Source organism: Pseudomonas sp. TH10 (genome assembly GCF_016651255.1).
In the GTDB taxonomy this organism is placed as follows: Bacteria; Pseudomonadota; Gammaproteobacteria; order Pseudomonadales; family Pseudomonadaceae; genus Aquipseudomonas.
Window position 1 is genome coordinate 1 of the sequence record NZ_JAEKEG010000111.1, and the last position, 49290, is coordinate 49290.

Sequence of the window (49290 nt, forward strand, 5' to 3'; positions counted from 1 at the left end):
AAAGCTGCGTGCAGAAGGAAATAATAGCTTTACCCTACTCAACGATGACAATGAAGTAATCTTGAACGGTCAAGCTGGCGAAAAAATTGAACAAAACGGATTTAAACTTCAAGTAGCTAAAATTAACGCGAACATTGGTGGAATTTTCAATGTAACCAAACAGCGCCGCCTCAATACAATCCTCCAGTATCAGGATGATGTATCAGCAACCGAGCGCGGCAAAGAATCCGGCATTATCGCACTGTCACTGGAACACGAAGATCCAGAACTGGCCAACACGGTGCTAGATGAAATCAATCGACTCTATGTATTGCAGAACGTGCAACGTAACTCTGCTGAAGCTGCCCAAAGCCTTGAGTTTCTGCGCACCCAGTTGCCAGATGTACGAAAGCAACTAGAAAAAGCCGAAGGTCAGCTGAATGCTTACCAAACCAGCGCACGCTCTGTGGATATCACTATCGAGACCAAAGCCGTTCTGGATCAGATTGTAGCGTTAGAAACACTGATCTCCGAACTGAAGCTCAAGCAGGCTGAAATGGAGCATCGTTTTACCCGCGAACACCCAGCCTACCAGGCGCTGATGACTCAGATGGGGCAGCTTGACCAACAAAAACGCGGACTGGAAAAGAAAATAAAAAACCTGCCCGAAACTCAGCAAGAATTGCTGCGATTGGCTAGAGATATGCAGGTCACCACCGAGATTTACACTCAACTACTGAATAAAACTCAGGAATTGGACATTGTTCGTGCCGGCACAGTAGGTAACGTACGCATCATTGATTCTGCCGATGCTGATATTGAGAAACCAGTCAAACCGAAAAAACCGCTAATTGTCCTAATCGCGACCCTGCTTGGCGGACTGATTGCGGTAGCTTATGTACTTATTCGCAAGGCAATGAATCGCGGCGTAGAAGATCCAGAGATCATCGAGCAACTTGGAATCCCGGTATACGCCTCGATCCCGCTCAGCAAAGGGCAATCTTTAATTGAAGCCACGCTAAAAGGGAACGGTCGCGCAACAACTGGCTCGCTATTGCTGGCAGTCAACAACCCTGCTGACCTCGCCGTAGAGTCGTTGCGCAGCCTGCGTACCAGCCTTCACTTCGCAACTCTGGAAGCAAAGAACAACGTTCTAATGATCTCGGGCCCGAGCCCTGCCGTTGGTAAATCTTTTGTCTCCTGCAACCTGGCCGCCATCATTGCCCAGACCGGACAAAAGGTTCTACTAGTCGACGCAGACATGCGCAAAGGCTATCTGAACAAACTTTTCCGCATGGATGTAGGCAACGGCCTATCCGACTTGCTGGCCGGCAAAATTGATTTGGCAACAGCGACTCACTCGACGGAAGTAGAAAACCTGCACGTCATCACACGTGGACAGATTCCACCGAACCCGTCCGAATTGTTGATGCACAGCAATTTCACTCAATTCCTGGAAAAAGTAAGCAGCCAGTACGATTTGGTCATCATCGACACCCCTCCGATTTTGGCGGTTACCGACGCAGCCCTTGTCGGACGGCAAGCAGGAACAAGCCTGATCGTTACCCGTTTTGGCGTAAACGCTGCCAAGGAAATTCAAGTGACCAAGCGTCGCTTTGAACAAAACGGTGTTGTTGTCAAAGGCGCGATTTTTAACGCCGTGCAGCGGAAAGCTTCGGCCTATGGCTACGGCAACTACAGCTACTACCAGTACGAATACGCTTCAGATAAAAAATAGCGCCGGATATCAGGGCAGCGTCGCTGCCCTGATCTACCCTGGAGAGCCCATCCCATGCCCCCTCAGCACCCGCCACCCCGCTGGTACCTGATCCAGTGCAAGCCACGACAAGACTCGCGCGCCGAAGAAAACCTTACGCGCCCAAGCCTTCAAGTGTTACCGCCCCACCCAACACGTAGAACGCATCCAACGCGGCCGCCGCACCAGTTCGATGGAATCATTGTTCCCTGGATACCTATTCATCCAACTAGACCAGCTCAACGACAACTGGCACCCCATACGTTCAACTCGGGGAGTCAACCAACTCGTCACATTCGGAAAGCAACCGATCGCCGTAGCTGATGAACTCATCGAACAACTCCAACTACGGACTGAAAATCAACTCTCCGCCCTTGCCGAAGATTCCATAGCACTTGAACCCGGTGATCAAGTGCGCATCTCCAGCGGTAGCTACAAAGAACTCGAGGCCATCTTCCTCTCCCGCGACGGTGCCGAACGCATCGTGATCCTTCTGCAACTTCTACACCGCGAACACACTCTAAGCGTCCCGCTAGCCGCAATAGAAAAAATCTGACAACGCTTGTCCTATAAAACAAAAACAATCCATCACCTCCCCGCCACCGCCCCCGTAGGAGCTGCCGAAGCCTGCGATCTTTTGATCTATATCCTTCGCAAGACCACTCACTTGAGCCGCAATACCATTCTCCAAACGCGCCACACAACCCGCTTCAATGCCACCCCCGCATCCACCGCCCCCGAAACAACGACCCCCGCTCCAATGTCCCAGGTCTCGCCGGTCACTCCAAACACCGCCGTTGTGACCCAGTACTCAAAAACACAGTTCCCGCTATCGGATCTTTCCTATAAGACTGCTTTACCCTTCACTTTTCCCACCAAATCAGTAGAATGCGCCGTCGGCTGAGGGTAACAACTCACTCCGGCAGGATGCCATTGCACAGACCTCGCGTTGTGCAGCAGTCAAGGATAGACTCATCTCCTCTGCTTGCCATTAAACGAGCCCAGACTCGGCCTGCCTGTTTGATCCTCATCTCAAAAATTGCCAGCGCTCGCGCATACGGCTCACGTCGCACCCACGGCGCACGTTCTCAGGAAACCAACGGTGAATCCTGGGGCGGTAGCGTGCCCAAAACCTTGATATTGGCCAAGGCGAAGTGCGTCCCCTACCACGGATAAGGGAAACGCCACGACAACGACCGGTTTGTGCCACAGGCTCAAACAGTAATTCCAGCTTAACGGAGCTAAATACTCCTGACAGCGGGCATAGCCTGGACGGCTATGTCCATTCCAACGCAAGGGACATTATCTTGATTCGCAAGCGCAACACCACAATGCCAGCAGGCCGTGGACTAACCTTCTGGGCCCAATGGGTGGCAGCAATTTCTGTACTCATCCTCTTGCTTTGCGCATTGGCAGTGATGAAAACAGGGGAAGTAGACACGCAGTACCGCATTCTTAGCGTGCTCATGTTGCTTGGTTCTGTTCCGGCGTACTCTATGATGCAGGTCTATCACAAACAACATGGATACCTTGTTGGGCTTGGTCGATTATTGGCCGGCTGGCTTGCGTTACTCGCCGGCTTGATGGTTATGGCATTTATCACAAAGACCAGTGAATTGTTTTCCCGCGAAGTGATTGTCACACTTGCCTTGTCTGGTTTCGCTTTACAAGCTTGCTTGTATGTACCACTTCACAATCTTGCTAAACGTTACCAGCAGAAACTCCAGGCCGCTCGCACGTCACTGGTCGTCGGCACTGGCGAACTCGCGCTCGATCTCGCCGACAAACTGGCCCGACAAAAGAACGAACCTTTAATAGGTTTAGTGGCTGCAGATGACTTGCCCTTAACGAACACCAGTACGTATCCCATTCTGGGCAGCCTAGCCCATCTTCGCGACTTGATCGCAACTCATCGCATTCGTCGACTTTACATCGCATTGCCACTTTCAGAAGCAGAGAAGATCGAGGAGCTATATATCGATTTGCTGGATTCCAGTGTAGATGTGATTTGGATTCCGGATCTACAGAGCCTGATTCTGCTTAATCACTCTGTATCGGAAATAGAAGGGCTCCCCGCAATTCACCTAAACGAAAGTCCTTTGACATCCTACCCAACGGCAGCACTCTCTAAGGCTGTTCTAGATCGTACAGTCGCCTTGATCGCAATCATTCTACTTAGCCCTGTATTATTGGAACTGCTATCGCAGTGAAATTATCATCGCCAGGTCCCGTGCTTTTCAAACAAAAACGTCATGGTTGGAACGGAAAAATCATCAAAGTTTGGAAATTCCGGTCCATGCGTGTGCATGATGATCGCGAAGTTAAACAGGCAAGTCGTGATGACCCCCGCATCACCCGCGTTGGCCAATTTATCCGCCGCACATCCATTGATGAATTGCCACAGTTGTTCAATGCCCTTCAGGGCCGCATGTCATTAGTGGGACCGCGCCCTCACGCCGTAGCACATAACGATTACTATACCGGTAAAATCGATGCCTATATGGCTCGGCACCGTATCAAACCGGGCATAACCGGTCTGGCGCAGATTAGCGGATTTCGCGGCGAAACCGAGACCATCGATAAAATGGAGAAGCGTGTAGAATTAGATCTTGCGTATATCAATAACTGGTCATTGTGGCTTGATATAAAAATACTAATTAAGACACCGTTTACTCTTCTATCCAAGAATATTTACTAAAACCAGCCTCCCCTACTAAAGAAATTGTTTGGTTAAAAATATATCTCAGGCAGTCGTAATTTCCAAAAAACACAGCTTGCACTTTAAAAAACTTATTCAAGCATCACTGCAAACTTATAACTCGACATGCCCGAGCGTTTACTTCGAGTTATACCAGGCGTATCGCCGGCATCAACATGGCTCGTTTTCTCGACCTTGAACAGTTTGGGATGCCGAACTTAGCTTCAGAGATGTCCACTTTTATTTTTTGTGTTGCGCGCTTAGGGATGGATTCAGCCCTTATAAATAACCAATTAACAAACCAGACAAACATGAATTATGAAATATGAATAGGTACTGCATTCTGACTAATGACCATAGCCGCATTAATGTACTGCCGGCGAAATAATTCATTGAGTGGCTCGACTACACTTCAGGCATTATTCCTGCCTCGTAGAGTTTTTCAGTGAGCGCTCTGGACATCGCGCTTAGTTCGAAGAAACAGCCGACCTGAAACGGCGTGCTCGCTCTGCCCCCTCAAAGTGAAGGCCGCCGAGGACGCATTATCTTGCTGGCAGCGCGGCGTGCTGCGCGACTGAGGTCAATAATCCCTAGTGTATCGAAACTCCGAAATTGTCAGGCGAGGATCAGTGCAATACCACACTGCGCCAGCCGCTGGGCAAGGAGGTTTTAGCATGCGCGTATTGATTACGCGTGCCCACGGTCAGCTTGGCTATGAACTGATGCGCTCTGCGCTCTAGATTTAGAAATCGTTGGGATGGGGTCTACAAAACTTGATATCAGCGATGTCGAGCGGGTGGCAGTGTTAATTGCCGAGCTACAGCCACAGCTGATTATTAATGCTGCGGCCTACACAGCCGTAGACAAGCCCGAGTGCGAGATAGTGCGCGCCTGGGCGGTAACCGCGACGGAGTCGCCCATGTCGCAGCTGCCGCCGAGCGACTGAGTATCCTGCTGCTCCATATCCACCGATTATGTGTTCGCCGGTGATGCCCGCGAACCTAATCGGGAATGCGATTCTACAAGCCCCACTGGGGTCTATAGAGCGAGCAAACTGGGGGCGGGGAGGTGAATTAGAGCTGGCAGCAAAATACAGGCGCAACATGATTCTGCGTACCGACTGAGCTCGTTGCCTAAGAAAACTACTTCGTCAAAACCATGCTGCGACTAGGGCGTGAGCGGGATCAGTTGGGTGCCGTGGCCGATCAGCAGGGGGCCCGACGTCAGCTGTAAATATCACCCGCGCTTTGTGGACACTGTCAATGCAGTACCGTGATCAGGGTTCGCTGCATTGGAGGTTTTCCGCCAAGGACATCAGCACGAATTAACAACCAAAATACTGCAGGCGCGAGGGAGTGATTCGGCTGAATATGACACCAGCGAAACGGCCAGCCTGGTCGGTGATTGTTTGCTCGAAATTGCGGGAGGCGCAGGGTATTGTGCAATCGTACTGGCGGCAGGAGCTGGCAGACATTCTGGTAGAACTGACCGGAAGAAAGTTGTTTTGAGCGAGATCGCCCTCTACTACGTCACCGGCGCGGTGCTGATAGTCCTCAACACTCAGGACGACAGAACCCATTTTTGCTGAGTGTAGAAAGCGCTTCATAGGTCTCCGTTCAATCCCCCTCGATACTAAATTCGAGGCATTGGTAACGGTCTCATCCCACATAGATGCCCATCACAGCTCACCAAGGTAAATATACTGAAAATATCTCAAAAAGCTCTAAACCAGCAGCTACAGCTTGCACACCAACACCTACTGAAATACTCTTAGCCCTATCCCCTCAAGGATTTTCCTTTCAAGGAGCACGAACATGAAAAAGCTACTGGCCTTGGCCATCATCACCTCCTTCAGTCTGCCCCTCATGGCTGCTGAAACAGCCCCAGTGAAAGCGGCTGCAACCCCTGATACAACTGCCCCTTTGAGCTTGTCTACCCCTATTGCCGGCGGCGTTACAGTCGGCACAGGTTTGGCTATCGGTGCAGGACTTGTGGCCGTAGGCGTTGCGGCTTCTAACAGTGGTGGTGGCGGTGGCAACGACAGCACCCCTGGCACTACTGGCACCACCGGTACTACTGGCACCACCGGTACTACTGGTACTAACTAATACCGGTCCCCCTCGCTTACAGTTCGATACGCTAACCTCCCAGCTATGCTGGGAGGTTTTGTTTTGCCTATTCCCTCGAGCAATTTCGACAATGAATCGCGCGCTTCCCTTGGCCATGCTGGTTGGCCTGACCCTGCAAGGCTGCATATTTTCCCCTGGTCAGCACATGGACACGGGCAATCTGGTAAGAGAAGGTTCACCAGAAAGCAGCCGAATTGAGTTGATTCCCATCACTCCAAAATTAGTTGCAATCGAGACCGCAGCTGACCACTCGAATGTTATCGCTCCAGAGCTGCTGCACTTTCAGCCTAGCCAATACCGAATTGGTGCGGGCGACCTAATCTACATTACCGTTTGGGACCACCCTGAGCTGACTGCCCCGTCCGGCCCTCAGCAGCAAATTGAAGCGAACGGTCGCTTGGTTCGTCCCGATGGATCGCTCTTCTATCCTTATGTCGGTAACATCGAGGCGGCTGGTAAAACCATTGAGGATTTACGCTCCATCATCTCTTCGCGGCTCGCCAAGGTCGTCGCTGAACCACAGGTAGACGTCAGCATCTTGCGGTTCGTCAGCCAGAAAGTTGTGCTGTCTGGTGCCTTTGGCAAAACAGGCCAGCTTCCTATCACTAACACGCCTTTGAGCCTGCTGGATGCTGTTGGTCAAGGTTCGGTACAAGCCGGCTCAGCCGATATTTCGGGCCTAGTGTTAAAGCGTGATGGCCGCGAATACTTAATCGATCTCGACACGCTCAATCGCAAAAACTCGACCCTGCATAACCTCTATCTGAAAGACGGCGACCAACTGCACCTGCCGTATAACGATCAGAAAAAGGTATATCTGCTCGGTGAAGTTACCGCTGCTCGCCCGCTTCTATTCAAGGGCACCAACATGAACCTCACCGACGCCCTCGGCAGCGTTGGCGGTTTGCGTCAGGAGACCTCCAGCGGCAAAGAGGTTTACGTGATCCGCGGTGTTGAGAATCTAGCCGACGAACCGGTCAAGGTTTTCCAGATCGATCTTAAATCGCCTTCAGCATTCGCTCTGGCCCAGCACTTCAAATTGAAGCCGCAGGACGTGGTCTATGTTGGCCCCGCAGACGTCACTCGCTGGAACCGCTTCATCAGCCAGGTTTTCCCAACTGCCAACCTGCTGCGTACCGGTGTAGCGATTCAAGATGACATGGGCAGCGAAAACTAAGAATTGGATGTCTTGTGAAATTTTTGCGACTGGCCACCGTAGCGGTGGCCTCCTTGCTGGTGAGCGCCTGCAACCCGTTGATGACCGCTTCCATGGATACACTGAAGGCCGCTTTCGAAGGTCCTGAGCCCCTGGAACTCACCCGCCAACAGGTGGATGCAACCCCGTACTACCAGATCACCATCGCGGCACCTACGGGTGAAGCCGTAATGGCACTGGTGCGTCAGCAGGATGGTGTTGGTTTTTGGATGGCCTCGACTCGTCAGATCCTGATGCTCGAAGACGGCCTGGCGATTCGTAGCGTTGGCTTCAATAACAACCTCGATGGCACTCGGTTTGAGGGCGTATCGCCTTTCAAAGCCGGCTTGCACCGCGTTGTTGATGGCCTGCAGACCCGCCGCCAGGTGGACTTTGTCGATGGCTACCGGATGGGTGTGACACTCACCAGCCGCTTTGAGAAAAAGGGCCTGGAAACCGTGCATATCCTCGACCGCGACGTGGAGCTATTGCGCGTTGACGAGGACATCACCATGGAAGGTCTGGACTTCACCGCGCGCAACCAGTATTGGGTCGACCCTGCCGACGGCTTCATCATGGCCAGCGTGCAACACCTGACTCCCGAATTGCCCCTACGCATTGTTCAAGTGCGCCCGAATAAGCCGGTAGTGCAATGATTCCTCGTTCCTCCTGGCTGCTTTGCTGCAGCCTGCTCATGACGTTTGCCGTAAATGCTGACTCGCTGATCACCGTGCAGGGCGATGCCGCCAAACCTGGACGCTATTCGTTCCAGGAAGGGACTCGCTTGCATGATGTTTTGCTTCCTGCTCAGGTTAATCCGAGAGCGTATCTGCTTGGCGCCGCGTGGTTGCATACGCCGTTACGCAATGCACAGGAGCGATTGAAGCTGGGTGTGCTCTTCGACCTTGCGACCGTGAAAAGCAACGCACTGCAGGATGAAGAAACCGAGTTGGCGGCACTCGCTGAGCGTTTGATCGACAAGGTGCAGGCCATGCCGGTAACGGGACGCCGAGTTGCTCAGCTTGATCCGGTTCGCGTTGAACTGAACCGTGGGGACAATCCCTACCTCAGCAATGGTGATGTGCTGCTCTACCCTCCCCGTCCGAACACTGTGAAGATTGTGGGTGCGGTAATAGCGGAATGCGAGTTGGCGTATCAACCTTTGCAGCCGGCAGTCAGTTATCTAAAAAAATGCCTGCGTGATACTGGTGCGAATAAAGACTTGCTGTTTGTCATTCAGCCGGACGGTCGCGTTTTCCAGGAAGGTATAGCACTGTGGAACGAAACCAAGTCTGTACCGCCGGCGCCGGGGGCAAGAATTTACGTGCCCGTACACAGCACTGCAAAGGGTGATCCAACACCAGATCTGAATACTGAACTGGCCGCTTTCATCGCCACCCAGCCACTGCTGGAGGTGAAGCCATGAAGTATCACTTGATTCCGTGCCTGTTGCTTGGCTGCAGCGCTTGGGCAGTGGCTGAGCCGCGCTACACGCAGAGCGACTTTGGTGGTGTCGGCCTGTTGCAGACCCCTAGCGCGCGTATGGCGCCTGCTGGCGAACTGTCGTTGACCGCAAGCCGGACTGATCCATATAGCCGCTACAGCGTTTCTTTCCAGCCCTTTGACTGGCTGGAAGGGTCGTTCCGGTACACCTCGATCAGTAACCGAGACTATGGTCCGGAATCGTTGAGCGGTAGCCAGAGCTATAAAGATAAGGCGATTGATGCAAAGGTACGCCTACTCGATGAGAGTCACTGGATACCGGAAGTTGCCTTAGGTGCACGAGATATCGGTGGTACCGGCCTGTTCTCCAGCGAATATTTTGTCGGCAATAAGCGCCTTGGTAATTTCGATCTCAGCTTGGGCTTGGCCTGGGGTTATATCGGCAACCGTGGCGATATCGACAATCCGTTGGGCATGCTGAATGACAAGTTCGATGAAAGACCAGATTCCAGCGGAACGGGTGACTTGAACGGAAACACCTATTTCCGTGGCTCTCCCTCCTTCTTCGGTGGCGTGACCTACCAAACCCCTTGGGATCCGCTGTCGCTGAAACTCGAATACGAAGGTAACGACTACCAGCACGAGCCGCAGAACAACAACCAGATCCAGGACTCCCCAATCAACCTTGGCTTCGTCTTCAAAGCCAACGATTCGGTAGACCTCCACGCAGCCTGGGAACGCGGCAACACCGCCATGTTCGGCATCACCCTGCACACCAACTTCGCCACCCGCAAAGCGCCGACCAAAAGCTTCGACCCAAAACCCGAACCTGTACCGGACGTCAAACCGACCACCTCGCCAACGAACGTGCAATGGGCCGGCGTAGCCAAGCGTCTGCAGAACAACGCGGGCTATACCGTTTCGAAAATCACCCAACGGGATTCCGAGCTGATCGTCTACGGCGAACAGGGCCGCTACTTCCACACCCCGAAAGCTGTCGGTCGCGCCTCGCGCATCCTCGACAACAGTGTTAACGACCAGATCGACTGGTTCACCATGGTCGATACCCGTTACAGCTTGCCAGTCCAGGAAGTCAGCCTGCCCCGCGATACTTTCCGTGAAGTGGTCCAGGAAGACCGTCCGGTGGAAGACTTGCGCCGGGTCACCGAGCAGAACGTCCCTGTGCCACATCAGGAAAAAACCCTGTTCGCGCAGAAGCCGGATCCGTTCTCATATGGCCTGGGCCTGGGTTACAAACAGAACGTCGGCGGACCTGACGGGTTCCTGTTGTACCAGTTCAGTGCGGATCTCAGCGCTGAGTATCGATTCCAGCCTGATTTGTGGTGGAGCGGGGCCCTGAGCGCAAATTTGTTAAACAATTATGACAAGTTCAAGTACGACGCCCCCAGCGGCCTTCCCCGCGTGCGGACTGACCTGCGTCAATACGTGACGACCTCGGACGTCACGATGCCGACCTTCCAGATCAACAAGGTCAAGCAACTGGACCAAGACCTCTATGGCATGCTCTACGGCGGTTATCTGGAGTCGATGTACGCCGGCGTCGGCGGAGAGGCCCTGTACCGTCCAATGGGCGAGCGCTGGGCCGTGGGTCTGGACATGAACTGGGTCAAGCAGCGCGATTTCGATCAAGGCTTTGGGCTGCGTGATTACAGTACTATCACTGGGAATGCCACGCTCTACTACCGCAGTTCGTTCCAGGACATTCTCGGTGCACTAAGTGTCGGGCGCTACCTGGCCAGGGATCTGGGGGTTACCCTGGACCTGTCCCGTGAGTTCAGCAATGGCGTGCGTTTCGGTGGTTGGCTGACGGTCACCAATGCGACCAAGGAAGAATATGGCGAGGGTAGTTTCGGCAAGGGCATTTACTTCTCGATTCCGTTCGATGAATTGATGTCCAGTTCCACCACCCGTCGCGCCTCGCTAGCTTGGTCACCGCTGACCCGAGATGGTGGCGCTGGCTTGGGTCGCAGCTACTCACTGTACTCGCTGACGGAGCGTCGCAATATCGACCTCTTCCACAGCAACTTCTACAAGGTCACCGAATGAAGCAGCGCATTCTGCGTGTGCTGCCCAAGCTGGCGTTTTTCGTGATCCTGCTGGTTCTGTGTTTCGCCTGCATGCGCGGCGAGCCGGTGCCGCAGGTGTTCGAAAATCATGACAAGCTACAGCAGTGATATTACGCAGTCCAAGCCAAATCAGTTTAGTGCCCGCATCGTCGGTCGGGAAATGGCCGCGGGTCTTAATGATCTTGCGCAGCTGGGCGTTGATGCTCTCGATGGCGTCGGTCGTGTGGATCACTTTTCGGATGGCTGACGGGAAAACGAAAAATGGAATCACTCGATCCCAAGCACGCCGCCAAGCGGCCACTACCGTTGGTTATTGCTTGCCCCATGGCTCGCTTTGAAAGGCATCCAGAGCCGCAGGCTTGGTGATGAGTCTTCTGCCTTATTTCGATTACCCCGAAAACATGGATGCACCAATCAATTAAGGACTCACATGATTAAGAAATGCTTGTTCCCAGCAGCCGGTTACGGTACTCGCTTCCTGCCAGCGACTAAAGCCATGCCTAAAGAAATGCTGCCGGTGGTAAACAAGCCACTGATCCAGTACGGCGTCGAAGAAGCTCTGGACGCTGGCCTGACCGAAATCTCCATCGTTACCGGTCGTGGCAAGCGCGCTCTGGAAGACCACTTCGACATCAGCTACGAGCTGGAAAACCAGATCAAAGGTACCGACAAAGAGAAATACCTGGTCGGCATCCGCAAGCTGCTGGACGAGTGCTCGTTCTCCTACACCCGTCAGACCGAAATGAAAGGTCTTGGCCACGCGATCCTGACTGGCCGCCCGCTGATCGGTGACGAACCGTTCGCCGTGGTACTGGCAGACGACCTGTGCGTAAACCTAGACGGCGACGGCGTACTGACCCAGATGGTCAAACTGTACAAACAGTTCCGCTGCTCGATCATCGCTATTCAGGAAGTCGACCCTGAGGAAACCAGCAAGTACGGCGTCATCGCCGGCGAGATGATCCGCGACGACATCTACCGTGTTCACAGCATGGTCGAGAAGCCAAAGCCGGAAGATGCGCCATCGAACCTGGCGATCATCGGTCGTTACATCCTGACTCCGGACATCTTTGACCTGATCGAGCAAACCGAGCCAGGCAAGGGCGGCGAAATCCAGATTACCGACGCCCTGATGAAGCAAGCCCAGAACGGCTGCGTGATGGCCTACAAGTTCAAAGGCAAGCGTTTCGACTGCGGTGGCGCTGAAGGCTACATCGAAGCGACCAACTTCTGCTTCGAAAACTTCTACAAGACTGGCAAGGCTTACTGATAGCTTGACTCGCTGTACCGAAAAACCGCCTTCGCATGGGGCTTTTTTAATGCGCATTCAGAGAAGAAGCGCTTCGATTGCCTGTTGGTAAATAGCGGCTTCATGCTGGAGTCGACAGACAACATCGACTGCAACTGAAACATGACCCGATAGCATAACAGCTAAAGAGGACGTTTTTTCTGAGGCGGCAATAGTTGAACTCTTGCGTCGAGGCGCATCATGGCGGTCAGGCTTAGGAATAAAACTGGGAGCAACACATCGGGGTTCAACTGATGGCAATAAATCAGTGTTTTATGGAGCCTTCAGTAATAACCGAGGCACAGATAGCTAACAAATGTCCACTTGCGGGTCGGTCGAGCTCCTGGTAGATCACTGGAAGATACTAGTTGAGCATTCACAGGATGATTTGCCGGCGCCGTACGGTCTGGTCTGCCCCAGCGGAATCCATGAATATCCGAGGCCTGCTGACGCCGATTAGAATCTGTGTGAAGCCATGAGTGGTGTAATTATAGAAAAATTCGCTAACTGTAATATTAGGCATGACCGCTCTAGGAAAATCGCAAAGTCCGGATGCGATGTCCTGATGTATGTGTTGTTCCAATTCCGATGAGCTTTGGAGCACTAATACGAGATTCATGTTCAACAACGAGTCTACTGTCCGAAACACCCAGAAAGGCAATGCCTTTCTGCATGATCGTGAATCAAAAATCATTTTGATTGAAGTTCTTTATTTACGACCTCCATAGATTGTTTCGGGACGCTTCCTGACTTCATCAGACCAAAGCTGCGCTCTCGATCACTTTGGGCAGAATCATTGTCTTTCCACTCATAAATCGAAACCAAAGGTATGCCAGTACTTTTTGCTTCTCTGATAAAAGCCCCAACATTTTTCGCTTGTCTTCCCTCGCCACCACGCATTAATAACGACGTAGCCCCCACTCGGAAATGACTACTGGCAATTGATATTCTTTTTTGACAGCCTGATATCCTACTTTGATCACCTCCATGGAGGCCTCATAAGTATGGTAAGACACAGCATCAATACACCCAGACGTATTGCCCAAGATATCTTTCAGGACTCGATCCGAAACAGGATCGGAAGTGGGTGGATTGGCAAAACCAAAGCCGAATGTCGGCGGTCGAGGACGACTTTTTACCAGCGTGCGACACGCCGCGCTCATGAACGGAGCGAAGTTCTTTGAAAATTCTCCCGTCGGCCAGTATTTCGGCAAGTTCGGCTCATTCCAAAGCTCTACCGCTAAAATCTGGTCCGGGTACGTTTTTCGAGCTCAACGAGCTGATCGGCAAAATTTTGGCCAGCGCGCTCCATTTCTGGAACATTGACCTCTTCACCAGACAGCTTAGTAACCAGCGGAGCAGTAGACCTGACAGTAAGAAGAACCGGTAGTTTCGCGTGATCTGCAGCGGCGAAAGCTGCCTTTACCTTAGCTTGGTAAACTGCATTACTAATATTGTTAGTCCAGACCCCAAAGCGAACGAAATCGAACCCAGAACTACGAATGCTCTCAGCATCTGATTTCTTGAAACTTTCAATCTTTACTTGAACACCAACTTTACTCCCCCAATTCAAAAGTTTTGTTTCCTCGGCGGACGCTGCGGTCGCCTGAACACCAACGATAAAAGATGCCCCCCAAATAGCATCATCTTTCTGAGCGATTGAAAAAAACCATAACACCTCCCACTTAAAAATTAAAAAAAGGCGGCCGCAAAAAATTCAGAGTTGCGGGAGAAACTCGCCTGCACAGCGGACAACCAGACTGGGGAAAAGTTCGCTACCAGGCGTGGAGTCTGAAAAGTGCTTAGCGGCGCAAATCTAACATCCTGAAGTCCTGGCCACCCCTGCATGATAGGTAGCTTGCGGACTGGAGAGATTCTCTACAGTCCGCAAAATAATGGCGCTTTTCACTACCCAGGGTGCTTCCATAAAGGTGTAACACCCCACATAACCGGGCTTTTTAGCTTGACACTGCTGTCACGGAACCTTACATTTCCTCACTTATCTCTCTAGCCAACGATGCCGCACAAGGAAGGTTGTTTTGTTCAAAGGGGTATTGATCGTGTGCATTGGTAACATCCGCCGCAGCCCTACGGCAGAGTACCTCCTGCATCGGGCAACCCACAAGGTTAGACCGGGTTCCGACACTCAGATCAGCTCTTCAGGGTTGTGCCCCCTTGTAGACCATGCCCTTGAGTCTACTGCTCAGGAAGTGCTGCAAGTGCAGGGCAACCAACCGATGGAACACAGGGCTCGCCAGCTTATAACTGCACTCATGAGTGAGTCTGATCTAATACTTGAGATGGAAAAGCAACGCATCATTGAAACAGCTGACGTTGCTCTGGCCAAACCGGTGAAACCGAAGAAGGCATTGATTGTTCTGATCGCGACATTGCTTGGCGCACTCATCTCCATTGCCTTTGTTTTGGTTCGAAAAACACTGAATCAAGGGTTTCAGAGCCTTAGTGCTATCAAGCAACTCGGACTTCCGGTTCATGCATCGATTTCATGCAGTTCGCTCCAAAAAGTTGAAGAAGATAAAAATGATCGTGGGCGTAGACGTGCCAATTTCACAGCGCTGCTTTTAACCATGAGCCATCCAACTGATCTGGCAGTCGAATCACTGCGGAGCCTGAGGACCATTCTGGATTTCGCGATGATGGATTCAAACAACAATCGATTGATGATTTTCACCCCATGTTCTCAAGTAGGTAGGGTCTTCGTCTATGCCAAGTACAAGCCCGACAAGGCCTAGTCTCTGAGCACTGGGGGAATACGTACTAAAGTGGTAGAAACCGAATACCTAGTATTTAATGTTATCAAAATTTATATAGTTCGGCTTTTATGGACCAGCGAATATCCTGGGGCGGTAGGGTGAAAACCAACTCAACCCAAGCACCTACCCTACTGCAATCAGGCCAGCGCTTCTACATAAGCCTCCTTAAGAAGCCGATCATATACCCTCCAAACGCACTCTCTCAAAAAACAACTCATAAATCTTTGCGACGTTCAAATTATAGTGGTGAATCGTGAAAATCTTACACGCAGCTGAAACAATTAAGGGTGGAGTGGCGACTGTGATCAGCACTATCTCCAATCCGCCTAACGATAACTCTGACAAATATGAGTTGCTCTACCTTGTGCCTGAAGATCAAAAAGGCGAACTTGGAAATATCGACGCCCAGACAATTAATACCTTTCATCGCTCTGGCAGGAACCTATTTTCACTTTTAAATTTCTGGATTCAATTATTTAAGATAATCCTTAAGGAAAAGCCTGACGTTGTTCATCTACATAGCACATTTGCTGGAGTTCTGGGTCGCATGGCGTGCCTAGCTCTCAAACCTTGGGTCAAGGCTAAAGTCATATATTGCCCTCACGCTTTTTCGTTTCTCATGAAAAGTTCACCACTCAAACAAAAGCTTTATTCAATCCTTGAAAGAACATTACAGCACGTCACTGACGAAATCATTTGCGTGAGCAAATACGAAATCAATGCGGCTGAGTCATTCGGTATAAACCGAAAAAAAATGAAATTGATATACAATGGAGTTCATCCCAAAGATATAAATCCGACCATCAATCCAGACACACCAATTAAGCTGCTTTTTGTTGGGCGTCTTGATTTTCAAAAAGGCTTCGATGTATTAATCAAAGCTTATCAACTTGCGAATCGGAACGATATAAGTCTGACCGCTGTGGGAAGCGCCGTTAATGAAAGCGCGCAAGAGCTGCCACAAATCGATTCAATACAATACCTTTCATGGGTTCCTGCAACGCAAGTTCAGGAAATTTACAAAACCGCCGATATACTTGTAGTGCCTAGTCGCTGGGAAGGCTTTGCCATGGTTCCACTCGAAGGAATGTCAATGGGTTTAGCGGTAATTTCCAGCGATTGCACATCTCTGCCGGAAGTTGTGATTGATAATGTAACAGGCTACACCTTTCCTTCAGGCGATCATCTCGCTTTAGCCAAAATTATCTCATCTTTAGACAAAGTAAAAATTCACCAACTCAGCAAAAATGCTCAACAACTGGTAAATGAAAAATTTAACGCCAGTAAAATGATTGAGGAAACTTTCGAATCCTACATTACCCATTAACCACAAGGCTAAAAAAATGAATATTGTTATTTTGCATGCCTATAGCGCTTCCAACTCCGGTGATGGGCTATTGGTAGATTTGGCTATAGAGGTCATCCAAAGAAATTTCGGATTGAAGTGCAATATCACTGTTGTCGCGTCAGACCCAGAGTCGTTTAACTCCTTGCCGCAACCGAAATTTCCGGCGCCTATCATGGCAGCGAAGCCCTTAAAAAGGATATTGGATGCGGTTTTCGTCAATCGATCGTACGCCCCGCTTTCTAAACTCCTCGAAAAAGCAGACTTAATCGTCGGTGTTGGTGGCGGTTATATGAGATCGAAAACTAATGTTGAACGTTTAAAGCTTAACCTGGGGCACGGAAAACAGCTCGAAACAGGAATAAAAAGTAATGTGCCGATCATCTATCTACCACAGAGCATTGGTCCTTTTCATGGAAACCATGAAGACATCATAAAGAACTACTCCGCTGCAAACGCTGTTTTCGCAAGAGACGACCGCTCCAAACAGATATTTAGTACAGTAAACACTGTACATCGCTCCCCCGACCTTGCTGTACAAGCACTCGCCAAAAAAGTACTTGCCAACCATGCTTTCATCGAATCTAAAAGTACACCCGAAACCATCTGCCTTGTATTAAGAAAACCACCCGCTTGGGATGACAAGAAAAAAGCAAAATATAAAGAAAATCTGCAAGAGATGATTAAAAAGCTTTCACCTAAAAGCAAAATCATCTATGCCGTTCAAAGCTCTGTTCGCGGCAACAACGACGAGCTGTTTTATAAAGAACTTGGCATTACAGAACCACTACTTCCACTAAAAGAAACTCTATCAAAATTTAATCCCGACCTTGTTATCTCGGTTCGACTGCATGGCGCAATTGAATCGTTAATTTCAGGTTTTCCAGCTTTTCACATCAGCTATGAACGCAAAGGTTTTGGCGCATATGAGGACATGGGCGTCAGCGACTGGGTGGTAAACGGCGCAAACTTCGATACCAACCATGTAATAAAAACCATCTTCAAACCTGGCGCTCTGCAAGAATTTAAAGATAAAGTCATATCTTCCTGCAAAAACATTGAAAAGCAAACTTTGAAAATGGATGAAATTATAAAAGGCATTGTTCGATGATCTTTCGCTTGTCGCTGAGAGCTATTGGCCTTGTTTCAAAATTTGTCCTGACACTCGCCATCACGCACTATTTGGGTTACAGCGAACTAGGAATATACGGCGTCGTCATAGCTGCATCATTAATCGCCTCGAAGTTCTTCAGTGTTGGCTTTAGCTCCGAGATAAACAGATTAATCAGCGTACAAGCGAGCACGAAAAAATTAATCAACAGGATTCTTTGTGTCTATTTTATAGCAGGTATTAGCATATCTGCCATCACGACCCTTATATATATTTCGCTTCAGGAAGGAAGTTTTTCTGCTTCGCTTATAGCTTGTGCTATGTTGGTACTGCTAACCGAGCACATTTCCTTTGAAGTAAATTCGTTTATCTACTCTGCACACAGAGCAAATCTTGGCGCCTCGCTGTTTTTCATAAAGACAGGCCTATGGGCGATTCTATCTACATTCGGTCTGTATACAAAAATAATTGAAAATCTTGAGCCAATATTATGGCTTTGGATTATCTCAAACGCGATAGTTATTATAATTGGTTACTTTTCACTTGTGACCGCGCACAGTAACTCAGAAGAACCACAAACAATAAACACGATATCTGTATGGCAAGCGGGGATTCCCTTCTATTTTGGGTCTATACTACTTGCAACTTCCCAGTATATCGAGCGATTCATAATTCTGAGCTTTGAAACTTACGAACGTCTTGGCACTTACATATACGCATGGTCAGTCGCGAATACGATTCAGACGGTTTCTTATGCAGTTATTGCCGTTATAGCGCTTCCGCGAATTGCAAAAAAATATAACAATTCAACCGTGCAGATATCGATAAAGGATCTATTCATAAACAAATGGATCGCTAGCTCTATAGGTCTCTGCACTATAACTGCTCTAACCATCCATGTAACTTTAAACTACGGCCTAAATTTTTTAACGTTCAAATTTCGAAGCCGGACGGACCAATCCTGGGTATACTCACGCTTTCTTTTGCATTACGTGCCATAGGAGACTTAGTATGGGGAGCGCTTATCGCCACAAAGAACAGAAAAATTTCCGTTCTCAGCTCCGCTGCATGTGTGCTGGTATCACTACCTATCTACTACATATTAATCGAGCAATATTCTATATATGGCGCTGCATGGGGTAACGTACTGTCAGTTGCTATTCAGCTTTCAACAATTGCCGTACTTCTGAAGTACAGCACACCAAGAGCATAAAGATGCCACGCTTATTAATCCCCACGATCAACATAAAGAAAAAAAGATACATCCCTACATTTCTTTTTTTATTATTATTTCGGGAATAATTATTTCAATATGCATACCGTTAGTTTTGCACAAGGTCCCCGGACCTGACGCAATAACTCTTTTCAATTCGTATAGCCGCGCTGACAATTGTAATTTCTGGAATCCTCTCTCCCCAGATCGCTCCTCGTATGAGTGCTCAGCTTACATACTTCGCCCCACTGGAATGGATCTTGATAACGCTTGGATTTATGGAATGTTCTGCAACTTCCTATTAACAACACTTCCTCTGCTTTTCTTTAGACGCATACCGATCACGGTTTTTTTCATCTTATGCCTTTGGGGAGTGGTCCGTTCCTTTTTTCTTGAGCCTTTAACAAAAGAAATTATCGTTGCGGCAACGGTAATATCAATATTGCTTTTCACTTTCTCCAAACGATACAAGATTGGCTTTTTCTTCAGCGCGTTAACTTATGGAATTCTCATCCGACCTTACTGGATCCTTTTTCCTTAACCTGGATCGCTGTAAGCTTTCTAAAAAATAGAGTCACTAAATTAAACTTCATCATATTTATAGGCGCTTTTTATATTGCCGTAGCAATTTTAATGCAAACGCTATTAGGAATTTCTGTTTCTTCCATCAGGGCTGGAAACAACGAGTCGCGAGTCATCGGTGAAGAAGGATCGCGCTCCGTCATTGTCTCTTGGCTTCAAGGTGGGGACGTCATCTCCCAGGGAATAGATTCATTAATCATCTTCTTCAGACTTACCTTTCCTTTTGAATTGGTAGTTCTTTCCGGACCAAGCCAAATAATTTTCCTGCTTTTGATGATCATCACCTCAGTTTTTATTTTCAAAATCATGACAAAAAAACACTTCCAAGGTTACCGAATCTTACCTAAAGTGAAAGAACTGACCTGCATTCCTTTTTCTTTCCTGCTAGTTCAGGGACTATTCGAACCCGACTTCGGGTCTTTCGCACGGCACTTTGCAATGGTGGTACCTGTATTGTTTTGCGCACTTGGACTGCAAATTAGTAGCCAGCAAGCAACGACTATAGCGTCCCCAACCAAATAGTCCGAGCACGATTCCCACGCAAGAAAACATACGGCCGCTCAAGCCAAACGACTCAATTAAAAGGATCGCTTTATGTCAAAACAGATATTGATCACCGGTGGCGCCGGCTATATTGGCTCGCATACTACAGTATCCCTACTGGAAGCAGGCCATGAAGTAGTGATCATCGACAACTTAAGCAATAGTTCAATTGAGTCCATCAATCGCATACAACTAATCACTGGTAAATCTCCAATATTTATTGAAGGTGACATACGCGATACAGACCTTCTAGATCGTATATTCACCAAGTTCAACATCGAAGCTGTTTTGCATTTTGCAGGACTGAAAGCCGTCGGGGAAAGTGTAGAAGATCCAATTAAATATTATTCAAATAACGTTTGCGGTAGCCTATCTCTTTTTCAGGCGATGGCCAAAGCGGACGTTTTTAGATTGGTATTTAGTTCCTCCGCTACAGTTTATGGTGAACCAGATAACATGCCAATTAGCGAAGACTTTTTAACAGGCACCCCGACCAATCCTTACGGAAAGACTAAGTTAGTAGTCGAGCAAATAATTGCTGATTTAGTCCAAGCAGATCGACGATGGAGTATCGCTTCCTTAAGATACTTCAACCCTGTTGGCGCCCATCCTAGTGGTTTAATTGGTGAAGATCCACAAGGCATACCAAATAATTTGTTGCCATACATAAGCCGGGTTGCTATTGGTGAACTCGCTGAGCTTTCAGTATTTGGGAATGATTACGCTACTCCAGATGGAACTGGCATCCGTGACTACATACATGTCGTAGATCTAGCAAAAGGGCATTTGAAATCGCTTCATGCAATTTTTCACAAAACCGGAATGTATATCTGGAATCTTGGCACTGGAAAAGGTTACAGCGTACTAGAAATGATCGCTGCCTTTGAAAAAGCGTCAGGCAAGAGCATTGCTTATCGGATCGCACCGCGACGCGCAGGTGATATTGCAGAATGTTGGGCAAACCCTAGCAAAGCCGCAGAGGAACTACTATGGGAAGCCGAACTAGGATTAGATGATATGATGATTGATACGTGGCGCTGGCAGTCGAGCAACCCACAAGGTTACGACTCTTAAAACCTAAATGATCTGTAACACGCTACATCCAACTAGGTCTCTTTGTTGACCTTCGAACCCCGAACCAACGAAGCATAAATTCATGATCTATTCAATTCAATATCTTCGGGGCTTAGCCGCCATTCTTGTGCTGCTAAGCCATTCACTCTTTAAAATTGATCAGATCACTGGAGTCTCGACTGAATGGTTTACGATTGGCTCATCCGGCGTGGATTTATTTTTTATAATATCCGGCTTTATTATGTGTCACGCAACTGCCAACAGAACAATTACACCGGTGGCTTTTTTAAAAATCGAATCAAAAGAATTATTCCTCTCTACTGGACTTTGACCATACTAGCTCTAGCGGTGTTCTTGATAAAGCCTGAACTAATTAACAGCAGCGGAGGAAACACGACCATCCTTCACTCTTTCACGTTGATCCCAACCGGAAACAAACTCCTTATTCAGAACGGTTGGACTTTAAGTTACGAGTTTCTATTTTACTTAATATTCGCAGTATCACTTATTACGAAAAGTAAAAAACTGATCACTACATCTTGCATAATTCTAGGAATGATTACCATTGGTCTCATTCAACCTTCCGATGCGACATTACTTAAATTTATAACAAGTCCACTACTGTTCGAATTTTTTATTGGAATCCTGTGCTACTGGGCAATGAAAAACACGAACATCAGAGCTGCACACGCATTTACTCTTCTCGCTTCGGGAATTTTCGCACTCGCGCTCGTCAATAACAACGGCATTATTATAAACCGAGTTATCAGCTACGGCTTACCTTATGCGCTCATTGTTATAGGGATGATCGGTTTCGAGAGGTTTTTCATACAATCCAAAAACAACATTATTTCGAAAATATTGAGGCTTACAGGTGATGCTTCTTACTCCCTCTACCTTGTCCACCCGTTCGCTCTCGCCGGCATTGCTTTTATTGTGAGGAAGCTGCATATAAACCTCAATTACCCGACTTTGCTTATTGTGCTTTTGTTCTCATCTTACCTAACTGGGATAATTTGCTACAAACTCCTTGAGGCGCCATTAACAAATTTTCTGCACAAAAAGAAAGCCCCTACAACATACTCTCAGGCAACGAACTCGTCGCCCTCTAACACATTACCTTAGCGAGTCACAATAGATACTTACTTATTCGTAGAGCTAACTGTGAGACGATTTGGCTCCAGTTGCTGGCCAATATCCGATGGCCTTACCTAATGAAATTGTCAGGTGGACCCAATAAACGTGAACTGCGTCGTTGGGTACGCCACTTCGGTCGCGGTAGAGATAGCAGTCGCCTGCCATCCCCACTCAGATCCGTGTTGCGGAATTACCGCATACGGCTCCTGCCTAGGCTTTGACGCCTTAGGGGGTTAGGGGTAAGGATGCATAGTTAGCTCTCGTTGATAGGGTATGAACAGCCGGGCATGCGCAGTCATGCGCTCCCAACTCAGGCGGTGTCGCTGACTCCGACGTTTAAGGGAATGCCTCCACGCTCTGATATCTTCCCAACGAAAAGCAACCAGTCGCCGTGTATTTCCGGGTACGTGATAGTAATTTGAACGAGCCCATGCAAGACAGGACACCGTTTCCCCCTTACGATAAGGGTTAGGCAAACGGTTATGTGTATGACTAATAGCAATGATGAAGCTCGTTCCAGGACATTCTTGGCGCGCTGAGTGTAGGGCGCTATCTAGCGAAAGACCTAGGTGTTAGGCTCGATCTGTCCCGCGAGTTCAGCAACGGCGTGCGCTTCGGAGGCTGGGTGGCGGTCACCAATGCCACGAAAGAGGAATACGGTAAGGGTAGTTTCGGCAAGGGTATCTATTTCTCGATACCGTTCGACGAATTGATGGCCAGCTCGACCACTCGCCGAGCTAACCTTGCGTGGACTCCACTGACTCGAGACGGTGACGCGGCCTTGGCTCGCAGCTATTCGCTGTATTCCCTGACCGAGCGTCGCAACATCGACCTGTTCCACAACAACTTCTACAAGGTCACCGAATGAAGCAGCGGATTCTGCGTGTCCTGCCCGAGCTGGCGTTTTTCGTGATCCTGCTGGTGCTGTGTTTCGCCGGCATGCGCGGCGAGCCGGTGCCGGAGGTATTCGAGAATCAGGACAAGCTGCATCACTGGGCCGGCTTCGCCTGCTTGACGGTGAGCGCCTATCTGGCGTTCCCCGGCACGCGGCTGCGCTGGCTGCTGTTTTGGCCGTTGCTGGGGTCGATGTTGATCGAGCTAGAGCAGAGCTTGATGCCGCTGCGTACTGCGTCCTGGGGTGACATGGTGGCGAATGCCACTGGGGTTCTATGCGGGATGGTGGTTGTGCTGGTGTTGCGCGGTTACCAGAAAAAGCAGACTCAAGAAAGCCTCGTTGGTGGAGTCGCAGGGCGTTAGCTGATCAGGTCAATCACATACCTTCTTTGTGGGAGCTAGCCTGCTTGCGAATGCGGTGAATCAGTCGATAGCGATTTGACTGACATACCGAATTCGCGAGTAGGCTCGCTCCCACGATTGTTTATGGGGATAGGAATAATGTGATTCTGTGGGTAGTAACAACGCGTTTAAACTAGTTAGCAGCCTTTCCCACCTGCAATTCGTCTTTTCTGACTTCTTCCTTTCCAGATGCCTCGCGCACCATGGCGCGTCGTTGTCTGCGCCATAGAATTCTCGCGGTTGAATGTTTAGGTCGATACATTCTGTAACGGCGGCGCGCAATCGCGGGGAGGCTTTGTACCTACATGATTGGGTCGATGTGTAGGGATGGAGCTTGCCCGTGGGATCGGTCTGACAGCCAACGGGATTCTTCTACCATTTCTGCGGAAATTTCCTTCGAGTTGTGTCGACTAGCATGAACTGGTGCGAAGTGAACTCCTGGGTTAGTCTTTCGCTGTCACTGCGTTTGCAGTGGCAGGGCGTAGGAACCCTCAAAGCTCATCACGCACCAGCACTGTCGTTTGTTTTTCGGTACTTAACTTGTGTCAGTAATACCGTTGACGACGGCTGTTGGCAGTTCACATTCCTGCTCTTGAGTTTGAGAAAATGACAAAAGCGACTACCGATCATCCCTACACAAAACCAACCCCCTACCCCGAAAACCGCTTCAAGCCGCTCACCAGCAACTGCGACGACATGCCTACATTGTTCGTCGACACCCAAGCCCCACTCGATGTATTGATCGACGCTGCCAAGTACCGAATCGATGCCGTCACCCAGGTACTCGAAAACCTGGCCATGCGTGGCACGATCGAGTGCGAGTCGTTCATCCTCAGTGACTTCGCCCTGCTCTGCGCCATTTCGTTGCGCGATGGCTCTGATGTGTTGGAGGTGGTCAGGCATCGATTGCGGCCGCAGCTTGAAGGTGTTTTTGTGGCGTGATTAACCCGGGTAGTTGAGGCGTCTCGACTGACGCCTTCGCGGGCAAGCCTAATTCCAGCAGCCTCCTGTGGGCTCGGGATGCGTGGACTTGTCCGCGAACTCTCGTCGCGGCTCAGGCCCCGAATCTTTATCAGGAATTCAGACAACCTTGTCAGCCAATCCTGATACCAGACCAGTTCACGACGCTTAGCCAGGGCCGCTTCGCAAGCGGCCTGCTCTACAGCAACTGACGGTGCACCGCTTCTTCCAGCGTGCTGCGGGCAAGCGTTTGCACCACTTCGCGAGTGTCTTGCTGGAAAGGCAGGGCAACGATCAACACCAACTGCATCCAGGTACGCACCGACTCGCTTTTGCGAATGCGCCCAAGTTCTTTACCGTCCTTGTCCTTGAACACCGTTTCCAGGGTAAACATGTTTTTCGCCGTACTGGGAATGATGAACATGGTCAAACCGGTCACAACGGCGGAGGCAACGCTGTACTGTTCATTGTTGTACAGCGTGGCTTCGGCGTAGATGTCAGAGTCAACCTTGTCGGTAGTCACCCGCGAAAAGCGCCCCGACTCTCGGAACGCATCAACAATTGCCGATTCCCACAGGGCAGCTGGAGCGCCGGCAACCGTCTGCCCCTCCCCGCCGTTGGCCTGATAAAACGCCGTGGTGCGTACGAACGTCGTCGGCTTTTGCTGTGCAGCATCTGCTGTGAGTGGCCAGGCCTGTAAGGGCGGTAGTTCATGCATCGAGTACGATGCGCAACCTGACATCAGAATGACTGACAGGACGAAGGCGTGTTTGATGTATCCAATCATGTGGTTCTCCTTTGAATTACTGTTTTGCCAAGCGCGCAGTCGCGGTATCAAGCAGCGTTGAGACCAGTTCGCTCAATTGTTTGGCACCCATGGTAGGTGCCCAGTGTTCGCGTCCGTAAATGCCGACATTGCGCTCGAACTTGACCTGTTCCTTGGAAGTCGCCAGCGTTTTTCCGTCTCGGTCAACGATCTGCAGATCACCCGCCAAGTCGAAGCTGTCTACGTCGATGGGCCCATTGACCCAGATCCACAGCGTCAGTGTCAGCAAGGCGCCGGGAAAATAGGCGGGATGCGGAGCTCGACGACCTTTGAGCGAAGTCATATTGAAGTTGAGCACCACATCGTTTTCACCTAAACGGGTGGGGTATTCGGTGATTTGCTTGAAGTAGCCGCCTTTATCCACGTACTGCTTGATCTGCGTCGTTAGCGAACGACTGATGGCGGTACGTGTAGCAGCGTCCATGTCCGGGACCGAGACCTTTACGTCGGCGAGTTGTGCGGTACGCGGGCTGGCAATGGGGGCGGGATGTGTGGGTGTGCCGATTGGGCCGGTAACATTGTAAGAGACACAACCGCTCATTGTTAAAATGGTGATTATGGCTGTGAGTTTTGAGAAATTTTTAAACATGGGTATTCCTAAGCATTACGAAATTTCGTTAAAACGATTTTATTCTTCATTAAAAAAGACTGAAGTTCATTATCGATAGATTACGGACGCAGCCGTAACTGCAGCGACCGTCAAGAGATATGAGTTCGGGAAACTGGGCAGCGCCGCCGAATTCTAGTTGGGTCACCCCTTCAAACCACCCAGGTGTTTTTTGACACCTGGATTAAAGTCCATCACTTCAGGAGTATTGCTGCACCTTTTTCACCGATTCCAAACGGTTATTTACTTTCTTTAGCTATAGTACCAAGCGCAGCATCCTTCACCAGATAACGACCTTCAACATCGTTGAGTACTTTCAGGCTGTTCCGTGCCATCACCACACCGACCTCCACTTCCTGCTTCAGGTAGATGACTTCACCAGCCTTGGCAGTTACCGTAACTTCCGCCCAATTTTCAGCTTTGGATCTGATCACGTGCGTTCCGGGCGTTACATAAAAGTAAATGTACTGGTTACCTCGGTTGTAACCCATTTCCGAATCTGCTTCCTGGTCGTCAAGGAAGACATTGAAGCGAACCATCATCCCGGCATTGCTCGGCCGAACTACATAGACCAAGCCCTTGTCCGCAACAGGTGCTTTAGGTAAAGAGTACTGGGCTACTTCCGCTTGCATCGCCTCCATTGATGGGGCAGAAGCACAGCCGTAGAGCAGTGCTATCGAGACAACAGCTGTAGTTTTTGAGAATAATTTGATCATGTGAATCGTCCTTTTTAGTTAAACATTAAATGAAAGGCTCATCTGAGCAATTCAGGTACTTTTTACAAACAACTTCATTTCGACCAACGGAGGATTCTGCGGTCAAAGCATAGCTCGCGAGTGTTTTAGGAGTTTCTTCTTTCAAGTAGCCATAGAATTGACGCAAGTGTCGACCCGTTAGACAGAATCCCGGCAGCTCCGCCACTGGCGATAATCGATCCCGCACCCATTACAGTGCTAACGTCACCGATCATTTTTCTTCTGCAGCCTTAATCCAGCGCAACGTATTTGGATCACTAGTCTCACATTAAATTCTTTTGAAATGCGTGGTGATGCTGACGTTACCTGCGGCCTGAAGTTTTCATTGAAATTCTATATTAATTCAAAATGTACTTTGCTGGCTCAGCCGCACTCGCATTAAGGGTGATGATGTAAAAAGCCATCGACCCATCCAAATTTCCCTACTTAACCATATTGCGGCTCTAATACTCTTTAAAATCTAAAAAAAATACAACCACATACAAAAAAAGCGCAAAACCGGCCAGCATTGCTCGCCACTCGGGAGGGCCTCCTTTCCCAAGCCGCCCGGAGCGATAGCAATTCGCCCTCCACTTAAATAACCAAAAACACCCTGGGCAAACCATATTTGCACTACGAGAATAATGAAAAACCTTTTCCAGCTGCCATCGTACCGAAAAAAGCAATTCACTAAAGAAGCAGAAACCAATACGCCACCTAGGACGTATCTGTATTTATACAAAGACTCGTTCATCTAATTACCCTTAAAAACTTCGCTAGCCTTATCGATCAATGTATCCCACACTCCAGCAACTCCAAACGCGTTAGAAACTTTTAAAGCATCACTAGCTGACATACCTCTAGAGACTGCATAGTGTTCAAATCCTGTGCTTAAAGCATTGGATGTCGCCGCCTTTGGAAGGTCTCCTTTCAAGTAACCAGATAAGATTGATGCTGTCATTGAGCCGTTTGACAACACTGAGGCCACCCCACCGGTAGCGATAATAGAACCTGCTCTCATAACAGTTCCTACATCGTTGATCATTTTAGCATTCGCTGCCATGATCCACCGCAGTGTATTTACATCGCCAAAATCAATATTTGCACCTGTAGCGATGCATTCAGCATTGCCGCTTGACAGGAACCGTGGGACTAATATTTGCAGATTATTAATTTCATCAACATATGCTTACCGTAGCGGCAGAAGCTTATTTACCGAACAACTTGCTTCTGCACCATCTTATACGTTAGGCAAAGTCCACCATCGACAACTGACCTCAGGTTCAAATATCACCCTGGCCTCCGAAATTGACTCGAGAATCTCAAATACAATATGCACTCCCGCCCCCGAACTATCCCGCACCAACTCAATAGAGCTGACATTTTCCGACGAAATAACTGCCAGCTTGCATTGAAAGTCTCAGCACGACCTGGGCACCATTAACTCACAGAGGTAAGGCTCACCCCCTCACTGATCACTATTTCCTCCGGAATCTCATCATAGACAAAAAGCTCATCACCTAAGTTTAAAATGGACAGGCAAAAACCGTTATCAAACGAGAAAGCAACGCCTATCACTACGTCTTCTACCAAGGACTGCACAAGCGATGCTGACACTAAGTTCCTTCCTACCACATCGGAAAAATAAAGCTCACCAGAGATGCAAAAAATGTCTTGCCTGCCGTATTCACCTAGATCGCAGCTTGAAATCGGATCCAAAGAAAAACAGATAGATGCACCATCAGGTCCGCCATAGAGTTTCCCAATTTCGGAATTTTCAAATAGAAGGCCAACCTCTTGTGGGGCAGAATCCCTCTCGGAAGAGAAAACATGGAATAGAGCATTTACTGACAGTAGTTTCTTACCGAGCACTGTTAAGAGCCAGGAAATCATAAGCCTACGTGCGTTCATTACCTGACACCTCCCTTCAGTGCGCTCTGTACAGATGGATTCTGAGTCACCCCATCCTTCAGGATAGTAACGAACGTTCCATCAGGCTTTGTAACAACTACATCATTACCCTTAACTCTGAAAAACACATCACCCCGTGCGCCATTTGCTCCTTGCCCAGCAAAAGTCCCAGGTATTACCTTTTCAGGGTTACTCCCAACGTCATGAATTTTATCGAGCACCATTTTACGATCTGCTGGACTAGCCGCGTTGCCGCCGAAATCTTCAACGTGCTTACCGAGTTTTTTACCTAGCTGCTTTGAATCCATCTTAAATGCTGCACCAGCACCTACGCCACCTGCAGGAATAGATGTGGCACCAGGTTTAGGAAGAAGGCCGGACACTTCCCCTTTTGCACCACCGATACCACCAGGCCGCATCCCCCCAAGCACGGTACCCAGCATTGCTCCAGCAAAGGCAGTAGAAAATCTGGAATCGTCACCATCTCTAGCGGCTGCGAGTTCGGTAGCGATTTCAGAACCAGCAGCAATATTACTGTTGGTGATGAGTACGCCTACGATGGCGGCCTGATTGTATTCGCCACGGGCTTTCAGATCGTTTGCCAGGGCCCTGAGCTTTGGATCATCCTTCAAAAGTTGCGTCGACAACGCGTCACAACCCGTCGGATCGCTTTGACAGAGCGAGCTCAACTCTTTGTTTCTGTTCTCATCAAGCTCGGCGTAATGCTCCCGAACCCTGTTCTTACCCTCTTCAGTCGACTGACCGTCGACCTCTCGCAGCATTTCTACGACTTCTTTGTGATTCAGGTAGTTGTACTGCGTAGCGTTCTGCGCCACCCACGCCCCGGTTTGCAGGCTGTCGCCATCCGCATCCCGCTGCGTTGCCGCCGCGAGCACACCCACCAGTTGCGAGGTCATGCTCAGCAGGTTTTCGTTTCCACCTACCAACCTATCGAGCTGGACGACCAAGGCTTCGTTGGCGCCTGCCGCGAGTGCGCCGGTCTTGAAGTCGCCGCCGCTGACTTGTGCCAACAGGCCACCGACCATGGCGTGAATCATCACCTTGGACGGACTACCATCGACCGACGGGATGTAATCCCCCACCACATTAAAACTGGCCGCCGCCAAGGTATTGAACAGGGTGCTTTGGAGGGCGCTGCCCAGATCACCGCCCTGCCCCATGATCTTGTTCAGCGCCACCGAGGTTCCGTTTTGCAGGCCCTGATTGGCGGCGAACTGGCCGATACCCTTCCACTTATTCAGGTTGGTGGTGACCTTGCCCGTGACGGAGTCAGTGGTGGTGCCGGTCCAATTGTCGAAGTAGCCAGCGGTCAAGCCCGCAGTGGCGCCGGAGACGAGGTAGCCTTTCAGCGCACCGCTGGACGTGACATCTTTTACAACGGCACCAAGATTGCCCTGGTTGTTGATCGTACTGATCGCCGCGCCGCTGGCAGCCGAGGTCAACACCGCCGTCGCCGCTACGTTAGCCCAACCTGCTGCTGTGGCAGCTCCGGCAGCAGACGTGCCTGCTGCTGCCATGGCCGTTCCCGACCCCGCAGTGGCTCCCGCTGCGGAGCCCACTGCGCCACTCGCGGCGCCGGCAGTCAATGCGGTCACAATGATGATGATTGCCAGCATCGCGCCTTGGCCAAGACTCGAATGGCTGTACTTGAAGCTGTCGTGGGTTTCCTGGACCAAACGCCAATCCACATCCCCACGCTGCTCCGCGTCCTTGAGCCAGGCCAAGTTCGGATCGGCCTGCACCATGGCATCAATGGTCTCGCCCACTGACTTCTGGTCGATGGCCTTGAGGTCGATGTTCAAGCCGTTCGCGGCGTTGATCGCCATCTGCCCTTGAGCCACCAACTGGCTCTGGCGCAGGGTTTCATCGGTGTTGCCTTTGCCCGAGGCGGAGTTCCAGGCCAGGTCGCCTTTGCTCTTTTCGTGGCTCTCCTGGTGCATGTCCTTGACGGCTTCGAAGGTGATGCTGCCGCCACTTTGCAGGGTCTGGTCATTGCCGCTGTCGAGCTTGGCGCCCTGGTACAGCTGATCTCCGCCGCTGACCAGCGTCAGGTCGCCACCGGTGTTGATTTGGCTGCCGATGTGCTTGATGTCGGTGACTTCGTCACGCTGGGTTTCCTTGCTGCCCCAGCCGCCCTTCTTTTCTTTGTCGTACAGCGAGTAGTCGCTGTCTTGCGCGGCGAGCAGTTGCAGGTTGCCGCCGGCGACCAGGTAGGCTTCCTGGCCGGCGGTGACGGTGCTGGCGATGAGCGTGAGGTCCTGGCCGGCGCCGAGGGTGACGTTACCGCCGGCGTTGAGGCTGGTGCCGACCTGGCTGACGTGGTCTTCCTGGGCTTCGACTTTGTGGGTTTTGCTGTAGCTATGGTCTTCGCTGGCGGCGGCGGCCAAGGTGAGGTTATTGCCGGCGTTGAGGGCGAGGTCGCGCTGGGCGTCCAGTTGGCTGGCGACGATGGCGAGGTCGTGGCCGGCGTTGATGGACAGGTCGCGGCCTGCTTCGAGGCTGGCGCTGTGTTGGGTGATGGCGAGGTCGCGGTTTTTGCTGCCGTGTTCGTTGCTGTTGAGTTGTGTGGCCGAGCCGAGGGTGACGTCGCGGCCGGCGCTGATGCTGGTGTCGCGGCCGCTTTGCAGGACGCCGCCGAGGTTGTTGAAGTCGCGGCCTGCGGTGATGGTCAGGTCGTTGGCGGCTTCGATGCGTGCGGCGTTGTCGACGAAGTCGCGGTGCTGGGTGTTGAAGCCGTTGCTGCTGTCGTGGCCGGTGACGGTGCGTTCGTTGCTGATGTCGCCGGTGAGGCTGGTCAGGCTGACGTCGCGGCCCTTGATGATGCCGCCGGCGTGGTTGGTGAGGTCGTTGCCGGCGAGCAGGTCGAGGCGATTGCCGGCCTGCACCAGGCCGCTGTTGACCAGGTGGTTGCCGGCCATGGCGGCGAGGTTGCCGGTGGCCTTGAGGGTGCCGGCGTTACCGAGGTTGTGCCCGGCGATCAGGCTGACGTCCTGGCCCTGGATCAGCGCGCCGTTGGCGGCCAGGCGGTTGTCGGACTGGGCCAGGTACAGCACCGGGACCATGACTGGCTGGCCGTCGACGATTGCGGTTTCCAGCCAGACGATGTCGTGGGTCAGGGCCGCTACTTGCTCGGCGGTGAGGCTGACGCCCAGCGACAGCATCAGCGAGTCCTTGCTGGCGATGGCGTTGTCCATCAGGTAGCGGAACATGTCTTCGTCGGAGGTCAAGCCGTCGAGATAGCGCTGGCCGGTGTGGGCGACCACGGCTTGCTGGATCAGCTGCTGCTCGTAGAAGCCGTCGCCCAGGCGCTTGGCGCTGTCGTCGGGGTTATAGCCGAGTTGACTGAGCAGGTAGTCCGAGCTCATGAATTGCTTGAGGTCGGTGAGTGCCGGGTTGGTTTCGATCAGGTATTTATGCGGCTGGGATTGCCCGGTGTTGCCGGGCAGGCCCTGGACCTTGGCCACACTGACCGCGCCAGCCAGGTTGCCGGACGGTTCGGCGCTGATGTCGCGCCCCTCGGTGCCGGGTATGGCTTGTTGCCGCTCGGCCGCGCCGACGCTGGCCTCGCCGAGGTTCCAGCTGTGCGGGCCGGTGTCGCCCTGGGTGCTGCCCTGGCCACTGAGGCGGAACAGGCCGTTCTGCCCGGTGGGCAATTCGAACCCTGGCAGCGCCAGTGGGTTGATTTGCTGTTGTGCCAGGTCCGGGGGCAGTTGCTGGTTGAGGGTCACGCGGGTGGAAAATGCGTTGCCCGGGGCGCTGGTGTTGGTGCTCGGGCCGCTGCCGACGTACTCGAAGCCGGCACGCACCACGCTGTTGTCGAAGTCGTTCTGGGTGGTGATGTTGACGTTGCCGCCGGCCTGGATGATCGCGGCGTAGCGTTGGTCGCCGGTGCTCAGTTGGGTCACGCGACCAAACTGCGGCAGTTCGGCTTCGGTGGTGCCGATGAACTGGCTCATGGCCGCCGCCAGGCCGCCGAGGTTGCCGGCGTCGTAGCCGTTGCCGTGCAGCCAGTAACGGTCGGTGAACGCCTGGGCCATGTTGACCCAGCCGCTGCCGTTGCTGGCGCGTTGGGTACGAAACACGCGCACGGTTTCGGTATCGGAGGTCTGTACGCCGGTGTTGGTGAGGTTGTTCAGCGTGGCGCTCAGGTTGCCGCTGGTGGCCAGGGTGCTGCTGTGGTTGAGCAGGTCGCCGCCGTTAAGAATCAGGTCGCCACCAGCGGTGATGCTCGACGCGGCACTGGCGGCGGTGACTTGCAGTTTTCGCGCTGCACGATTTCCCAGACGCGGTTTTGCTTGCCGCCGCAGTCGCCGGCGTTGACGCCTTCGATGCAGGGGATTTGTTCGATTTTGGCGGTGTAGATGCCCTCGTCAGAGACCGTCAGCAGCGCACGGATGTTCTTGATGGTGCTGGCGGCCAGGCTCATGCGGCCGTCGCTCTGAATCAGGCCGGAGCTGTTGACGATGCTGGAGGCCCAACCACCGTAGCCGTCACGGTCGATGTCCAGGTCGCCCAGGCTGTAGAGGCTGGCGTAGCTGTTGGTGAGCGATGCGACGCGCAGGCCCATGTCCCAGCCACTGAAGATCAGGCCGTGATCATTGAGCAACGCTGCCGTGGTGAGGGTGAGGTCCTGGCCGCTGCCCAGGGTGCCGTAGTTGTTTACGGCGCCGGCCTGCAGTATCAGGTCGGCGCTGGAGGTCAGGCGCCCGTAGTTGTTCAGCACGCCGGCGACGGTGATCAGGCTGTCGCCGCCGCTGGCGATGCTGGCCACTTCAGGCAGGTTCAATTGCCCGGTGCTCAGGGTCAAGTCACCCCGGCTGCTCAGGCGACCCTTGCCGGTGTAGAGGCCGCTCAGGCCCAGGTCCAGTCTGCCGTCGCTGGCGATCAGGCCGTCGTTGCGCCAGTTCACGCCGGTGCCGATCAGGCTGCTGGCGGCCAGCAATTGGCCGCTGGCGCTCTGGGTGAAGTCGTTGACGTTGACGCTCAGGCGCCCGGCCTGGATGACGCTGCTGTTGGTCCACTGGTCGGCCGTGAGGTCAGGCCGCCCCGGGTGATGAGGTCGCCGCCGGCATTGATGACGTTGGCGGTGGCGATGTCGAAGGTGCCGTCGCCAACGTGCAGCACGGTGCCGCCGGTGTTGAGGAAGCTGCCCAGGCCCAGGCTTAGGTCGGTGTTGGCGCTTTCCAGGGTGCCGTGGCGGTTGTTCAGCAGGCCCGCGATTTGAAAGCGGCTGGCGCCTTGGGTACCGAGGGCGCGCAGTTGACCGTCCTGGTTGTCCAGGTGGGCGGCGGCGATGTTGAGGATGCTGTCGCTCTCGAGGATGCCTTGGGCATTGCTCAGGGCACCGGCCAGGCTGAGGTCGATCTGTTGAGCGGCGATCTGCCCTGCGCGGTTGTTCAGGTCGGCGCCGTTGACGCTGAGGCGTTGTGCGGCGTAAAGGCCGCCACTGCGGTTATCGAAGTGGCCGGTGTTGAGGAGCACATCGCCCGATTGAGCGGCAAGGCGCCCGCCCTGGTTGTCGATACTGGCCGTCGTCAGGTTCAGACGCTCGGCCTGGGTGGTGCCGCCCCGGCGGCTGATCAGGTCGATGCCGTTTTGCAGCCAACCGCTGAGGGTGGCGGTCAGTGTGGCGTGCAGGCTGGCCAGGACGCCGCCGCGGTTATCGAGGTTGCCGGCGTTGAGGTTGAGGTCACCGTCCTGGGCGAGGATACGACCTTGCTGGTTGTCGATATCACCGGCGACGTCCAGGGTCAGCACGCCCTGGCTTTGCAGGGTGCCTTGGCCGTTGCTCAGGCGTGCGGCTTGCAGTTGCACATCGCCGTGCTGGCTGTAGATCAGGCCGTCGGCGTCATTGTGCACCACGCCCGTGGCGGTCAGGGTCAGCTGGTCGTTGGCGGCGACGGTGCCACGCTGACGGTTGTCCAGGCCGCCCGTCAGGAGGGTGAACAGCCCCTGGCTGGCGAGTTGGCCGCCCTGGTTATCGACCTGGCTGGCGCTCAGGCGCAAAGGCCCGGCGCTGGCGAGTTTGCCCTGGGTATTGGTCAGGGCGCCGAGCAGGTTGAGGGTGACGGCGTTGTTGCCGATCAGGCTGGCGCTGCTGTTATCCAGCGCGTCGGCGGTGATGCCCAGGGCCTGCGCGGCACTGATGGCGCCGCCGCGGTTGTTGAGGGTCGAAGCCTGGACGGTCAGGGCAGCACCGCTGTCGATCTGGCCACCCTGGCTGTTGTTCAACTCAGCGTCGACGGTCAGTGCCTGAGCGGCGGCGCTGGAGAGTATTCCGCCGTTGCGGTTGTCGAGGCTGCCGGCGTTGACCGTCAGGTTGTGCTGACTGACCAAGGCGCCGGCATCGCTGTTGAGCAAGGCGTTTTTGACGGCTACCTCAAGGTTACCGTTGCGGCTGGAGAGCGTGCCGTTATTGCGGTTGTCCAGGTTATTGGCGTTGACGACCAGCCCTTCCCAGCCGGAAATCAGGCCGTTCTGGTTGTTCACGCCAAGGCCGTCGAGCGTCAGGTAGTGGCTGCTGATCAGCTTGCCGTTGTGGTTATCGAGGTGGCGGCCGGCGAGTGCAAAGCTTTGCTCGCTGGAGATCTCGCCGCCTTGGTTGTTCAGGTCGCGCAGCTGGTGGATGCTCAGCGCACCGGCGGTGGTGATCAGGCCACCGGCGTTGTTCAGGTCGCCGCCTGCCGCGCCGAAATCCAGGGCGATGGCGCTGCCCAGCAGCGATCCGCCGTTCTGGTTGTTCAGCGCGGCAGTCTGGATATCGAGGCGCTGGGTGGCGTTGATCAGGCCGTGAGCCTGGTTGTCCAGCAGGCCGTCGACGCTCAGGTCGAGGGTGTCACGGCTGGTCAGGGTGCCGCCCTGGTTGTTGACGCTGGCGGCGCGCACGTCGAGGGCCGATGCGGCGATCAGGCCTTTGAGGTTGCCCAGCGCCTGCTCCACGCGCACGGTCAGTGCCTGGTTGCTCAGCAGTTTGCCGTCGCTGTTGTCCAGGCTGTTGGCGGCGAAGGTAAAGGCTTGGGCACTGGAGATTTCCCCGCCCTGGTTGTTCACTTCGTTGAGGTGGCCGAGCATCAGCAGCGGTGCGCTGATCATGCCGTTCTGGTTGTTCAACTGGCCGTGATTGAGGTTCAGGTTCAGCGCGCTGTTGCTGAACAACATACCGCCTTGTTGGTCCAGGCCGGTGACGTTGGCGGTCAAAGTCTGGTCGCTGGCGATGCGGCCGGTGTCCTGGTTGGTCACCTGGGTGGCCGTCAGTTCGAGGGTATCGCTGCTGGTCAGGTGCCCGCCCTGGCTGTTATCCAACGCGCCCGTGCCGAGACGCACAGGACCCTTGCCACTGATGTTGCCGCGCTGGCGGTTATCCAGGCTGGCGCTGTGCAGACTGAGGCTGGCGTCGGCGACCAGTTGACCGCCCTGGTTATCGACCACACCCAGGCTGGTCAGGCTGAGTGCACCGGCACTGGACAGGCTGCCCTGGCGGTTGTTCAGGCTGGCGGCGCTCACCGTCAGTGCGCCTTCGCTGTTGATCGAACCGCCAAGGTTGGCCAGGGCACCGTCGAGACGGATATCCACTGCCGACAAGGCACTGACCGCCCCGCCGCCGTTGTCCAGGGTCTGGCCGGCCAATGAGACACGGCCCTTGGCCTGCAGCAAGCCCTGGTTCTGGTTGAGCACTTGCGCGACTCCAAGGCTCAGGTCCGTGCCGGCCAGCACCTTGCCGCCGTCACTGTTGTTCAGTTGCTGGCCGCTCAGGTTCAGCGCTGCCGAGCTGGAAAGCTCCCCGCCTCGGTTATCCACCGTATCGACCTGGACGGTCAGCACGTTGGCCGCGCCGAGCAAGCCGTTGTGGCGGTTATCGAGGGTGGTGCCGGTGAGGTTCAGGTTGCCCTGGGCGATCAATTCACCGCCCTGGTTGTCCAGGTGCGTCACGCTGAGATCAAGATCGCCGGTAGCGCTGACCCGTCCATCCTGGCGGTTATCCAAGTGACCCACCTGCGCCTGGAGCGCGCCGCGACTGTTGATCAGGCCCTGTTGGTTGAGCAGTTGGTCCGAATGCAGGGCAAGGCGGTTGTGGCTGAGCACCCGCCCTTGCTCACGGTTGTCCAGCGTCGCGGCAGTGACCTGCACGCCGTTTTGCGCACTCAGCGTGCCGCCACGGTTGTCCAGGGTTTGGCTGACGCCCGCGTCGAGGTTGCGACTGGCCGTCACGCTACCGCTGTTGCGCAGGTGCTGCGTACGGAGGCTGATATCGCCGACGCTGTTGCGGCTGTTGTCGGCGTTGACGCCGGCTTCGATGATGCCGCTGTTGGTCAGCTGGCCACCGGCGCTCAGGCTGATGCGATCACGGGCAGCCAGGCTTTGCCGGTTGCTTGAGGCGCCGCTGGTTTTAACCTCCAGGGTGGTGCCGGCGTAGACCGGACCTTGCGCCTCCAGGCTCGCCGCCTTGACGCTTATGCCTTGGCTGGACGCGGCCTGGGACAAGGTCAAATGACCATTGGCATCGATCTGGATATCGCCACCGCTGGCGGCCAGGTTGCCGGCCAACCGTACCCCGACACCGGCTTCGGTGCCCACCAGTTTGATGGCGCCGGCGTACATGCCACCCAGCGCGGTGGAGTCGATGGCCAGCTGTGGCTTGACGCTGCCGTCGTCCGCACGCGCCGTGGCATTGAGGGTCTGTGCGTCAACGTCGTTGCGGCCCGCGATCAGGGTCAGGTTGCGAGCGTTGATCTGCGCATTGAGCCTGGCCGTGCGGGTGATGATCTCGAAGCTGTCGACGTTGCCGGCATTCAGCCCCGCACCCTCGATGCTCACACTGCCGCCATCGACCTGAAAGTGATCGAGGCGTCCGTTGTTCAGGATCGGGGTGCCGGTGGTGAGGGTGGCACGTGGGGTGTTGATGAAGCCGCAGCCGTTACAACTGATGCCATAGGGGTTGGCGACGATGACGCGCGCCGCTGGCCCCGCGACTTCGGTGTACCCGCGCAGGTGGCTCGGGTTACCGCCGTTGACTTCATTGAGAATGGTGCTGGCCGCCGAGCCCTGCAGGTGCGGGTTGCCGAGAATGATCCCGCCCAGTTGCGTGGCCTGGGTGCGCGTCGTGGCGTTGTTGAGGATCACCCCGTTGGCGCCGACGTTGTAGTCGCTGAACTGATTGTGCGACAGGCCACTGGCATTGGGCGCGGCGATGTTGACGATGGGCACGCCATTGCCGGCCTGGCCCAGTGAGGTGCCGGGGCCGCTGACCACAATGCCATCGGCCTGCACCAGCAGCGGCTGCCAGAACAGCGCATTGGCCAGGATCAGCGCCAGGCCGCGCTTGGGCAGGCCGCAGAAGCGTTCAGGGCTTGCAGGGGCGGCATAAAGCTGGTGGGCACGGTGGGCGAAGGGACGGGTCGGCATATCAATCTCGATGCAACAGGGCGTTGTCGGCAGTGGGGTTACAGGAAGAAGTCCAGGCGAAAGTAGATCGGCGCTTCACGCTCCGTCATCGCGGCCGGGCGTTTCAGGGAATGGGCGAAGGTCACGCCGGCAGACAGGTGCTGGCCGCGGGCAAACAGCTCCAGCGAATGGCTGGAGAGCCGCCCGTGCTGATCACCGTTGTAGCGCTCGTGGGTAATTACGCCTTGGTCGTAGCCCAGGCTGGCGCCGTATTCGGCCAAGGCCGGGCGTAACCAGGCCAGGGTCAGCGGGTGCGCCCAGCGCAGGTCGTTGCGCCAGTAGGCGCCGCTGTCGCCGCTCAGCTGCTGGTCCTTGAAACCGCGCAGCGAGGACGCGCCGCCGAGGCTGATGCGTTGCGCGCTGAACAACACATCGTCGGTGTGCTGGCCGGTGACCAGGCTGGTGAGAACTCATGGACTCCCCCGCCAGGGTGAAAGGCTGCAGGTAACTGGCGGTGGCGGTGTACTTGCGAAAACGCGCCTCGGGTTCACCGGGGCCGGGATGCCCTGCGCTTTGCGCGTCGAAGGCGCCAATGCCCTGTTGCAGGCCCAGGTCTAAGTTGATGAAGGCGCTGGCGACCCGGCGACCGTGGTTGATGCCCCACTGCAGCTCGCTCAGCCGATTGCTGCTCAGGTCCAGGCGGCTGTCCTCGATGTAGGCGTTGGTGCGCAGGTGCGCGACACCAAGGCTCATCGAGGTCTTGCTCAAGCCGTCGCGATGGATCACCCGTTCTGCGCGCAGCAGGTGGTGCTGGCTGTCGCCCGATTGCTTGAAGTCGAAACCATTGGCCTGGACCTGCGAGCGGTAATCGCTCTGGCTGTAGCTGTAGCTGAAGTTCCACCAACCCCAGGTCAGGCTGTAATAGAGCATGGCGTTTTGCGAGGTCTTGCGCCGATCGCTGACGGCATCGTGGCCACCGCGCAGCACCAGTTGATCGGCCAGGCCCAGGGGGCTGTCCCATTCCAGGGCGGTGCCCCATTGCTGTTCACCGGTGGATTTTTGCCCGTCGTTGTTGCGCGACACGCTCGCGCGCCAGGGTTTTTGCGCCGTGTTCTCCACCCTGACTCGGGTGCCGCCCACCTGCGCGCCCGGCGCCAGTTCCATGCGGGCCTGGTTTGATGGCAACCGGTTGAGCTGGTCGACCAGTTGCTCGATCTGACGCAGGTTCAACAGCTCGCCATCGGCACCGGGAAACGCCATGGCCAGTTCACGCGCCGACAGCCCGCTGTCCTCTGCGCGGTCCAGGCCTTCAAGCGTGCCTTCGACCACGAGCACCCTGAGGTGGCCGCTGGACAGGTCCTGTTGAGGCAAATAGGCGCGACTGGTGACCAGCCCGCTGGACAGGTAGTACTCGGTGATGACCTTGAGCAGCTCATTGAGCCGGACCACGCCCAGGCATTGGCCGAGGTAGGGTTTGAGCAGGCGCGAACGCGCGCCGGCGGGCAGGTGCCCGGCGCCCTCGATGTCGATCGTGTCGATGGCAAAGCACCGGGAATCAGCAGGCATGGCCGGTGCGTCTGGCATGCTCGGGCTGCCGGGCAGCGCCTTGAGCTCTTCCAGCCGCTGGCGCTGCTCTTGCAATAAGCGATTCTGGCGATCACGGATAATATCCTGATCGCCGGGATTGGTGACAGGCGCGGCCAAAGTGCTGCTGATAACGCTTATATAAATAAACGAAACGCACGTAAGGAATTGCGCCCTCGACAGTAATGAGGGCAACTTGGAGAACCGGGTAATAAACGAGGGGTGCTAAACTAACACTGTGATTGGTACTCGCCACCCCTTGAAACAATGCCGCTGGAGACAAAGGGAACATTCCTACATACAGCGGTTAAGTTTTCCTACAGAGCTTACTTACGCTTTGTTCCTGCATAGTTTTTTCACCCAGTAGGTGCTTTGCAGGCTCTATTCAATATTCACGCTATGCGTGAGGCTAAAAACAGTCAGTAAATATTTAAGAGTCGTCGTCATTCTCAACTTTTATGAAGTCAGTGTAGGAGCTGCCGAAGGCTCCTACGGGGGCTTTGTTTCATTTCGCGGGATCTGGTTGGCTGGCAGGCAGCCATCGCTGGCAAGCCAGCTCCCACAATGGGCTTGGGTTCATTTCGCGAGATCTGGTGGCTGGCAGGCCGTCTTTGCTGGTGAGCCAGCTCCCACAATGGGCTTGGGTTCATTTTGCGGGATCTGGTGGTTGTGGGGCCGTGGGTAATAAAAAAACTCAACAAATTCCACGCCCTGCCGAAACCCTGTGAAAGCCTCACGGATTGAATATGCCATGCGTAATAACCAGCCCATCACTCAACGCGAACGGACCTTCCCGGCTCAGCAGCGGTTGATTTCCACCACTGATGCCAAAGGCGTGATTTCCTACTGTAACGACGACTTTGTCGAGATCAGCGGGTTTTCGCGTGAGGAACTGATCCGTGCGCCGCACAATCTGGTTCGTCATCCTGACGTGCCATCGGCGGTGTTTGCGCATATGTGGGGCACGCTCAAGCAGGGTCAGCCCTGGATGGGCATCGTCAAGAATCGCTGCAAGAGCGGTGATCACTATTGGGTTAACGCCTATGTGACGCCGATCTTCGAAGGCAATCAGGTAATTGGTTACGAGTCGGTGCGGGTCAAGCCGACGGCCGAGCAGATCCGCCGTGCCGAAGCGCTCTACCAACGCATCAACCAGGGCAAGTCAGCGATCCCTTCCAGCGACAAATGGCTGCCGGTGCTACAGGACTGGCTGCCGTTCATTCTGGTCAGCCAACTGAGCTTCGTGATCGGCGCGACGTTGAACTCGCATTGGGGCTTTGCTCTGGCGGCAGGTCTTTCGGTGCCGCTGGGCCTGATGGGTCTGCAGTGGCAACAACGCGGGCTCAAGCGCCTGCTGCGTCTGGCCGAACAGACCACCTCCGACCCGCTGATCGCACAGATGTACACCGACAGCCGTGGCGCCCAGGCGCGTCTGGAGATGTCGATCCTCAGCCAGGAAGCCCGCCTGAAAACCTGCCTGACGCGTCTGCAGGACACGGCCGAACACCTGACCGATCAGGCCAAGCAGTCCGACTCGCTGGCGCACAACAGCTCCATCGGCCTGGAACGTCAACGCGTGGAAACCGAACAAGTCGCCACCGCCGTCAACCAGATGGCCGCAACGACGCAGGAAGTGGCGAGCCACGTACAGCGCACCGCTGACGCGACTCAGGAAGCCAATCGCCTGACCGGTCGCGGTCGTGACATCGCTGGCGAAACCCGCGAAGCCATTCAGCGTCTGTCCGTAGTCGTCGGTGAAACCGGTCTGACCGTGACGCAACTGGCCAAGGACAGCGACGAAATCGGCGGCGTGGTCGACGTGATCAAAGGCATCGCCGACCAGACCAACCTGCTCGCGCTCAACGCCGCCATCGAAGCGGCCCGTGCCGGCGAGATGGGTCGCGGTTTTGCCGTGGTGGCTGATGAAGTTCGTCAACTGGCGCAACGCACCAGCGAATCGACCGGGCAGATCCATGCCTTGATTGCCAAGTTGCAGCAAACCGCTTCGAGCGCCGTGCAAACCATGGAAGCCGGGCATCGTCAGGCGGAAGAAGGTGTGGCGCGGGTGCTGGAGGCGGATCAGGCGTTGGTGGGGATCAGCGAAGCGGTGGCGAACATTACCGACATGACGACGCAGATTGCGGCGGCGACTGAGGAGCAGAGCGCTGTGGCTGAGGAGATCAGTCGCAATATCAGCAATATTTCGCAGCTGGCGGATCAGACGTCGGAGCAGGCGCAGCATTCGGCGTTGTTGAGTGAAGAGCTGACGAAGACGGCGAGTACGCAGTATTCGTTGGTTGAGCGGTTTAATCGGTAGGTCAAGGTCAAGGTCAAGGTCAAGGTCAAGGTCAAAAGATCGCAGCCTTCGGCAGCTCCTACGGGGGGTATGAGCAGAAACCTGGGTAGCTTCCGGGTTTTTTGTGGCTGATCTGGAGGTGATGGTGCCTGTTGGGGCCTCATCGCGGGCAAGCCCGCTCCCACAGTGGATTGGGGTGCTGCACAAAACCTGTGGGAGCGGGCTTGCCCGCGATGAGGCCCATACAGCCACCGCAGATGTCACTGAAGGAAACTGGCAACCTTCTGCGCCGCAGCGGCCAGGTGTTGTTCGTGGGTAAAGCCGGAGGCTTTCAGCGGCTTGAGGTCATGGTCCCCGGCCACCAGCCAGAACACCTCGATGCTCGATGACAATTTGTACCCATCAACGGCCTCCCGATGGCCCAGCGCATCCCGCTCGCCCTGCACGATCAGCGTACGGGTCTTCAAGCCGGCCAGGTGTTCCACCCGCGGTTTCTCCGGTTTGCCCACGGCATAAAACGGATAACCCAGGCACACCAGCGCATCCGCGCCCAGTTCATCCGCCAGCAAACTCGCCATCCGCCCGCCCATGGACTTGCCGCCAATGGCGAGTTTGCCAGTGACATGGCGTTGCACCACGGCATAGACCTCACGCCAGCATTCCAGCAGTTTCGGCGCCGGGTTCGGTGGGCGTTTGCCGCCGTCGATACGCCGTTGCGCCATGTACGGAAACTCGAAGCGCAGCACGTTGACCCCAAGTGCAGCAAGGCGCGCCGCCATGTCGTTCATCCAGGCGCTGTCCATCGGCGCGCCGGCACCGTGAGCCAGGATCAACGTGGTCGATGACGGCGTCGAGGCCGCATCCCATAGCCAGCCCTGTTCGGCCACGCACCGCCCCCATTGATTCCCGTCAATAACGGCCTTGTGCTCTTTGTCCATGCTAGCCTCGCTCTTAGTCTGCCTGTCACGCCAGGCGCCCTGCCAATCATACCGTGGCGCGAAAGGGAAACAGCGTTTCAGTCCAACTGACATCATTTACTTCAGGCGCGTATCTGTTATGAACAATCCCGCCCATGGAAAACACATCAGGATAAAGAGCAGCCAGATTATTAATATCAGCCTCAGCAAAGTGTCGGCAAAGGTGAAGCTTCAGGGCGCTGATCAATGATGCCAACACCAATTTTTCGCCGCCTTTACACCGGTTGAAAGCCTGATTGGCAGAAGAGAATAGTTGTTTGATCGACGCCAGGTCATCACAGGTCAAAAAAATGACTGAATACAGCAGCGCATGTGCAACGTGGGCATGTCGAATAAAGGGTTTGTCAGGTACCAAGGCACAAAATGAGTCCAGCACATTCAAGACCGCCCGCTTCCCAGGACGTTGATGTGGATAACGGCAAAGCAGTGCTATGTACCTTTCATTATCATTCCTGACATTACAAAACTTCCCCACTTTTACGGTTTCCAATGCGTCGAGGATCGCACCACGGGCAACCTTCTCGATGTAATCACTTTTGGCGGCATTGACAATTTCTTTATAAGGCCCTGCTCTTTCACCGCAAAGCCCCTGATTAATACACTCATTCATTGCCTTGACGGACGGCAGGGACTGACGGGCCCGTTTAAATGCTTGCCGCAAGGCGGCATAGTCTTTCCTGGGCAATTTGAGGGCTATTTTTTCAAGTACCTCCGCTGGAAGATTGCGTATCCCAGTGATTTGCTCGAGCGCAGGCCGACTTTGCGTCTCACCAATGGTGTTAGATGCACGATTATTTTGGCCCGCACGACTGCACGACTGCACACTCCCCATTGCGAACACCTCAAAAACCACCCAGAAGATTTATCATTCAGCAAAACAGTCTTCTGAATTGCTTTCAAAAAAGCTCATTGATCGGCGCCCGGTGTTCGACCCTGTCAAATGAAAAACTGACCAGCACTGCCGAAAACGCGATCTGCATTGGCTGGCGAAGCCTGCGTTCGGTTCTGGCCGCATTCCGGCGTAGCAGTGGTCAGACCAGCCCCCGCCTGTTTCAGTCCGATTATCGTCCAAGCACCGCGCCCATTGATCCCCGTCAATACTGGCCTTGTGCTCTTTGTCCATGCTTGGCTCGCTTTTAGTCTGCCTATAACTCCAGGCGAAGGACGCGCTGCCTTGTCGCACGCGTGCTCACTTCGGCTGAACCGTGGATGGGGAACCATGAACACTTCTATCAGTACCGCCTACAACTACAAGGTGGTCCGCCAATTCGCCATTATGACGGTGGTGTGGGGCATCGTCGGCATGGGGCTCGGGGTTTTTCTCGCGGCCCAATTGGTCTGGCCCGAACTCAACTTCAATTTGCCGTGGACCAGCTTCGGCCGCCTGCGCCCGCTGCACACCAACGCGGTAATCTTCGCGTTCGGCGGCTGCGCCCTGTTCGCCAGTTCCTTTTACTCGGTACAGCGCACCTGCCAGACCCAATTGTTTGCGCCGAAAATCGCCGCGTTCTGCTTCTGGGGCTGGCAACTGGTGATCCTGCTGGCGGCAATCAGCCTGCCACTGGGTTACACCAGTTCCAAGGAATACGCCGAGCTGGAATGGCCGATCGATATCCTGATCACCATCGTCTGGGTCGCCTACGCGATCGTGTTCTTCGGCACGATCATGCAGCGCAAGACCAAGCACATTTATGTGGGCAACTGGTTCTTCGGCGCGTTCATCATCACCGTGGCGATTCTGCACATCGTCAACAACCTTGAGTTGCCGGTGAGCTTCACCAAGTCCTACTCGGTGTACGCCGGTGCAACCGACGCGATGGTGCAATGGTGGTACGGACACAACGCCGTAGGCTTTTTCCTCACCGCCGGTTTCCTCGGGATGATGTACTACTTCGTGCCGAAACAGGCCGAGCGTCCGGTGTACTCGTATCGCCTGTCGATCGTGCACTTCTGGGCACTGATCACGCTGTACATCTGGGCCGGCCCGCACCACTTGCACTACACCGCGCTGCCGGACTGGGCGCAGTCGCTGGGCATGGTGATGTCGCTGATGCTGCTGGCGCCAAGCTGGGGCGGGATGATCAACGGCATGATGACCCTGTCGGGCGCCTGGCATAAGTTGCGCAGCGACCCAATCCTGCGTTTCCTGGTGGTGTCGCTGGCGTTCTACGGCATGTCGACCTTTGAAGGCCCGATGATGGCGATCAAGACCGTCAACGCCCTCTCCCACTACACCGACTGGACCATCGGCCACGTTCACGCCGGCGCCCTCGGCTGGGTGGCGATGATTTCCATCGGCGCGCTGTACCACATGATCCCGAAAATCTTCGGCAAAGCGCAGATGCACAGCGTCGGCCTGATCAACGCGCATTTCTGGCTCGCGACCATCGGCACCGTGCTCTACATCGCCTCGATGTGGGTCAACGGCATCGCCCAGGGCCTGATGTGGCGCGCAGTGAACGAGGACGGCACGCTGACCTACTCCTTCGTCGAAACCCTGGTGGCCAGCCACCCAGGTTTTGTCGTGCGGCTGATTGGTGGGGCGATCTTCCTCAGCGGCATGTTCCTGATGGCTTACAACACCTGGCGCACCGTGCGGGCCTCGCAGCCTGCTGACGTCGTCGCTGCCGCGCAGATGGCCTGAGGAGTCCGCCATGAAACACGAAACGATTGAAAAGAACGTCGGCCTGTTGATGTTGCTCATGGTGTTTGCCGTGAGCATTGGCGGCCTGACCCAGATCGTCCCGCTGTTCTTCCAGGACGTCACCAACAAACCGGTGGAAGGCATGAAGCCCTACACCGCGCTGCAATTGGAAGGCCGCGACATCTACATTCGCGAAGGCTGCGTCGGCTGCCACTCGCAGATGATCCGCCCGTTTCGCGCCGAAACCGAACGTTACGGGCACTACTCGGTGGCCGGCGAAAGCGTCTGGGATCACCCGTTTCTGTGGGGCTCCAAACGCACCGGTCCGGACCTGGCCCGGGTCGGCGCGCGTTACTCGGATGACTGGCACCGCGCGCACTTGTACAACCCGCGCAACGTCGTGCCTGAGTCGAAAATGCCGGCCTACCCATGGCTGGTCACGCAAGCGGTCGACAGCAGCCACACCGAAACCAAGCTCAAGACCATGCGCACCCTCGGCGTGCCATACACCGACGACGACATCAGCGGCGCGGTGGCCAGCCTCAAGGGCAAGACCGAAATGGACGCCCTGGTCTCCTACCTGCAAGTGCTCGGCACTGCGATCAAGAGCAAGAGGTGAGCCATGGTCATTGAAATGAGTGCAGGCCTGATTCGCGGCCTCGGCACGGTCGTGGTGTTCGTCGCCTTCGTCGGCCTGACCTTGTGGGTGTTCAACCGCAAGCGCACCCCGGAATTCGCCGAAGCGCGATTGCTGCCATTCGCCGACGAACCGCTACCCGACACAACCCCAGCATCTGAACCAAGGAGTACCCGGCCATGACCACCTTCTGGAGTACGTGGATCTGCGTACTGACCATCGGCAGCCTGATCGGCCTGACCTGGCTGCTGATCGGCACGCGCAAGGGCGAGACCAAGGGCAGCGTCGACCAGACCATGGGCCACAGCTTCGACGGCATCGAGGAGTACGACAACCCGTTGCCGCAGTGGTGGTTCATGCTGTTCGCCGGCACGTTGGTGTTTGCCGTCGGTTACCTGGTGCTGTACCCGGGCCTGGGCAACTGGAAAGGCATCCTGCCCGGCTATGAAGATGGCTGGACCGGGGTGCACGAATGGGAAAAGGAGATGAACAAGGCTGACGCGAAGTTTGGGCCGATCTACGCCAAATTCGCGTCGATGCCCGTGGAAGAAGTGGCCCAGGACCCGCAAGCGCTGAAGATGGGTGGCCGCCTGTTCGCCTCCAACTGCTCGGTGTGCCACGGCTCGGATGCCAAGGGCGCGTTCGGCTTCCCCAACCTCGCCGACAGCAACTGGCGCTGGGGCGGCGATGCCGAGATGATCAAGACCACGATCATGGGTGGTCGCATGGCGGCGATGCCGGCCTGGGGCGAAATCCTCGGTGAAGCCGGCGTGAAGAACGTGGCCGCCTACGTGCGTCACGACTTGGCAGGGCTGCCGTTGCCAGCGGATACCAAGGCCGACCTGCAAGCCGGCCAGCAGGCGTTCAGCACCACTTGTACGGCCTGTCACGGGGCAACCGGCCACGGCACTGAAGCCATGGGTGCGCCGAATCTGACGCACCCGGCCGGATTTATCTATGGCACCAGCCTGACGCAGCTCGAGCAGACCATTCGCCATGGCCGTCAAGGCCACATGCCGGCACAGAACGAGCTGCTGGGCAACGATAAAGTGCAATTGCTGGCTGCTTATGTGTACAGCCTGTCGCACGGATTGAATACCGATCGTTTGCAGGCTGAAGGCAAACGCGAATAACTCTCGACCGCTCTACTGCCGCATTCGCCTGCATGCGGCAGTTCCCTGCCCCTTTGCGACCAAGTGTCGCACCCTTCCTTAGTACGCCTTTCGGTTCCTCTGATTCGGGTCTACGCTTGCTCGATGCGGACTGGCCCGTGCCGGTTCCAGGTCGACCCCGAGCGATGTGTTCGATGAATTGGCTGACAGACTCGCCGCAAAGGCCGGTAGATACCGGCTGTCGCGCCGATTGCCATTCATCAGGCGAACTGGCCGTTCGAACATACCTCGTTACAACTGACCTGAACCCCTCGCTTTTTTTGTCCGCTGCGACATTTTGTCCGAGGCCAATTTTGACCTTACGCGGCGCATGGAAAGGCCGCAGAATCAGCGTTGGAAAGCATTGACCCAGGTCATGGCGCGTTGCAATGACCCCCTGCTCTCTGCATACTTGCGGCCGATTTTAATCCTAATAAAACACCCAAACCGTGGAACCTTAGAATGAGCACAGCAATCAGTCCGACTGCTTATAACTATAAGGTAGTCCGCCAGTTCGCCATCATGACGGTGGTCTGGGGGATCCTTGGCATGGGGCTCGGTGTCTTCATCGCCTCGCAACTGGTCTGGCCGGAATTGAACTTCGGTCTGCCGTGGACGAGCTTTGGACGCCTACGCCCGTTGCACACAAACCTGGTGATTTTCGCCTTCGGTGGTTGTGCACTATTTGCCACTTCCTACTATGTCGTGCAGCGAACCTGCCAGACGCGACTGATTTCCGACAGCCTCGCGGCCTTCACCTTCTGGGGCTGGCAAGCGGTCATCGTCGGCGCGATCATTACCTTGCCGCTGGGTTACACCACCACCAAGGAATACGCGGAACTGGAATGGCCGCTCGCCATTCTGCTGGCCATTGTCTGGGTCACCTACGGTCTGGTGTTCTTCGGCACCATTACCAAGCGCAAGACCAAGCACATCTACGTGGGTAACTGGTTCTACGGCGCGTTCATCGTCGTGACCGCGATGTTGCACATCGTCAACCACGCCTCTTTGCCGGTGAGCTTCTTCAAGTCCTACTCCGCCTACGCGGGCGCGACCGACGCGATGATTCAATGGTGGTACGGCCACAACGCAGTGGGCTTCTTCCTCACCACCGGTTTCCTCGGGATGATGTACTACTTCGTGCCGAAGCAGGCCGAACGTCCGATCTACTCCTATCGCCTGTCGATCGTGCACTTCTGGGCACTGATCACCCTGTACATCTGGGCCGGCCCGCACCACCTGCACTACACCGCACTGCCGGACTGGGCACAGTCGCTGGGCATGGCGATGTCGATCATCCTGCTGGCGCCAAGCTGGGGTGGCATGATCAACGGCATGATGACCCTGTCGGGCGCCTGGCATAAGCTGCGCACCGACCCGATCCTGCGCTTCCTCGTGGTCTCGCTGGCGTTCTACGGCATGTCGACCTTTGAAGGTCCGATGATGGCGATCAAGACCGTCAACTCGCTCTCGCACTACACCGACTGGACCATCGGCCACGTACACGCCGGCGCGCTCGGCTGGGTAGCGATGATCTCGATCGGCGCGATCTACCACATGATCCCGAAACTGTTCGGCCGTGCGCAGATGCACAGTGTTGGCCTGATCAACGCGCACTTCTGGCTTGCAACCATCGGCACCGTGCTCTACATCGCCTCGATGTGGGTCAACGGCATCACTCAGGGCCTGATGTGGCGTGCAATCAACGACGACGGCACCCTCACCTATTCTGTTCGTCGAAGCGCTGCAAGCCAGCCACCCGGGCTTCATCGTTCGCGCCCTGGGCGGTGCGTTCTTCGCCAGCGGCATGCTGTTAATGGCCTACAACGTATGGCGTACCGTACGTGCCTCGAACCCGGCTGAAGCGGAAGCTGCCGAACAGATTGCTGTAGTTGGAGCTCACTGATGAAG

36 protein-coding genes and 7 pseudogenes are annotated in these 49290 nt (G+C 54.4%); 28 read left to right on the forward strand and 15 right to left on the reverse strand.

Annotation, left to right across the window (positions count from 1 at the left end; genetic code table 11):
* From JFT80_RS17260 to JFT80_RS17300, 10 genes and pseudogenes are all read left to right on the forward strand, one after another.
* Positions 1 to 1717: polysaccharide biosynthesis tyrosine autokinase (locus tag JFT80_RS17260; RefSeq protein ID WP_201148679.1), on the forward strand; the 1717-nt coding region annotated here is incomplete at its 5' end.
* Positions 1718 to 1771: 54 nt separating this feature from the next.
* Positions 1772 to 2291 (forward strand): annotated as a pseudogene (gene rfaH, locus JFT80_RS17265) (transcription/translation regulatory transformer protein RfaH).
* A gap of 775 nt (positions 2292 to 3066) precedes the next feature.
* Positions 3067 to 4433, forward strand: a pseudogene (locus JFT80_RS17270) (undecaprenyl-phosphate glucose phosphotransferase).
* A gap of 757 nt (positions 4434 to 5190) precedes the next feature.
* Positions 5191 to 5505, forward strand: a pseudogene (locus tag JFT80_RS25595) (sugar nucleotide-binding protein).
* A gap of 219 nt (positions 5506 to 5724) precedes the next feature.
* Positions 5725 to 6021, forward strand: a complete 297-nt coding sequence (locus JFT80_RS25195; RefSeq protein WP_307833103.1) for a hypothetical protein — start codon at positions 5725 to 5727, stop codon at positions 6019 to 6021.
* Between the two features lie 226 nt (positions 6022 to 6247).
* On the forward strand, positions 6248 to 6541 hold the full coding sequence (locus JFT80_RS17280) for a hypothetical protein (RefSeq protein WP_201148680.1): 294 nt from the start codon (positions 6248 to 6250) through the stop codon (positions 6539 to 6541).
* Positions 6542 to 6632: 91 nt separating this feature from the next.
* Positions 6633 to 7739, forward strand: coding sequence for a polysaccharide biosynthesis/export family protein (locus tag JFT80_RS17285; protein WP_201148681.1), 1107 nt, complete (start codon positions 6633 to 6635; stop codon positions 7737 to 7739).
* Positions 7740 to 7753: 14 nt separating this feature from the next.
* Positions 7754 to 8413 (forward strand): YjbF family lipoprotein, encoded by a 660-nt coding sequence (locus JFT80_RS17290; RefSeq protein WP_201148682.1) that lies wholly within the window; start codon positions 7754 to 7756, stop codon positions 8411 to 8413.
* 38 nt (positions 8414 to 8451) lie between these two features.
* Positions 8452 to 9183, forward strand: a complete 732-nt coding sequence (locus JFT80_RS17295) for a capsule biosynthesis GfcC family protein (RefSeq protein ID WP_242482971.1) — start codon at positions 8452 to 8454, stop codon at positions 9181 to 9183.
* Positions 9180 to 11267 carry a YjbH domain-containing protein gene (locus JFT80_RS17300; protein ID WP_201148684.1) on the forward strand — a complete coding sequence of 696 codons (2088 nt, stop codon included), beginning with the start codon at positions 9180 to 9182 and terminating at the stop codon, positions 11265 to 11267. The genes JFT80_RS17295 and JFT80_RS17300 overlap by 4 nt, the downstream gene beginning before the upstream one ends.
* On the opposite strand, the pseudogene JFT80_RS24465 reads toward JFT80_RS17300, so the two are convergent.
* Positions 11196 to 11636, reverse strand: a pseudogene (locus JFT80_RS24465) (transposase); the annotation flags it as partial. The gene JFT80_RS17300 and the pseudogene JFT80_RS24465 overlap by 72 nt on opposite strands.
* An 81-nt stretch (positions 11637 to 11717) precedes the next feature.
* On the opposite strand from JFT80_RS24465, the gene galU reads away from it, so the two are divergent.
* A complete protein-coding gene (galU, locus tag JFT80_RS17315) occupies positions 11718 to 12557 on the forward strand; it encodes a UTP--glucose-1-phosphate uridylyltransferase GalU (protein WP_008082670.1) in 840 nt (279 codons plus the stop codon).
* 708 nt (positions 12558 to 13265) lie between these two features.
* Here galU and JFT80_RS17320 read toward each other — a convergent pair.
* Genes JFT80_RS17320 through JFT80_RS17330 form a run of 3 tightly spaced genes read right to left on the reverse strand, consistent with a single transcriptional unit; the run spans position 13266 to position 14253 of the window.
* Entirely contained in the window at positions 13266 to 13475 is a 210-nt protein-coding gene (locus JFT80_RS17320) for a hypothetical protein (RefSeq protein WP_201148685.1), read from the reverse strand.
* The gene (locus tag JFT80_RS17325; RefSeq protein WP_201148686.1) at positions 13475 to 13789 is read right to left on the reverse strand and encodes a hypothetical protein; all 315 of its coding nucleotides are present in this window, start codon (positions 13787 to 13789) and stop codon (positions 13475 to 13477) included. Before JFT80_RS17325 ends, JFT80_RS17320 begins: the two co-directional genes overlap by 1 nt.
* A gap of 26 nt (positions 13790 to 13815) precedes the next feature.
* Complete coding sequence (locus JFT80_RS17330; protein ID WP_201148687.1) at positions 13816 to 14253, reverse strand: hypothetical protein; 438 nt, start codon at positions 14251 to 14253, stop codon at positions 13816 to 13818.
* A 361-nt stretch (positions 14254 to 14614) separates the two neighbouring features.
* Between JFT80_RS17330 and JFT80_RS24890 the strand changes: the two genes are divergently transcribed.
* From JFT80_RS24890 to JFT80_RS17385, 11 genes and pseudogenes are all read left to right on the forward strand, one after another.
* On the forward strand, positions 14615 to 15328 hold the full coding sequence (locus JFT80_RS24890) for a GNVR domain-containing protein (protein ID WP_307833104.1): 714 nt from the start codon (positions 14615 to 14617) through the stop codon (positions 15326 to 15328).
* Positions 15329 to 15602: 274 nt separating this feature from the next.
* The gene (locus tag JFT80_RS17340) at positions 15603 to 16676 is read left to right on the forward strand and encodes a glycosyltransferase (protein ID WP_307833105.1); all 1074 of its coding nucleotides are present in this window, start codon (positions 15603 to 15605) and stop codon (positions 16674 to 16676) included.
* A 16-nt stretch (positions 16677 to 16692) separates the two neighbouring features.
* Complete coding sequence (locus JFT80_RS17345) at positions 16693 to 17805, forward strand: polysaccharide pyruvyl transferase family protein (RefSeq protein WP_201148688.1); 1113 nt, start codon at positions 16693 to 16695, stop codon at positions 17803 to 17805.
* Positions 17806 to 18802: 997 nt separating this feature from the next.
* Positions 18803 to 19018, forward strand: coding sequence for a polysaccharide biosynthesis C-terminal domain-containing protein (locus tag JFT80_RS24475; protein ID WP_307833106.1), 216 nt, complete (start codon positions 18803 to 18805; stop codon positions 19016 to 19018).
* Positions 19019 to 19651: 633 nt separating this feature from the next.
* On the forward strand, positions 19652 to 20122 hold the full coding sequence (locus JFT80_RS24480) for a hypothetical protein (protein WP_242482972.1): 471 nt from the start codon (positions 19652 to 19654) through the stop codon (positions 20120 to 20122).
* A gap of 72 nt (positions 20123 to 20194) precedes the next feature.
* Positions 20195 to 21217: a UDP-glucose 4-epimerase GalE gene (gene galE / locus JFT80_RS17360; RefSeq protein WP_201148689.1), complete on the forward strand. Its 1023-nt coding sequence runs from the start codon at positions 20195 to 20197 to the stop codon at positions 21215 to 21217.
* A gap of 82 nt (positions 21218 to 21299) precedes the next feature.
* Entirely contained in the window at positions 21300 to 21548 is a 249-nt protein-coding gene (locus JFT80_RS17365) for an acyltransferase (RefSeq protein ID WP_201148690.1), read from the forward strand.
* On the forward strand, positions 21461 to 22342 hold the full coding sequence (locus tag JFT80_RS25600) for an acyltransferase (RefSeq protein ID WP_201148691.1): 882 nt from the start codon (positions 21461 to 21463) through the stop codon (positions 22340 to 22342). The genes JFT80_RS17365 and JFT80_RS25600 overlap by 88 nt, the downstream gene beginning before the upstream one ends.
* 532 nt (positions 22343 to 22874) lie before the next feature.
* Positions 22875 to 23222: pseudogene (locus tag JFT80_RS17375) on the forward strand (YjbH domain-containing protein); the annotation flags it as partial.
* Positions 23219 to 23611, forward strand: a complete 393-nt coding sequence (locus JFT80_RS17380; protein ID WP_242482973.1) for a teicoplanin resistance protein VanZ — start codon at positions 23219 to 23221, stop codon at positions 23609 to 23611. The pseudogene JFT80_RS17375 and the gene JFT80_RS17380, both read left to right, overlap by 4 nt.
* A gap of 645 nt (positions 23612 to 24256) precedes the next feature.
* Positions 24257 to 24592, forward strand: coding sequence for a hypothetical protein (locus JFT80_RS17385; protein WP_122838130.1), 336 nt, complete (start codon positions 24257 to 24259; stop codon positions 24590 to 24592).
* Positions 24593 to 24809: 217 nt separating this feature from the next.
* Here JFT80_RS17385 and JFT80_RS17390 read toward each other — a convergent pair whose 3' ends face one another.
* The 9 genes and pseudogenes from JFT80_RS17390 to JFT80_RS17420 all read right to left on the reverse strand — a co-directional run bounded on the left by JFT80_RS17390 (position 24810) and on the right by JFT80_RS17420 (position 39821).
* On the reverse strand, positions 24810 to 25397 hold the full coding sequence (locus JFT80_RS17390; protein ID WP_201148692.1) for a hypothetical protein: 588 nt from the start codon (positions 25395 to 25397) through the stop codon (positions 24810 to 24812).
* Positions 25398 to 25413: 16 nt separating this feature from the next.
* On the reverse strand, positions 25414 to 26025 hold the full coding sequence (locus JFT80_RS17395) for a hypothetical protein (protein WP_201148693.1): 612 nt from the start codon (positions 26023 to 26025) through the stop codon (positions 25414 to 25416).
* Between the two features lie 257 nt (positions 26026 to 26282).
* Complete coding sequence (locus tag JFT80_RS17400; RefSeq protein WP_201148703.1) at positions 26283 to 26675, reverse strand: DUF2846 domain-containing protein; 393 nt, start codon at positions 26673 to 26675, stop codon at positions 26283 to 26285.
* Between the two features lie 856 nt (positions 26676 to 27531).
* Positions 27532 to 27822: a hypothetical protein gene (locus JFT80_RS17405; protein ID WP_207187827.1), complete on the reverse strand. Its 291-nt coding sequence runs from the start codon at positions 27820 to 27822 to the stop codon at positions 27532 to 27534.
* A 395-nt stretch (positions 27823 to 28217) separates the two neighbouring features.
* On the reverse strand, positions 28218 to 28688 hold the full coding sequence (locus tag JFT80_RS17410) for a hypothetical protein (protein WP_201148695.1): 471 nt from the start codon (positions 28686 to 28688) through the stop codon (positions 28218 to 28220).
* The gene (locus JFT80_RS25605; protein ID WP_374091368.1) at positions 28688 to 32791 is read right to left on the reverse strand and encodes a DUF637 domain-containing protein; all 4104 of its coding nucleotides are present in this window, start codon (positions 32789 to 32791) and stop codon (positions 28688 to 28690) included. The genes JFT80_RS17410 and JFT80_RS25605 overlap by 1 nt, the downstream gene beginning before the upstream one ends.
* A gap of 122 nt (positions 32792 to 32913) precedes the next feature.
* Positions 32914 to 33651, reverse strand: coding sequence for a hypothetical protein (locus JFT80_RS25610; RefSeq protein WP_374091369.1), 738 nt, complete (start codon positions 33649 to 33651; stop codon positions 32914 to 32916).
* A gap of 41 nt (positions 33652 to 33692) precedes the next feature.
* Positions 33693 to 38111, reverse strand: a complete 4419-nt coding sequence (locus JFT80_RS25615) for a filamentous hemagglutinin N-terminal domain-containing protein (protein WP_374091370.1) — start codon at positions 38109 to 38111, stop codon at positions 33693 to 33695.
* Between the two features lie 38 nt (positions 38112 to 38149).
* Positions 38150 to 39821: pseudogene (locus tag JFT80_RS17420) on the reverse strand (ShlB/FhaC/HecB family hemolysin secretion/activation protein).
* Positions 39822 to 40425: 604 nt separating this feature from the next.
* Here JFT80_RS17420 and JFT80_RS17425 point away from each other — a divergent pair.
* Positions 40426 to 41991 (forward strand): PAS domain-containing methyl-accepting chemotaxis protein, encoded by a 1566-nt coding sequence (locus JFT80_RS17425; RefSeq protein WP_201148696.1) that lies wholly within the window; start codon positions 40426 to 40428, stop codon positions 41989 to 41991.
* A gap of 239 nt (positions 41992 to 42230) precedes the next feature.
* Here the strand turns inward: JFT80_RS17425 and JFT80_RS17430 are convergent, their stop codons facing one another.
* Both JFT80_RS17430 and JFT80_RS17435 read right to left on the reverse strand, forming a co-directional pair.
* Complete coding sequence (locus JFT80_RS17430) at positions 42231 to 42908, reverse strand: alpha/beta family hydrolase (protein ID WP_201148697.1); 678 nt, start codon at positions 42906 to 42908, stop codon at positions 42231 to 42233.
* A gap of 46 nt (positions 42909 to 42954) precedes the next feature.
* Positions 42955 to 43779: an F-box protein gene (locus tag JFT80_RS17435; protein WP_201148698.1), complete on the reverse strand. Its 825-nt coding sequence runs from the start codon at positions 43777 to 43779 to the stop codon at positions 42955 to 42957.
* A 387-nt stretch (positions 43780 to 44166) separates the two neighbouring features.
* On the opposite strand from JFT80_RS17435, the gene ccoN (JFT80_RS17440) reads away from it, so the two are divergent.
* The 5 genes and pseudogenes from ccoN (JFT80_RS17440) to ccoN (JFT80_RS17460) all read left to right on the forward strand — a co-directional run bounded on the left by ccoN (JFT80_RS17440) (position 44167) and on the right by ccoN (JFT80_RS17460) (position 49285).
* Positions 44167 to 45591: a cytochrome-c oxidase, cbb3-type subunit I gene (ccoN, locus tag JFT80_RS17440; protein ID WP_201148699.1), complete on the forward strand. Its 1425-nt coding sequence runs from the start codon at positions 44167 to 44169 to the stop codon at positions 45589 to 45591.
* A 10-nt stretch (positions 45592 to 45601) separates the two neighbouring features.
* The gene (ccoO, locus tag JFT80_RS17445; RefSeq protein WP_003223389.1) at positions 45602 to 46210 is read left to right on the forward strand and encodes a cytochrome-c oxidase, cbb3-type subunit II; all 609 of its coding nucleotides are present in this window, start codon (positions 45602 to 45604) and stop codon (positions 46208 to 46210) included.
* A gap of 3 nt (positions 46211 to 46213) precedes the next feature.
* Complete coding sequence (locus JFT80_RS17450; protein WP_103303919.1) at positions 46214 to 46411, forward strand: cbb3-type cytochrome c oxidase subunit 3; 198 nt, start codon at positions 46214 to 46216, stop codon at positions 46409 to 46411.
* The gene (gene ccoP, locus JFT80_RS17455; protein ID WP_201148700.1) at positions 46408 to 47361 is read left to right on the forward strand and encodes a cytochrome-c oxidase, cbb3-type subunit III; all 954 of its coding nucleotides are present in this window, start codon (positions 46408 to 46410) and stop codon (positions 47359 to 47361) included. The genes JFT80_RS17450 and ccoP overlap by 4 nt, the downstream gene beginning before the upstream one ends.
* Before the next feature lie 480 nt (positions 47362 to 47841).
* Positions 47842 to 49285, forward strand: a pseudogene (ccoN, locus tag JFT80_RS17460) (cytochrome-c oxidase, cbb3-type subunit I).
* The last annotated feature ends 5 nt before the right edge of the window (positions 49286 to 49290 follow it).

What these genes read in the sequence shown, in the direction of transcription:
- JFT80_RS17280 (WP_201148680.1), top strand. Translation starts at nt 6,248, where the DNA reads ATGAAAAAGCTACTGGCCTTGGCCATCATCACCTCCTTCAGTCTGCCC.
- JFT80_RS17285 (WP_201148681.1), top strand. Translation starts at nt 6,633, where the DNA reads ATGAATCGCGCGCTTCCCTTGGCCATGCTGGTTGGCCTGACCCTGCAA.
- JFT80_RS17295 (WP_242482971.1), top strand. Translation starts at nt 8,452, where the DNA reads ATGACGTTTGCCGTAAATGCTGACTCGCTGATCACCGTGCAGGGCGAT.
- JFT80_RS17300 (WP_201148684.1), top strand. Translation starts at nt 9,180, where the DNA reads ATGAAGTATCACTTGATTCCGTGCCTGTTGCTTGGCTGCAGCGCTTGG.
- galU (WP_008082670.1), top strand. Translation starts at nt 11,718, where the DNA reads ATGATTAAGAAATGCTTGTTCCCAGCAGCCGGTTACGGTACTCGCTTC.
- JFT80_RS17320 (WP_201148685.1), bottom strand. Translation starts at nt 13,475, where the DNA reads ATGCGTGGTGGCGAGGGAAGACAAGCGAAAAATGTTGGGGCTTTTATC.
- JFT80_RS17345 (WP_201148688.1), top strand. Translation starts at nt 16,693, where the DNA reads ATGAATATTGTTATTTTGCATGCCTATAGCGCTTCCAACTCCGGTGAT.
- JFT80_RS24480 (WP_242482972.1), top strand. Translation starts at nt 19,652, where the DNA reads ATGCAAACGCTATTAGGAATTTCTGTTTCTTCCATCAGGGCTGGAAAC.
- galE (WP_201148689.1), top strand. Translation starts at nt 20,195, where the DNA reads ATGTCAAAACAGATATTGATCACCGGTGGCGCCGGCTATATTGGCTCG.
- JFT80_RS17365 (WP_201148690.1), top strand. Translation starts at nt 21,300, where the DNA reads ATGATCTATTCAATTCAATATCTTCGGGGCTTAGCCGCCATTCTTGTG.
- JFT80_RS17380 (WP_242482973.1), top strand. Translation starts at nt 23,219, where the DNA reads ATGAAGCAGCGGATTCTGCGTGTCCTGCCCGAGCTGGCGTTTTTCGTG.
- JFT80_RS17385 (WP_122838130.1), top strand. Translation starts at nt 24,257, where the DNA reads ATGACAAAAGCGACTACCGATCATCCCTACACAAAACCAACCCCCTAC.
- JFT80_RS17390 (WP_201148692.1), bottom strand. Translation starts at nt 25,397, where the DNA reads ATGATTGGATACATCAAACACGCCTTCGTCCTGTCAGTCATTCTGATG.
- JFT80_RS17395 (WP_201148693.1), bottom strand. Translation starts at nt 26,025, where the DNA reads ATGTTTAAAAATTTCTCAAAACTCACAGCCATAATCACCATTTTAACA.
- JFT80_RS17400 (WP_201148703.1), bottom strand. Translation starts at nt 26,675, where the DNA reads ATGCAAGCGGAAGTAGCCCAGTACTCTTTACCTAAAGCACCTGTTGCG.
- JFT80_RS17405 (WP_207187827.1), bottom strand. Translation starts at nt 27,822, where the DNA reads ATGATCAACGATGTAGGAACTGTTATGAGAGCAGGTTCTATTATCGCT.
- JFT80_RS17410 (WP_201148695.1), bottom strand. Translation starts at nt 28,688, where the DNA reads ATGAACGCACGTAGGCTTATGATTTCCTGGCTCTTAACAGTGCTCGGT.
- JFT80_RS25615 (WP_374091370.1), bottom strand. Translation starts at nt 38,111, where the DNA reads ATGCCGACCCGTCCCTTCGCCCACCGTGCCCACCAGCTTTATGCCGCC.
- JFT80_RS17425 (WP_201148696.1), top strand. Translation starts at nt 40,426, where the DNA reads ATGCGTAATAACCAGCCCATCACTCAACGCGAACGGACCTTCCCGGCT.
- JFT80_RS17430 (WP_201148697.1), bottom strand. Translation starts at nt 42,908, where the DNA reads ATGGACAAAGAGCACAAGGCCGTTATTGACGGGAATCAATGGGGGCGG.
- JFT80_RS17435 (WP_201148698.1), bottom strand. Translation starts at nt 43,779, where the DNA reads ATGGGGAGTGTGCAGTCGTGCAGTCGTGCGGGCCAAAATAATCGTGCA.
- ccoN (WP_201148699.1), top strand. Translation starts at nt 44,167, where the DNA reads ATGAACACTTCTATCAGTACCGCCTACAACTACAAGGTGGTCCGCCAA.
- ccoO (WP_003223389.1), top strand. Translation starts at nt 45,602, where the DNA reads ATGAAACACGAAACGATTGAAAAGAACGTCGGCCTGTTGATGTTGCTC.
- JFT80_RS17450 (WP_103303919.1), top strand. Translation starts at nt 46,214, where the DNA reads ATGGTCATTGAAATGAGTGCAGGCCTGATTCGCGGCCTCGGCACGGTC.
- ccoP (WP_201148700.1), top strand. Translation starts at nt 46,408, where the DNA reads ATGACCACCTTCTGGAGTACGTGGATCTGCGTACTGACCATCGGCAGC.